At 63.8% G+C, this 56,934-nt stretch carries 49 protein-coding genes and 1 tRNA gene (1 of these 50 only partly in view); 18 read left to right on the forward strand and 32 right to left on the reverse strand.

Going from position 1 to position 56,934, the window contains the following annotated elements; all coding sequences use genetic code 11:
* Positions 1-45 precede the first annotated feature (45 nt).
* Both ACK4TE_RS07915 and ACK4TE_RS07920 read right to left on the reverse strand, forming a co-directional pair.
* Positions 46-1,302, reverse strand: coding sequence for a tyrosine-type recombinase/integrase (locus ACK4TE_RS07915; RefSeq protein ID WP_409910954.1), 1,257 nt, complete (start codon positions 1,300-1,302; stop codon positions 46-48).
* Between the two features lie 215 nt (positions 1,303-1,517).
* Positions 1,518-1,602: transfer RNA gene (locus tag ACK4TE_RS07920), tRNA-Leu, on the reverse strand.
* A gap of 218 nt (positions 1,603-1,820) precedes the next feature.
* On the opposite strand from ACK4TE_RS07920, the gene ACK4TE_RS07925 reads away from it, so the two are divergent.
* The 4 genes from ACK4TE_RS07925 to mmsB all read left to right on the forward strand — a co-directional run bounded on the left by ACK4TE_RS07925 (position 1,821) and on the right by mmsB (position 5,881).
* Positions 1,821-3,317, forward strand: a complete 1,497-nt coding sequence (locus ACK4TE_RS07925; protein ID WP_409910955.1) for a CoA-acylating methylmalonate-semialdehyde dehydrogenase — start codon at positions 1,821-1,823, stop codon at positions 3,315-3,317.
* Between the two features lie 86 nt (positions 3,318-3,403).
* Positions 3,404-4,180, forward strand: coding sequence for a hypothetical protein (locus ACK4TE_RS07930; protein ID WP_409910956.1), 777 nt, complete (start codon positions 3,404-3,406; stop codon positions 4,178-4,180).
* A 32-nt stretch (positions 4,181-4,212) separates the two neighbouring features.
* A complete protein-coding gene (locus ACK4TE_RS07935; protein WP_409910957.1) occupies positions 4,213-4,989 on the forward strand; it encodes an enoyl-CoA hydratase-related protein in 777 nt (258 codons plus the stop codon).
* A 1-nt stretch (position 4,990) separates the two neighbouring features.
* Positions 4,991-5,881 carry a 3-hydroxyisobutyrate dehydrogenase gene (gene mmsB, locus ACK4TE_RS07940; protein ID WP_409910958.1) on the forward strand — a complete coding sequence of 297 codons (891 nt, stop codon included), beginning with the start codon at positions 4,991-4,993 and terminating at the stop codon, positions 5,879-5,881.
* A gap of 12 nt (positions 5,882-5,893) precedes the next feature.
* On the opposite strand, the gene ACK4TE_RS07945 is transcribed toward mmsB, so the two are convergent.
* Positions 5,894-7,591 (reverse strand): class I adenylate-forming enzyme family protein, encoded by a 1,698-nt coding sequence (locus ACK4TE_RS07945; RefSeq protein ID WP_409910959.1) that lies wholly within the window; start codon positions 7,589-7,591, stop codon positions 5,894-5,896.
* A 122-nt stretch (positions 7,592-7,713) separates the two neighbouring features.
* Complete coding sequence (locus tag ACK4TE_RS07950; RefSeq protein WP_409910960.1) at positions 7,714-10,602, reverse strand: TIM-barrel domain-containing protein; 2,889 nt, start codon at positions 10,600-10,602, stop codon at positions 7,714-7,716.
* A gap of 118 nt (positions 10,603-10,720) precedes the next feature.
* Between ACK4TE_RS07950 and ACK4TE_RS07955 the strand changes: the two genes are divergently transcribed.
* Genes ACK4TE_RS07955 through ACK4TE_RS07965 form a run of 3 tightly spaced genes read left to right on the forward strand, consistent with a single transcriptional unit; the run spans position 10,721 to position 15,542 of the window.
* Positions 10,721-13,120 carry a glycoside hydrolase family 3 N-terminal domain-containing protein gene (locus ACK4TE_RS07955; protein ID WP_409910961.1) on the forward strand — a complete coding sequence of 800 codons (2,400 nt, stop codon included), beginning with the start codon at positions 10,721-10,723 and terminating at the stop codon, positions 13,118-13,120.
* A gap of 3 nt (positions 13,121-13,123) precedes the next feature.
* Positions 13,124-14,182: an SMP-30/gluconolactonase/LRE family protein gene (locus ACK4TE_RS07960; protein WP_409910962.1), complete on the forward strand. Its 1,059-nt coding sequence runs from the start codon at positions 13,124-13,126 to the stop codon at positions 14,180-14,182.
* A 10-nt stretch (positions 14,183-14,192) separates the two neighbouring features.
* Positions 14,193-15,542 carry a GntP family permease gene (locus tag ACK4TE_RS07965; RefSeq protein ID WP_409910963.1) on the forward strand — a complete coding sequence of 450 codons (1,350 nt, stop codon included), beginning with the start codon at positions 14,193-14,195 and terminating at the stop codon, positions 15,540-15,542.
* On the opposite strand, the gene ACK4TE_RS07970 is transcribed toward ACK4TE_RS07965, so the two are convergent.
* The 5 genes from ACK4TE_RS07970 to ACK4TE_RS07990 form a co-directional block, all read right to left on the reverse strand.
* Positions 15,525-16,019, reverse strand: a complete 495-nt coding sequence (locus tag ACK4TE_RS07970; protein WP_409910964.1) for a gluconokinase — start codon at positions 16,017-16,019, stop codon at positions 15,525-15,527. The two genes, ACK4TE_RS07965 and ACK4TE_RS07970, sit on opposite strands and share 18 nt — an antisense overlap.
* 32 nt (positions 16,020-16,051) lie before the next feature.
* A complete protein-coding gene (locus tag ACK4TE_RS07975) occupies positions 16,052-17,689 on the reverse strand; it encodes a DHA2 family efflux MFS transporter permease subunit (protein ID WP_409910965.1) in 1,638 nt (545 codons plus the stop codon).
* Positions 17,686-18,882 (reverse strand): HlyD family secretion protein, encoded by a 1,197-nt coding sequence (locus ACK4TE_RS07980; RefSeq protein WP_409910966.1) that lies wholly within the window; start codon positions 18,880-18,882, stop codon positions 17,686-17,688. The genes ACK4TE_RS07975 and ACK4TE_RS07980 overlap by 4 nt, the downstream gene beginning before the upstream one ends.
* A 111-nt stretch (positions 18,883-18,993) precedes the next feature.
* Positions 18,994-20,274 carry an alanine racemase gene (locus tag ACK4TE_RS07985; protein WP_409910967.1) on the reverse strand — a complete coding sequence of 427 codons (1,281 nt, stop codon included), beginning with the start codon at positions 20,272-20,274 and terminating at the stop codon, positions 18,994-18,996.
* Positions 20,267-21,670: a D-arabinono-1,4-lactone oxidase gene (locus ACK4TE_RS07990; protein WP_409910968.1), complete on the reverse strand. Its 1,404-nt coding sequence runs from the start codon at positions 21,668-21,670 to the stop codon at positions 20,267-20,269. Before ACK4TE_RS07990 ends, ACK4TE_RS07985 begins: the two co-directional genes overlap by 8 nt.
* A 120-nt stretch (positions 21,671-21,790) precedes the next feature.
* Between ACK4TE_RS07990 and ACK4TE_RS07995 the strand changes: the two genes are divergently transcribed.
* Entirely contained in the window at positions 21,791-22,408 is a 618-nt protein-coding gene (locus ACK4TE_RS07995) for a TetR/AcrR family transcriptional regulator (RefSeq protein WP_409910969.1), read from the forward strand.
* Here the strand turns inward: ACK4TE_RS07995 and ACK4TE_RS08000 are convergent.
* The 8 genes from ACK4TE_RS08000 to ACK4TE_RS08035 form a co-directional block, all read right to left on the reverse strand.
* Positions 22,402-23,100 (reverse strand): TetR/AcrR family transcriptional regulator, encoded by a 699-nt coding sequence (locus tag ACK4TE_RS08000; RefSeq protein WP_409910970.1) that lies wholly within the window; start codon positions 23,098-23,100, stop codon positions 22,402-22,404. The genes ACK4TE_RS07995 and ACK4TE_RS08000 overlap by 7 nt on opposite strands.
* Positions 23,097-24,617: an NAD(P)/FAD-dependent oxidoreductase gene (locus ACK4TE_RS08005; protein ID WP_409910971.1), complete on the reverse strand. Its 1,521-nt coding sequence runs from the start codon at positions 24,615-24,617 to the stop codon at positions 23,097-23,099. Before ACK4TE_RS08005 ends, ACK4TE_RS08000 begins: the two co-directional genes overlap by 4 nt.
* Positions 24,618-24,633: 16 nt before the next feature.
* Positions 24,634-25,596: an alpha/beta fold hydrolase gene (locus ACK4TE_RS08010; RefSeq protein ID WP_409910972.1), complete on the reverse strand. Its 963-nt coding sequence runs from the start codon at positions 25,594-25,596 to the stop codon at positions 24,634-24,636.
* The gene (locus ACK4TE_RS08015; protein ID WP_409910973.1) at positions 25,593-27,287 is read right to left on the reverse strand and encodes an N-acyl-D-amino-acid deacylase family protein; all 1,695 of its coding nucleotides are present in this window, start codon (positions 27,285-27,287) and stop codon (positions 25,593-25,595) included. The genes ACK4TE_RS08010 and ACK4TE_RS08015 overlap by 4 nt, the downstream gene beginning before the upstream one ends.
* 1 nt (position 27,288) lies before the next feature.
* Positions 27,289-27,555, reverse strand: a complete 267-nt coding sequence (locus tag ACK4TE_RS08020) for a hypothetical protein (RefSeq protein WP_409910974.1) — start codon at positions 27,553-27,555, stop codon at positions 27,289-27,291.
* Positions 27,552-27,794 (reverse strand): hypothetical protein, encoded by a 243-nt coding sequence (locus tag ACK4TE_RS08025; RefSeq protein WP_409910975.1) that lies wholly within the window; start codon positions 27,792-27,794, stop codon positions 27,552-27,554. The genes ACK4TE_RS08020 and ACK4TE_RS08025 overlap by 4 nt, the downstream gene beginning before the upstream one ends.
* A 97-nt stretch (positions 27,795-27,891) precedes the next feature.
* A complete protein-coding gene (locus ACK4TE_RS08030; RefSeq protein ID WP_409910976.1) occupies positions 27,892-28,509 on the reverse strand; it encodes a class I SAM-dependent methyltransferase in 618 nt (205 codons plus the stop codon).
* A 62-nt stretch (positions 28,510-28,571) separates the two neighbouring features.
* Positions 28,572-29,999 carry an aldehyde dehydrogenase family protein gene (locus ACK4TE_RS08035; RefSeq protein WP_409910977.1) on the reverse strand — a complete coding sequence of 476 codons (1,428 nt, stop codon included), beginning with the start codon at positions 29,997-29,999 and terminating at the stop codon, positions 28,572-28,574.
* Positions 30,000-30,276: 277 nt separating this feature from the next.
* Between ACK4TE_RS08035 and katG the strand changes: the two genes are divergently transcribed.
* The gene (katG, locus tag ACK4TE_RS08040; protein WP_409910978.1) at positions 30,277-32,436 is read left to right on the forward strand and encodes a catalase/peroxidase HPI; all 2,160 of its coding nucleotides are present in this window, start codon (positions 30,277-30,279) and stop codon (positions 32,434-32,436) included.
* A gap of 151 nt (positions 32,437-32,587) precedes the next feature.
* Complete coding sequence (locus tag ACK4TE_RS08045; RefSeq protein WP_409910979.1) at positions 32,588-33,613, forward strand: flavin reductase; 1,026 nt, start codon at positions 32,588-32,590, stop codon at positions 33,611-33,613.
* A gap of 105 nt (positions 33,614-33,718) precedes the next feature.
* On the opposite strand, the gene ACK4TE_RS08050 is transcribed toward ACK4TE_RS08045, so the two are convergent.
* Entirely contained in the window at positions 33,719-34,396 is a 678-nt protein-coding gene (locus ACK4TE_RS08050; RefSeq protein ID WP_409910980.1) for a Fe2+-dependent dioxygenase, read from the reverse strand.
* Between the two features lie 80 nt (positions 34,397-34,476).
* Here ACK4TE_RS08050 and ACK4TE_RS08055 point away from each other — a divergent pair, with 80 nt between their 5' ends.
* Positions 34,477-35,313: a hypothetical protein gene (locus ACK4TE_RS08055; protein WP_409910981.1), complete on the forward strand. Its 837-nt coding sequence runs from the start codon at positions 34,477-34,479 to the stop codon at positions 35,311-35,313.
* A gap of 80 nt (positions 35,314-35,393) precedes the next feature.
* Positions 35,394-36,179 (forward strand): glutathione S-transferase family protein, encoded by a 786-nt coding sequence (locus ACK4TE_RS08060; protein ID WP_409910982.1) that lies wholly within the window; start codon positions 35,394-35,396, stop codon positions 36,177-36,179.
* Here ACK4TE_RS08060 and ccoS read toward each other — a convergent pair whose 3' ends face one another.
* From ccoS to ccoN, 8 genes are read right to left on the reverse strand one after another with little or no spacing between them, the layout of a single operon-like run.
* A complete protein-coding gene (gene ccoS, locus ACK4TE_RS08065; protein ID WP_409910983.1) occupies positions 36,180-36,350 on the reverse strand; it encodes a cbb3-type cytochrome oxidase assembly protein CcoS in 171 nt (56 codons plus the stop codon). It lies immediately after the preceding gene.
* The gene (locus ACK4TE_RS08070) at positions 36,347-38,563 is read right to left on the reverse strand and encodes a heavy metal translocating P-type ATPase (protein WP_409910984.1); all 2,217 of its coding nucleotides are present in this window, start codon (positions 38,561-38,563) and stop codon (positions 36,347-36,349) included. Before ACK4TE_RS08070 ends, ccoS begins: the two co-directional genes overlap by 4 nt.
* A complete protein-coding gene (locus ACK4TE_RS08075; protein WP_409910985.1) occupies positions 38,560-39,078 on the reverse strand; it encodes a FixH family protein in 519 nt (172 codons plus the stop codon). Before ACK4TE_RS08075 ends, ACK4TE_RS08070 begins: the two co-directional genes overlap by 4 nt.
* Positions 39,078-40,544, reverse strand: coding sequence for a cytochrome c oxidase accessory protein CcoG (gene ccoG, locus ACK4TE_RS08080; RefSeq protein ID WP_409910986.1), 1,467 nt, complete (start codon positions 40,542-40,544; stop codon positions 39,078-39,080). Before ccoG ends, ACK4TE_RS08075 begins: the two co-directional genes overlap by 1 nt.
* Positions 40,541-41,431, reverse strand: coding sequence for a cytochrome-c oxidase, cbb3-type subunit III (gene ccoP / locus ACK4TE_RS08085; protein ID WP_409910987.1), 891 nt, complete (start codon positions 41,429-41,431; stop codon positions 40,541-40,543). Before ccoP ends, ccoG begins: the two co-directional genes overlap by 4 nt.
* A complete protein-coding gene (locus ACK4TE_RS08090) occupies positions 41,424-41,585 on the reverse strand; it encodes a cbb3-type cytochrome c oxidase subunit 3 (RefSeq protein ID WP_409910988.1) in 162 nt (53 codons plus the stop codon). The genes ccoP and ACK4TE_RS08090 overlap by 8 nt, the downstream gene beginning before the upstream one ends.
* A gap of 10 nt (positions 41,586-41,595) precedes the next feature.
* On the reverse strand, positions 41,596-42,363 hold the full coding sequence (gene ccoO, locus ACK4TE_RS08095) for a cytochrome-c oxidase, cbb3-type subunit II (RefSeq protein ID WP_409910989.1): 768 nt from the start codon (positions 42,361-42,363) through the stop codon (positions 41,596-41,598).
* Positions 42,364-42,374: 11 nt separating this feature from the next.
* Positions 42,375-44,039 (reverse strand): cytochrome-c oxidase, cbb3-type subunit I, encoded by a 1,665-nt coding sequence (gene ccoN / locus ACK4TE_RS08100; RefSeq protein WP_409910990.1) that lies wholly within the window; start codon positions 44,037-44,039, stop codon positions 42,375-42,377.
* A gap of 140 nt (positions 44,040-44,179) precedes the next feature.
* Here ccoN and ACK4TE_RS08105 point away from each other — a divergent pair, with 140 nt between their 5' ends.
* From ACK4TE_RS08105 to ACK4TE_RS08125, 5 genes are all read left to right on the forward strand, one after another.
* A complete protein-coding gene (locus tag ACK4TE_RS08105) occupies positions 44,180-44,458 on the forward strand; it encodes a hypothetical protein (protein ID WP_409910991.1) in 279 nt (92 codons plus the stop codon).
* Between the two features lie 37 nt (positions 44,459-44,495).
* Complete coding sequence (locus ACK4TE_RS08110) at positions 44,496-45,656, forward strand: PAS domain S-box protein (RefSeq protein WP_409910992.1); 1,161 nt, start codon at positions 44,496-44,498, stop codon at positions 45,654-45,656.
* A 2-nt stretch (positions 45,657-45,658) separates the two neighbouring features.
* The gene (locus ACK4TE_RS08115; RefSeq protein WP_409910993.1) at positions 45,659-46,273 is read left to right on the forward strand and encodes a response regulator transcription factor; all 615 of its coding nucleotides are present in this window, start codon (positions 45,659-45,661) and stop codon (positions 46,271-46,273) included.
* Positions 46,274-46,355: 82 nt separating this feature from the next.
* Complete coding sequence (locus ACK4TE_RS08120) at positions 46,356-46,757, forward strand: response regulator (protein ID WP_409910994.1); 402 nt, start codon at positions 46,356-46,358, stop codon at positions 46,755-46,757.
* A 102-nt stretch (positions 46,758-46,859) separates the two neighbouring features.
* Entirely contained in the window at positions 46,860-48,599 is a 1,740-nt protein-coding gene (locus ACK4TE_RS08125; protein ID WP_409910995.1) for an AMP-binding protein, read from the forward strand.
* Positions 48,600-48,602: 3 nt separating this feature from the next.
* Here the strand turns inward: ACK4TE_RS08125 and ACK4TE_RS08130 are convergent, their stop codons facing one another.
* On the reverse strand, positions 48,603-49,469 hold the full coding sequence (locus ACK4TE_RS08130) for an alpha/beta fold hydrolase (RefSeq protein ID WP_409910996.1): 867 nt from the start codon (positions 49,467-49,469) through the stop codon (positions 48,603-48,605).
* 142 nt (positions 49,470-49,611) lie between these two features.
* Here ACK4TE_RS08130 and ACK4TE_RS08135 point away from each other — a divergent pair, with 142 nt between their 5' ends.
* The gene (locus ACK4TE_RS08135) at positions 49,612-51,579 is read left to right on the forward strand and encodes an alkyl/aryl-sulfatase (protein WP_409910997.1); all 1,968 of its coding nucleotides are present in this window, start codon (positions 49,612-49,614) and stop codon (positions 51,577-51,579) included.
* A 3-nt stretch (positions 51,580-51,582) separates the two neighbouring features.
* Here the strand turns inward: ACK4TE_RS08135 and ACK4TE_RS08140 are convergent, their stop codons facing one another.
* From ACK4TE_RS08140 to ACK4TE_RS08160, 5 genes are all read right to left on the reverse strand, one after another.
* Positions 51,583-51,951, reverse strand: a complete 369-nt coding sequence (locus tag ACK4TE_RS08140; protein ID WP_409910998.1) for a hypothetical protein — start codon at positions 51,949-51,951, stop codon at positions 51,583-51,585.
* A gap of 91 nt (positions 51,952-52,042) precedes the next feature.
* On the reverse strand, positions 52,043-53,035 hold the full coding sequence (locus tag ACK4TE_RS08145; protein ID WP_409910999.1) for a DUF3137 domain-containing protein: 993 nt from the start codon (positions 53,033-53,035) through the stop codon (positions 52,043-52,045).
* A gap of 67 nt (positions 53,036-53,102) precedes the next feature.
* The gene (gene ilvD, locus ACK4TE_RS08150; protein ID WP_409911000.1) at positions 53,103-54,830 is read right to left on the reverse strand and encodes a dihydroxy-acid dehydratase; all 1,728 of its coding nucleotides are present in this window, start codon (positions 54,828-54,830) and stop codon (positions 53,103-53,105) included.
* An 81-nt stretch (positions 54,831-54,911) separates the two neighbouring features.
* The gene (locus ACK4TE_RS08155) at positions 54,912-56,144 is read right to left on the reverse strand and encodes an FAD-dependent oxidoreductase (protein ID WP_409911001.1); all 1,233 of its coding nucleotides are present in this window, start codon (positions 56,142-56,144) and stop codon (positions 54,912-54,914) included.
* A 72-nt stretch (positions 56,145-56,216) separates the two neighbouring features.
* Positions 56,217-56,934 carry the 3' portion of an isoaspartyl peptidase/L-asparaginase family protein gene (locus ACK4TE_RS08160; RefSeq protein WP_409911006.1) on the reverse strand. The gene runs 287 nt beyond the window's last position, so only the last 718 of its 1,005 coding nucleotides appear in the window; the start codon falls outside the window, past its right edge — the gene reads right to left on this strand; its stop codon occupies positions 56,217-56,219.

Here is a 56,934-nt window from a genome sequence, read left to right on the forward strand (position 1 = left end):
ATTAATCGATGATAAGCATTTTCGTCGAACAACTCATTCTGCCAATCAGTCATACTGTAAGACGCCTATCTTGGAAGGCACAGCGGCGGTTGCAAAGCTAGGTGTCTGGGTGTTGCTCTGCCGGAGGCTTTTTTGGATCTCGTCGCTCCACCATTCCGCCATTCTGATGCGCTCCTCCCAATAGCTCGCTCTGTGATAAGCGCGGCGAACCTCGTTACCACTAGCGTGGGCCAACTCTGCTTCAATAGCATCGGCCGACCAAAGACCGCTTTCGTTTAGGATGCTGGAGGCGCTGGCGCGAAAGCCGTGCGAGCACGCCTCGTCCTTGCCGTATCCAAGCCGCCTCAGCGCGAGATTGAGTGTATTCTCGCTTATTGGCGCGAGGAGTGAAGTTAAAGACGGCAACAGAAGCCCGTCCGTTCGGCGTCGTGTTCGGAAGTCTCGAAGGATCTCGACAGCCAGTCCCGAAAGCGGCTTTCTGTGCTCACGCCGCATCTTTGTTCTGGCGGCAGGTATCGTCCAACAACCGTTGTCGATATCGAACTCACCCCAAGTCGCAAATCTGAGCTCTCCCGGTCGTGGATACAATAGTGCCATAAGTCGCAGCCCGACTTCCGTTTCTGTCGAACCGGAATAGCTCCAGATCGACCGAACGAGCTTGCCAAACTCTTCCCGGTCTACAATTGCGGCGCGATGAGTGACTTTGGGGGCGATCAGCGCGCCTCTTAAGGCAGTGGTGGGGTCAGTCTCGGCTCGCGCTGTTGCGACTGCATATCTAAGAACCTGCCCAATTGTTGAGCGCAGCCGCCGGGCGGTTTCGTAATTGCCTTGCTCCTCAACCAGGCGAAGCGCTGCGAGCACATCGGCCGCTTGGATTTCCCGAACGGGCATATCTCCAAATTGCTCGCGGGCCATGTCGAGTAGCCAACGCTTCTTTGCCATTGTTGCGTCAGCGCGGCCTTCTTTTTCGGCCTTCGCAAGGAATTCATCGGCAATCGCGTTGAACGAGCTTGCCGCTTCCAGCTCCGCGTTCTGGCGTGCTCGTTTCGCTTCCAGAGCCGGATCCTTGCCTGCGGCTAGTGTCTGACGGGCAGCAGCTCTCCGTTCCCTGGCGACAGCAAGCGAAACCGCTGGATAGGCACCAAACGCCAGCGTCTTCTGTTTTCCGCCATAGCGGTAAGCCATTCGCCAGAGCTTGGAACCCGAGGGGGTGAGGTGCAAATACAGTCCCGCGCCGTCGCTCACTTTGAGACTGCGACCGGATGGCTTCAGGTTCTGGACCTGCAAGTTAGTGAGAGGCATCAGCGCGCTCCTTCGGATTCCCCGATTGGGCGAGCAAGATCGATGCCACGAGCCTCTGTGATACCAACAAAGATACCAACAAAGATACCAACAAAGCGTCTGGCTGTACCAACACTTCGTCATATTTCCCCGGATCTCCGCAGACGACCCGGTCGGCCTTACTGTCTGTTTTTATTGTATTTTTGAACTCTTCAGGATCTTCTCGGAAGAATTCCTGGTGCCCAGAAGAGGACTCGAACCTCCACGCCTTGCAGCGCTGCTACCTGAAAGCAGTGCGTCTACCAATTCCGCCATCTGGGCACGGGGTAGAGAGGCGGGGTAATAGGGTTGGCGGGGGCTTTGGTCAACGGGGAAATGATGCTGATGCTGATTTCCCGCGGCCGCCCAATAGCGGCTTGATGGCTGTCGCGATGAGGGCGCGATCCTGCATTTTTGCGGGTGTCACCGATGGGGCTGCTCGTGTATCGGAGTACGCAAACAGGCCGGGCTCAGCCCGGCATACCAAGGGAGAGGCGCGCATGCGCGAGGTGCATCATTTTATCAACGGCGCGGTCGTGCCGGGCAAGTCCGGCCGTTTCGGGGACATTTACAACCCGAACACCGGCGAGATTCAGGCCCGCGTTGCGCTTGCAACGGCAGCGGAGCTGGCGGCTGCAGTTGACGCGGCCAAAGCCGCCCTCCCAGCCTGGGCCAGCACCAATCCACAGCGCCGCGCCCGTGTGATGTTCGAATTCAAGCGCCTCGTCGAGGCGAACATGAACGAGCTGGCGCACCTGCTTTCGTCTGAACATGGCAAGGTCATCGCCGACTCGAAGGGCGACATCCAGCGCGGCCTTGACGTGGTCGAGTTCGCCTGTGGTGTGCCGCACCTGCTCAAGGGCGAATATACCGAAGGCGCGGGCCCCGGCATTGACGTGTTCTCAATGCGCCAGGCCCTCGGCGTCTGCGCGGGCATCACGCCGTTCAACTTCCCCGCCATGATCCCATGCTGGATGGCCGCCGTCGCCATCGCCTGCGGCAACACCTTCATCCTGAAACCGTCGGAGAAAGACCCCTCCGTGCCGATGCGCCTTGCGGAGCTGATGCTGGAGGCCGGCGCGCCGAAGGGTGTGCTGAACGTCGTCAACGGGGACAAGGTTGCCGTTGATGCCATCCTCACGCATCCGGATATCAAGGCCGTCAGCTTCGTCGGATCGTCCGACATCGCACACTATGTGTATTCCACCGGTACAGCCCACGGCAAACGCGTGCAGGCCATGGGCGGCGCCAAGAACCACGGCATCATCCTGCCGGATGCGAACCTTGAGCAGGCGGTGAAGGACATTGTCGGCGCCGCCTATGGCTCGGCTGGCGAGCGCTGCATGGCGCTTCCGGTGGCCGTGCCGATCGGCAAGAAGACGGCCGACGAGTTCGTTGAGCGCATGACCGCCGAAGCGCAGAAGCTCAAGATCGGCATCTCCACTGACACCGAGGCCCACTATGGCCCCGTCGTCTCCGCCCAGCACAAGGCGAAAATCGAAAGCTATATCCAGATGGGCGTCGATGAAGGCGCAAAGCTCATCCTCGATGGCAGGGGCCACACCTTGCAGGGCCATGAGAAAGGCTTCTTCATCGGCCCCTCGCTGTTCGACCATGTGAAGCCCGGCATGAAATCCTACCAAGAGGAAATCTTCGGGCCTGTCCTGCAGGTCATGCGTGTCGAGACTCTGGAAGAAGCTGCAGCCTACGCCTCAGATCATCAGTACGGGAACGGTTGCGCGATCTTCACCTCCAACGGCCGCGCGGCGCGCGAATTTGCGGCGCAGGTGAATGTCGGCATGGTCGGCATCAACGTGCCGATCCCGGTGCCGGTCGCTTACCACACCTTCGGCGGCTGGAAACGCTCCGCCTTCGGGGACACGAACCAGCACGGGCCCGAAGGCATCCGCTTCTGGACCAAAATCAAGACGGTCACCCAGCGCTGGCCGGAAGGCGATATCGGCGACCAGGCCTTCGTCATCCCGACGATGGGATAGGCATCCTGCCGAAAGTGCACCGCTTGTGAGGTGTACAGGGCTGAGTTAATTCGTTGGGCTCAACAATTGAAACCGGGGAGGGTTTCATGGCGGATGCCAATATCACTGCCCCAGTGGCGGATGACCGCCGTTTTATCCGCAACCTTGCGACGGGTATGGCCGTCATTCTGGTGTCTGGCTTCGTCGTCCAGCTAGTGATGGGCCGGTCCAGCTTCAATGCGCCGCTGATCGTGCATGCCCATGCCGTGGTGTTCATGGGCTGGGTCGGCATCGTGCTGACGCAGGTCTGGCTCGCCGGGGCGGGTAACATTGCGCTGCACAAACAGGTCGGCAAGGTGGCAGCCATCTGGGCTCTTGGCCTCCTCGTCTTTGGAACGTGGGTGACCGTCGCAACAGTGCAGACGGGGCGCACGCCCTTCTTCTTTCAGCCACAGCATTTCATCGTCGCCAACCCGCTATCGCTCTATGCCGCCATCGGATTGCTCGTCGCAGCCTACCTCATGCGCAAGCAAACGGACTGGCATGCGCGCCTTCAGATCGGCTCTTTCGTGCTGCTCATGGGCCCCGGCTTCGGAAGGCTCCTGCCGATGCCGCTTCTGCCGCCCTACGCCTTCGAAATCGCGGTACTCGTTGCCATCATCTTCCCCGCCATCGGCATTCTTTATGACTGGCGTGTGCACGGAAGGCCGCACCCCGCCTGGTTCTGGGGTATCGGCGTGCTAGTGGCCGTGACTGTCCTTGCGCGGGTTATCGGGTTCTCACCTATCGGTGAAGGCATTTACGACGCAGTCGTTGCCGATACACCGCTCGCCGGCACCAGCGGCCTCGATTTCCCACCGCCACCGGGCCCGCCGCCCGTCTGATTAAGATTGAATAGCAAGGACAACCTATCCTGATGACTGAATACAAGACGATCACCTTCGAGCAGAAGGGCCGTGTGGCCATTGTCACGCTGAACCGGCCGGACAGCCTGAATGCGCTCAATGCGGAGATCATGGCGGAGGTCGTCGATTGTTTCGCCGCCATCGACCGCAACAAGGGCATCGCTGTCAGCATACTGACGGGTGCAGGCCGTGCGTTCGCCGCAGGCGCAGACATCAAGGAAATGCAGCCGCAATCCTTCTCCGACATGTATGTCGAGGACTATTTCGCGGGCTGGGACCGGTTCGCCGCCAGCCGCAAGCCGGTAATCGCGGCAGTCAATGGTTTCGCCCTCGGCGGGGGTTGCGAACTCGCGATGATGTGTGACCTGATCATCGCCTCCGACAAGGCAAAGTTCGGCCAGCCGGAAATCAAGCTCGGCGTCACGCCCGGCATGGGCGGCTCGATTCGTCTTACCAAGGCCGTCGGCAAGGCCAAGGCAATGGACCTCGTCCTGACCGGCCGGATGATCGATGCCGCCGAAGCTGACCGCATCGGCCTCGTCTCCCGCGTTGTGCCGCACGATACGCTATTGGAGGTGGCACTTGCCGCTGCAAACGAGATTGCGGCTTTCTCGGTGCCCTCGCTGATGGCGGCCAAGGAAATGGTTGCCCGCGCGCTGGAACTTCCGACCACGGAGGGTGTGAAGTTCGAGCGCCGCCTGTTCCAGGGGCTGTTCGGTACGGCCGACCAGAAAGAAGGCATGGCCGCCTTCAGCGAAAAGCGCGCCGCGAAGTTTGAGGACAGGTAACATGGCCAACATCGCCTTCATCGGCCTCGGCAACATGGGCGGCGGCATGTGCGCCAATCTCGTGAAGGCTGGGCACGCGGTCTCCGCTTTTGATCTCAACGCCGAGGCCGTTCATGCCGTTGCCGACAAGGGCGCGCGCGCCGCCAGTTCAGTCGCAGATGCCGTGAAGGATGCTGATGTTGTCGTCTCCATGCTCCCTGCCGGAAAGCATGTTCTCGGCGTCTATTTCGGCCCGGACGGCGTCTCCGCGCATGCTAAACGCGGCACGCTGCTGATCGATTGTTCCACCATCGCTGTCACCGATGCGCGCGAAGCGCATGCGCAGGCAGACATCGCCGGCCTGATCATGGTCGATGCACCCGTCTCCGGCGGTGTCGCGGCTGCCGAGGCCGGCACGCTCACCTTCATGGCTGGCGGCACCGCTAAGGCGTTCGAAAAAGCCGAACCGATCCTCAAGGGCATGGGCAAGAACATCTTCCATGCCGGCGGAGCGGGCAACGGGCAGGCGGCAAAGATCGCCAACAACATGCTGCTCGGCATTTCGATGATCGGCACCTGCGAGGCGTTCAACCTCGCTGAAAAGCTGGGTCTTGATGCTGAAACTTTCTACAAGATTTCGTCCGTTTCCTCTGGCCAATGCTGGTCGATGACCAGCTATTGCCCGGCCCCCGGCCCGGTGCCGACCTCACCCGCAAACCGCGACTACAAGCCAGGCTTCGCCGTCGCGATGATGCTGAAAGACCTGCACCTCGCCGCCGAAGCCGCCCGCGCTTCTGGCGCTGGCATCCGCCTCGGCGAGCATGCCGAAGCAATCTATCAGTCGCTGTCTGATCGCGGCTTCGATGGTCTCGATTTCTCGGGCGTGATGAAAGAGATCAAGGGTGAAATCTGATCCGTCTGCGCATCAGGCCGAAGTCAGCTTCGGCGCCAGTTCGTCCCGCAGGTCTTTCTTCAGGAACTTGCCGCTTGCATTGCGCGGCAGCGGTTCGCTGTGGAACCAGACATAACGCGGCACCTTGTGCTTCGCCATTATGGTGGCGCAATGCGCGCGCAGCGCATCTTCCGTCAGGCTTTCGCCAACCTTCAGTACAACCGCCACGCCAACTTCCTCACCGAGGCGCTCGTCCGGCACACCGAACACGCAGCATTCCGCAATTGCCGGATGGCGATAGATCGTCGCCTCGACCTCGGCGCAATAGACATTCTCTCCGCCGCGCAGAACCATGTCCTTCTTGCGGTCAACGATGAAGATGAAACCATTCTCGTCAATGCGCGCCACGTCGCCCGTGTGCAGCCAGCCATCTGTGATCGAGGCGGCGGTCGCTTCCGGCCGGTTTATGTATCCCTTGATGACGGATGATCCGCGTACCCACAATTCGCCCACCTCGCCCTGTGGCACGGTATTACCGGTGTCGTCCACGCATTTCGCCTCGAAGTTCGGCATATACGGGCCGGCGCTGTCTGGTTTGTCGACAAAGAAGTCTCCGGAAATCGATGTGATGATCCCGCAGGTCTCTGTCATGCCATAGCCTGTATTCGGCCGCGCCGTCGCAGCGGCCTTGTCAATCTTCAACACGAGATCCGGAGGCACCTGCGCGCCGCCGCCGCCAAGGGAAAGCATGCTGGATGTGTCCGTCTTCTCGAAATCCGGATGGTTGATCAGTTCACGCGCCATCACCGGTACACCGCTCATGGCCGTCACGCGCTCCTTCTCGATCAGGCGCAGAGCTTCGCCCGCATCCCAGCGGTACATCAGCACCAGCGTACCGCCTGCCGCCGTCGCGGCATAGGCCCCGCAATTGTTGGCGGTGACGTGGAACAGCGGCGTCGTTATAAGCGTTACTGGGATCGGCGGCGTCGGCGGTGGCTCGATGCCCGTCGCGCGCTGCATGGCGAGCGCGGTGGAGGCGCCCGCAAACTGCATGTTGAGAAGATTCGCCACACATCCGCGATGCGTCAACTGCGCGCCTTTCGGAAACCCGGTCGTGCCGGAAGTATAGAAGATGCAGGCGTCCGCATCCGGATCAATCTTCACGTCCGGCATGTCGCCGCTATGCGCGATCACGTCTGCCCAGTCGATCACATTCGCCGGCCTCTCGGTCAGGCGCACGCCGACCAGCTTCATGCCGGAAACCATTTCCGGATTCTCATTCACGCGGGCAAGGCGCTCTGCATCGAGGAACAGAACCTTCGGCGCCGAGTCCTTCAGGCCGTAAGACATTTCCTCCGCGGTCCACCAGGCATTCATGCCGACCACGGCGATGCCTGTTGAAACGCAGGCCCAGTAGATCAGCATCCATTCCGGAAAATTTCGCATCGCGATGGCAACCCGGTCGCCGGAGCGCACGCCCTGTGCGGCTAGCCATGCCGCCACCGCGTTCACGCGCTGGTGCGCCTCCGCATACGTCAGGCGCTCATCGCCATATACCAGATAGCGCCGGTCACCGAACTGCGTGGTGGAAAGCCAGACTTCGCGAATGCTCGGCGGAGCATTCTTGTAAACGCGGATGCGGGTGCCGAGAACTTCCGCTTCGGTGATCTCGAACAGACCTCCCGGACCCGTCAGTTCTGCGCGCGCCTGTTTCAATTCCGCGTAGTGCATGTCTCTCCCCGGTTTCTTTTTGGATTTGTTGTATCCGATCATGCACAGAACGCAGGGTAAAGGAACATATGGCGCCACGGCAGGCGCCGGTGACGCGGGGGAACCTTCAGAATTAAGGTTGATCAACCGGGCGCTTTGACCCTGATTTCATTTCCGGAATAGGTCACGCTCTCCCGGTCTGGCACAGGCCCGCCGATCCATTCGATCTGAAGCGAGCGCTGTACCTGCATGCCGGGATAGGCGCCCTGCCTCTGACCGATGGTCAGCGTGCCATCGGCCTCGCTGTAGGAAAACGGTATGCGGCTATGCTCGCCGCGCAGGCCGGCATAGGTGACGCCGTCATCCTCATAAAGGCTGAACGCGCCATTTGCGCCCCGATAGACACGGATCGTCAGGGCGCCATCGGTCTCCTCCAAGGCATACTGCACCTCCGGCCCCATGGGCACGATGGCCCCCGCGCGCACATGCAGCGGAATGCGCGTCAGCGGTGCATCCGCGGTGACACTGCTGCCGCCAGAGCGCCTCTCGCCTGAATAGAAGTTATACCAGTCCGCACCCGCCGGCAGGTACACGTCGCGCGTGCGGGCTTTAAATTCCGTTACAGGCGCGACATGGAACGCAGGGCCGAACATGTACTGGTCGCCGATATTGTGCGTCTGCGGATCATCCGGAAAGTCCATGACAAGGGCGCGCATGATCGTTCCGTCATTATGATAAGTGTCGGCGGCCAGCGTGTAGATGTAGGGCAGCAGGCGGTAACGCAGCTTGTGATAATAGACGAGACCGTCATACACCTCGTTTCCTTCCGGCGCGATGTTCCATGTTTCGCGGAAGGGGAATTCGCCATGCGAGCGGAACACAGGTGTGAAGGCGCCGTACTGGAACCAACGGGAATAAAGCTCTCGCCATTCATCGAGATGCGTAGGGTCCTGCCGCGTATAGTGGTCTTCAACAGCGAAGCCACCAATGTCATGCGTCCAGTTCGGTACACCGGACAACGCCATGTTCAGCCCGGCCGGAATTTGCAGCGCAAGATCCTCCCAACGCCCGGTCACATCGCCGCTCCATACGACCGAAGCATATCGCTGAATGCCGCCCCAGGCAGAACGCGTCAGCAGGAAACTGCGCGTATCGGGCTTGGAGGCCTGCTCACCTTCAAAGATGGCCTTCGAGTTCATCAGCACATAGCTGTTGAAGAATTCCGCGCCGGGGCCCATCGCCGTCGGCCCCATGCGCAGGGCGCGTTCGGGGTAGGAGAGGTTTGAATGCTGGTCGGGTTCGGTTGCGTCCATCCACCAGGCATCGAAGCCGAGGCGCCCTAGGTTTTCTTCCATCTGGCGCCAGTAGATCTGCCGGCCTTCTTCCGAATACGGATCGTAGAAGGAATTGGCATAGCCGGGTCCAACCCAGTCTTTGGACTTCAGCTCGATTTGGCGCTGATAGATGTGCCCGCCGGCATCAAGCTCCTTGTAGTTTTCTGTCATCGGATAGAATTTCGGCCAGACCGAAATCATGATCTGCACATTGTGATCATGCACCGTTTTCACCATCCCGCCTGCATCCGGAAAGCGCGCAAGATCAAAGGCGTGCGAGCCCCAGGCGTCCTCCGGCCAGTAGAACCAGTCGAGTACGATATTATCGAACGGAATGGCGCGTTTGCGGTATTCCTTCACGATGTCCAGCAGCTCTTCCTGCCGGGTATAGCGCTGCCGGCTCTGCCAGAATCCATAGGCCCATTTCGGCAACATCACCGCCGGGCCGGTCAGTTCACGGTAGCCGCTGATCACGCCGTCAATGTCGTCGCCGACGACGACATAATAGTCGATCGCCTTTGCGGTTTCGGAGGTCAGCGTGATGTTGTTGGCATCTTCAGAAGGACGCGGGCCAAGGTGCTGCAGCCGGTAATAGCCGCCATTCGGAATCCATTCGACCTTTATGGTGCGCGGCGCGCCGGGCTGCATCTCAAGGTCAAACTTGTGATGCCACGGGTTCCAGTTCTGGCGCCAGCGGTCGATCACGATCTCGCCGTCGATCCACACCTTGTAATAGTTGCTGGCATAGAGATTGAAGGAATGCGTGCCGGTTGTGCGGGCTTCCATTGTGCCTTCCCAGACAACTTTCGAAGGTTCCTCGCCTCCAAGTTCAACGGGCCAATCATAGCGCCCGGGTGGATCGCGCAGGTATTCGTCGGGCGGAAGATATTGGAAGTCCGGATCCGCCTCGATCCGTGTCAGGACGATCTCGTCGCCGAGGTAGTACTGTCCGGTCAGCCCGCCTTCTGTTCCGTCAAGCGCGGTGAGTGTCAGCTCCTGATCAAGCGCCTGATAGGGTCGGGGATCGCCGAAGCGGGTGATGCCGTTATTGTCCCAGAGGATGCCGTAGCCCGACGAGGATACGAGGAAGGGAACCGCATCGACGATATTGTGCTGGGCGAGCTCCATGTTCGCGCCGCGATAGTTGAACTCGCCGGTCTGGTGTGCGCCGAGACCGTAGAGGCCTTCGCCGGGCTGGCCGGTGAAGGATTGGGTGACGGCGTAATACTCCTGGCCTTCAACTTTCACAGGCGAGAACAGGCTCCCTCCTGTCGTCGCCACAACGGGGGAGCCATCAGGCCGGAACAGGGACACGGCGCCAGAGTCGAGGGCGATGCGGGCCTGCAGGCTGGTGGTGGAGAGGGTGATCTCGCCGCGGGATTCAGTGGCGGTGAAGGGCACCGGTTCGTGTTCGGCGATGACCATCAGGCTGGTGAGATCGGGGATGCCGGCGGTGGGGGCAGCGGTGACGCGCAGGATGTTGTCGCGGACGAGTTCGAGGCGCAGGGCGCCGGAATCGCTGCTGATCGGGTGCAGGAGGATGCCGGTTTCGGTGCGGGTCCAGCGCGGTTCGCTCTCGGCGATTCCAGCTTTTTCCAGGCCTGTGCAGGCCACAAGCGCCGCAAGGAGGATCGAAGGGACCGCGAAGAGAGCGAGGCGCTCCCGGCGGCTCTCACAGATTCCAGCTTTTTCCAGCATCTTCCCGTTTCCTCCCAGCTGTTTCGAGCCCCTTGAGGGCTTCTTGTTTGACAGCCGGTGATCCCGGTGCCAGTTTTGCTAGCGCTAACAAACACTATAAACGACCCGGGAGGAAGGGATGAATTTATCCCGCAAGGCGCGCCCCGCCGATCGGCGGTTGAAAGCCACTTTGGGGAGTGCTGCGCTCGCCCTGATGATCGCTGTACCCGGCTGCGCGATCAGTGGGGCACCCGAATCGCAACCGGCTGTGATGGAGGCAGTCGAGGGTCAGACGATTGCTGCTTACGCGACCGCGCTCGGGCTGAAGGGGGAGGCGCGGGCGGAATACATTCTGGCGCGGATGACCACGGCGGAGAAGCTTGGCCAGCTGAACCAGATGGCGGGGGGGCGGCAGCTTGCGCTGAACTCGCGGATCAATGAGGGCGAGTATGAGCGCGTATGTGCGGGCGGGGTTGGTTCCTACCTGCATGTTGCGGGCGCAGAATTTCTGGGCGAGCTGCAGCGCGTGGCCGTGGAGGAAAGCCGGCTGGGCATTCCGCTGCTGTTCGCGATGGATGTGGTGCATGGCTATCGCACGATTTTCCCCGTACCGCTCGGCATCGCGGCGACATTTGACGCAGATGACGCGGAGCTCTCGGCGCGGGTGGCGGCAGTGGAGGCGTCGGCAGCAGGGCTGCACTGGACGTTTGCGCCGATGGTGGACATCGCGCGCGATGCCCGCTGGGGGCGGATTGTGGAGGGCGCCGGGGAAGAGCCCTTCTTCGGATCAGCCATGGCGCGCGCGCAGGTACGCGGCTACCAGGGCGATGACCTGACACGCAGCGACACGATCATCGCCACCGCCAAACATTTCGGCGCCTATGGCGCGGGCACGGGCGGGCGCGACTATGACAGCGCCGACATTTCCGAACGTACACTGATGGATGTCTACCTGCCGCCCTTCCATGCAGCCGCCGAAGAAGACGCGGCGAGCTTCATGGTGGCCTTCAACGATATCGGCGGGGTGCCGACCACGGCGAACAAGGCGCTGCTGAACGGCCTGCTGCGCAGCGCCTGGAACTATCAGGGCCTCGTCGTCAGCGACTGGAACTCTGTGGTGGAACTGATCGCGCACGGCGTGGTAGAGACGCGGGCAGAGGCGGGCGCGCTGGCCTTGCTCGCGAGTGTCGACATGGAAATGACGAGCGGCATTTACGCCGCTGACATGCTGGCAGCCGTCGAGGCTTCGCCAGACTTGCAGGCGGCGCTGGACGCCTCTGTGCTGCGTGTATTGAGGGCAAAGGAGCGCCTTGGCCTGTTCGACACTCCGTATGCGTACCATGACGGCGCGCGCGAAGCCGAGGTGATGCTGAGCCCGGCGCACAGGGAAGCGGCGCTGAAGGTGGCCGAACGCTCCATGGTGCTGCTGCGCAACGACAATGCCCTGCTGCCGCTGAAAGCCGAACCGGGCAAGGTGGCGGTGATCGGCGCACTGGCGGGCGATGCGCGCTCCATGATCGGATCGTGGAAGGCGCAGGGGCGCGAAGGGGATGTCGTGACCGTCGTGGACGCACTGCGCACACGCCTCGGCGAAGCGAATGTCACCTATGAACTGGGTGCAGGCACGCGCGAGGCAGCCGATCCGGCAGAAATTGCGCGCGCCGTGGCGGCGGCGAAGGCAGCAGATGTCGTGATCCTCGTCACCGGCGAAGATTACAATCTTTCCGGCGAGGCGCGCTCGCGCTCCGATATCAGCCTTCCGGCGCCTCAACGGGCGCTGGCCGAAGCTGTGCTGGCGGCGGGCAAGCCGGTCGTCACGGTACTGATGACCGGGCGGCCGCTGGACATTGGGCCGCTGGATCATGAGGGCGCCTCCATTCTCGTCGCCTGGTTTCCGGGCGTTGAGGCTGGCCCGGCGGTGGCACGCACATTGTTCGGCGATGCTGTGCCGGCGGGGCGCTTGCCGGCGAGCTTTCCGCGGCGCACAGGCCAGTCGCCCTACTTCATCGGCCACTATCCGACAGGCCGGCCGGCGGATCCTGACTTGGCGAAAGATTCCGCGCGCTACATGGATATTCCGATCACACCCGCTTACGCCTTCGGGCAGGGGCTGAGCTATGCGGCGTTCGAGTATGGCGGCTTGACGCTCTCCTCCGGAACGCTGGCGCCGGGCGGACGCGTGACGATCAGCGCGGCGGTGACGAACACGTCCGGCGTTGATGCGGACGAAGTGGTGCAGCTTTATGTGCGCGATCCGGTAGCGCAGGTGGCGCGGCCGCAGCAGGAGCTGCGCGGGTTTGCGCGCGTGGCGATACCGGCGGGCGAAACGCGGCGCGTGGCGTTCACACTGGCGCCGGAACAGTTTGCCTATTTCGCGCCTTCCGGGCAGTTTGAAGCGGATGCGGGCCGCATCGATTTCGGCATTGGGGCAAGCTCGGCCGATATCCGCCTGACGGGCAGTTTCCGCCTTACGGCGCCGATCGTGGCGGCGGGGCCAGCAGCGGCGATGGCGACGCCGGTCACAGTTTCTGAGGAGTAGAGGATGCGTGGACGGATTATGACGGGCGCGGCGGCGCTCGGGCTGGCAATGCTCGCGGCGTGCGAGACGGACGGCGGGGCAGGCGCGCCCGGGTCGGCCTATGCGCAGCCTGCTGGCGCTGAGATCGTCATTCTTGATGTGGCGCTGGCGGCAGATGTGTTTGCCGACGGCGTAAAGGTCGAGAAGCTGACCGGAGATGAGTTCGGCTGGTCCGAAGGGCCGGTCTGGATTCGTGAGGGCGGATATCTTCTGTTTACGGATGTTCCGGGCAACGCGATCTACAAGTGGAGCGAGGCGGGCGGGCTCGAAACCTTCCTCAAGCCCTCAGGATATGGCGGCGCGGACACCGAAGGCGTGTTCAGCGAGCCGGGCGCGAACGGCCTGATCCCCGGCGACCTGCCGGGCACGATCCTGCTGGGCGATCATGGCAACCGGGCGATTGCACGGCTGGACCTTGCGACGAAAGAGAAGACATTCCTTGCGACTGAGTTTGACGGCAAACGCTTCTCAAGCCCCAACGATCTGTTGCTGGTGGAAGACGGCGCGATCTATTTCACTGATCCGCCCTATGGCCTGAAGGGGCAGGATGCCTCGCCCCACAAGGAACAGCCACATAATGGCGTGTATCTTTGGCGCCCGGATGGCAGCGTGACGCTGATCGATGGCAGGCTGACGCGGCCGAACGGCGTGGTGCGCTCGCCGGATGGCGGGACGCTGTATGTGACCGTGTCAGACCCCGCCGCGGCGCTGGTCTATGCCTATGATCTGGGGGCGGATGGTTCGCCCACGGCGCGCCGCCTGTTTGCAGACCTGACGCCGATGCTGGCCGAAGGCCTCCGCGGACTTCCGGATGGCATGGCGGTGGACACGGACGGGCGCCTCTATGTGACCGGGCCGGGCGGCGTGCATGTGTTCCTGCCGGATGGCACGCCTGTGGCGCGGATTGCGACGGGCACGCCGGTCGCGAACTGCGCCTTTGGCGATGACGGAAGCACGCTCTATCTCACGTCCGCCTCGTTCCTTGCGCGCGTGCGCCTGAAGACAACCGGCCTCGGCTTCTGAGGGCGCGGTCGTGGGGGAGACCGGATATGCGCTGATCACCGTTGCCGCGAGCATCGCGGCGCTGCTCGGTTTGATCCTCCGTGTGCGGATGCCGGCATTTCTCGCCTTGCTGCTCGTCAGTGCGGGCTTCGGCATCGTCTATGGCATGTCGCCGGGGGTGATCATCCGGTCGATCCAGTCCGGCATGGGCGGCACGCTTGGCTTTGTTGCGGTCGTGGTCGGGCTCGGCGCGATGCTCGGGGCGCTCCTTGAAGCCTCCGGCGGCGTGCGGGCGCTCTCGGGCGGCATGCTGAAAGCCTTCGGCGAGCGGCGCGCGCCGCTTGCGATGGGCTTTGTCGGCTTTGTCGTGGCGATCCCGGTATTTCTTGATGTGGCGCTGATCATCCTGGCGCCCGTGCTCTATGGCCTCTCGCGGCGTACGGGGCGGCCTTTGGTGGCGTTTGCGATTCCGTTGCTGGCAGGGCTGGCCGTGTCGCATGCCTTCATTCCGCCGACGCCGGGGCCCATAGCGGTGGCGGATATTCTGGGTGCGGATCTCGGGCTGGTGATCGCGTTTGGCGCGCTGACCGGGTTGCCGGCGATGCTGATTGCGGGCCCGCTTTTCGCACGGTGGCTGGAGCGGCGAGCGGAGTTTCAGGTCGCAGCGCCGGAGGAGGAGGACGCGGCGGAAGAAGGCGTAGGATTTCCGGCAGCGCTCGGAGTGGTGCTGTTGCCGCTGGCGCTGATCCTGATTGGAACGCTGGTGGACGCGCTCGGCAAGGCGGGCTTGATTGTATTGCCGGAGCGGGTGGCGGGGTTCATCGTGTTTGCGGGGCATCCGTTCATTGCGCTTATGCTTGCCTGCCTGCTCGCATGGTTCGTGTTCGGACGATTGCGCGGCGTGGCGCCGAACGCTTTGACGGAAGCGATGGTTAAGGCGCTGGAGCCGGCGGGCGTGGTCGTGCTGATCACCGGGGCGGGCGGGGCGTTCAAGCAGATCTTGGTGGATTCCGAAGCGGGCGCAGCGCTCGCGGCGACATTGACGGCGACGGGCATGTCGCCGCTGCTGTTTGGATTTGCGGTGGCGGCGATCATCCGCGTGGCGCAAGGTTCGGCGACGGTGGCGATGCTGACGGCGGCGGGCATTGCGGCGCCGGTGGCGGAGATCGCGGGGCTGAGCGCGGGCGGAGCAGCGCTGATGGTGATGGCGATCGCGTCGGGCGCGACCGTGCTGAGCCATGTCAATGATAGCGGATTCTGGCTGGTGAGCCGGTATCTGCGGCTGACGGAGGCGCAGACGCTGCGCAGCTGGACGGTGACGTCGACGCTGGTAGGGCTCGTTGGCCTGGCTATGACGTTGCTGCTATCGCTGTTCGTCTAGGGCGGCGAGGGCGAAGCGCAGCTGGTCGTCTGTAGTCAGAGCGATGTCGATACGGGTGGCATGGGTGGGCGGGTCGAGGGTTTCGAGCTGGCTGGTGAGGAGGGTGGGGTCGAAGAAGTGACCCTGGCGGCGGCTGAGGCGTTCTCTGAGGAGATCTGCCGGGCCGTGGAGGAGGAGGTAAGCGGGTGCGTGGCCGAGGCCTGCTTCGATCCAGCCGCGCACGACGGGATTGAGGGCGGAGCAGGCAATGATGCAGGGTTCGTTCCTTGTGCGGACGGCCGTAGTGAGGGCGGCGATCCAGCATTCGCGGTCGGCATTGGTGAGGGGCTGGCCGGCAGCCATCCTGCCCTTGTTGGCGGCGCTGTGGAACTCGTCGCCTTCGATGAAGGGGCGGGAGAGATGCGCCGCGAGGGCGCGGGCGAGGGTGGTCTTGCCGCTGCCGGCGACGCCCATGACGATGATGTGCCTGATGGTCAAGGAGGTCCGGTCCCGCTGCTTGCGGGCCGAGACTAGCGCGGCGGGACGCGCTGGACCAGACGGGGACGCGGCATCAGTAGCAGGGCGCCGAGCACCAGAACGAACCAGATGGCGATGACGAAGAAACAGTCACGGAAGGCGAAGACACTGGCCTGCATGGAGAGGTCGCGGCTGATTTCCTGGAACGCGGAACTGAAGGCGACCACCTGCGGCATGCCGCTGGCTTCGAGGGCTTGGGCGTGCATCGCGTGCTGGTACAGGAATTCGAAGTTGGACTCGTCCATTTCGGAAGTGAGGTGCGCTTCATGGAACATGGTGCGCCGCTGCAGGAAGATGGCAAGCAGATTTACACCGAAGGCGCCGCCGACCTGCATGAGGAAGGAAGCGCCGCCTGTGGCCGAGGCGAGCAGGTGCGGTGGCACGGCGCGCACGGCGGTGGTGTTGGCGGGTGGCATGCAGAAACTGATACCGATGCGGCTGATGACAATCCAGCCGACGAGCACCCAATAGGGCGTCAGCGCCGACACACCGGCCAGCAAAAATCCGGAGACGGCAAAACAGCTGATGCCGAAAGCGAGCAGGAGGCGGGTGTCCACCCTGTCGGACAATCTTCCGGCAATCGGAAAGCAGAAGACCATCGCAAGACCGGCCGGGATCATCATCACGCCGGCGCCGGTGGGCGAATAGTGCTGCACCATCTGTACAAAGAGAGGAATGAGATAGGTCGAGCCATAGATGGCCGTGCCGGTGGCGGCGATGATGATGCCGGCGGACCAGAACTGGCGATGCTTGAAAATGGCCGGATTGAGCGCCGGGAAGGGGTGCTGCCGTTCCCAGAAATAGAAGGCGATGCCCGCAGCGATGGCGATGGTGAACTTCAGGACACTGATGTTCGAATCCCAGCCATCCCGGTTGCCGCCGGCGAAGGCGGACAGGAGGCCGATCAGCGCGACGGAGAGGAGCAACAGGCCTTGCCAGTCCAGCGGTGGCGCGCGGCGGCGGGCGGCATCCTCTCCCTTCGGCATCAGGAACGGCGCCGCCATCATCGCGAGAACGGCAAGCGGCAGGGTCGCCACGAAAACGAGGCGCCAGCTGGCAAGGTCCACCGCAATCCCGCCCAGTGCCGGCCCGAAGGCGGGCGCCAGCACAACACCGACCGAGAAGATGCCCATCGCCGTGCCTCGCTGGTGATCCGGAAAGGTCTGGAAGATCAGGAACATCGACATCGGCTGCAGCAAGCCGGCAGAGACGCCCTGCATTGCGCGCGCGAGGATCAGGAGCTCCAATGTCGTGCTCACGGCGCCGAGCAGCGAGCCGATCAGGAACGTGATCATGCCGAAAATGTAAGTTGCGCGCGGGCCGTGGACCGACATGGCCCAGGCATTTGCCAGCATGGCAATGGTGGACGAGGCCAGGAAGGCCGTGGACATCCATTGCGCCTGATCCTGGCCGAGGCCGAAGGCGCCGATGATGGCCGGCAGTGCGACGTTGATCGTGGTCGCCGCCAGCATGGTGGACATCGAGCCCATCAGCATCGTGAAGAGCAGCAGCCAGCGATAGCGCGCACCGAACTGCAGGAAGCGGTCGCGGATGCCGCGGCTCGCTAGTTCGGGAATGTCGTAGGGTGCGGCCTTGCCCGCGGGAAGGGCTGGGCCGGCGAGACTGGTCACGAGGCGAGCCCTTCGGGCGCCTCAGCCCCTCTCTTCCGGGAGATGCGTACACGGACCATCGTTCCGGGGCGCAACTGGACATCTGTGGCATCAAGGTCCACGCGAACGCTGATGCGCTGGGTAATCTTCGTGAACACGCCATTGGCGTTCGGGTTCGGCATCATCGCCGCTTCGGCGAGCGTTGCATCACTGACACGGGTCACGCGCCCCCGGATCGGATGCGACGGGTCGCTGTCCGCGCGCACCGTGACTGCAGCGCCGGGCCGGACATGGCGGATGTCGGTTTCTTTGATGTTGGCGGATACCCACACGTCATCCGGATTGTGCATCAGCGCCATGCGGAAGCCGCGCAGTGAATGTTCACCCGGATCATAGAACAGTTCATCGATCACGCCGTCCGCAGGCGCGCGGATTGTGTGGTGTTCGATCAGTACTTTCTGGGCTTCGACGCGCGCCGTCGCGCGGTCGAGATCGGCCTGCAGCACAGCGAGATCGTGATCGACCAGGCGGACTTCCTGACCACTGATATTCGCGGTGCGCTGCTCTGCGGCGGCGGTCGCGCGGTCGGCCTGCGCGCGGTGCAGCGCCTGTTCTGCCGTTTCAAGGGCATTGCGCGCCTGATCGAGCCCGCTCTGGGCGATCAGGCCGCGCTCGAACAGGCCGCGCATCCGGTCATACTCGCGCTTTGCGGTGTCATGATTGGACCGGGCCGCTTCAACACTTGCAGAGGCGGACTCCGTGCCGGCAGCGCGTGCCGCAATCTGGCTGCCCGCTTTCGACGTGGCGAGACCGGCGCGCGCTTCTACGCGGGCGATCTCTGCGCGCAGCCGGTTCGCCTCGGCTTCAAACTGGGCGAGCGTGTACTCGGCTTCGCGCGCATCGATCGTGTAGATGATGTCGCCTGCTTTCACGCGGTCGCCCTCGCGCACGCCGACAGAGGTGATGCGGCCGGAAATGTCGGTCGAGATTGCTATCATCTCGGCAGCGATCCGGGCATCGGAGGTGGAGATGTTGGAAGTGCGATCCGCGACCAGCATCGCGCCAAGCAGGAAGATAAGGCCGGCCACCGCCGCCGCAGCAATTTTCCGGATGCGCGGCGAGCTCAGCAACTCGGCGAAGCGGAGGCGCTGCGCGGTTGATTCCTTCTCGATTTCGCCCCGGTTTCCGTCCATTTCGCTTGTGCCAGCGGCCAATTCGCGGGCACCTCCTCCTGCGCGGTTTATCCGTTTTCAGGCATTGAGCGCCGCATGACGCAAAGGCAAGCAAGCGCATTTTCGGTGTTGAAGTTTTTAGAACTTTGCGTGTTAGGCTGAGGCTTCGAAGACTGGCCAGCGCCCGGTGATGCGGCCATCCTCGTAGACGGCGATGTCCCCGAATTGCAGGAACACGGCTTCGCTCTGGTGCGGGCGGTAGAATACGAAATCGTCGGGCGCGATGGCGAGGTTGTGGCCGCCGGTCAGCATTTCCTGATTGGAGGAGCGCCCGAAGGTCTTGTTGTAGGACAGGCCCGGCGGGTCGACCGGATCGGCCATCCAGTTGCCGCCATAGGTGAACACGGTTTTCGAGACGTTCGGGTCCCAGGTGCGCTGGCCATCGGTAGCGAATTCGAGGCCGGGCAGGTGCGTCTTCTCCATGGTCTTGATCACGGGCGTGGCAATGAAGCTCGAGGGAAGGTGGGGCTCCAGAAGTGGCGTGTCGAAATGCGTCGGCTTGACGAGGCAGGAGCCGGCAGAGACCTCGTTTGCGATGTCCGTATCCTGATAATAGCGGTAAGTCGGGCTGCCTGCGGCATTGCGGACAAGGCCGGCCGTGGCATCAGCGCCGAACACATCCGCGACTTGCGCGAGCGCCTCCGAGTAGCGCCGCCACGCGCCGGACTTCGCGCGTTCGCGCCAGCCGAGCGCTTCGGGCAGTGCGGCGAGATGCGGCTCGTAGCCCATCAGGCCGGAGAGGGTAAACTCCGGCGCACTGTGGATCGTCTCGAGAGCGGCCTTGAAAGCATCGCCGGCTTCGAGGCCACCACGATGCAGGCCGACATCCAGCTCGAGATTGATGCGGAGGGTCTGGCCGGTGCTGCGTGCAAGCTCCTGATACTGATGAAGCCGCTCCGGCGTATCGATCAGCCATTGCACCTGCGCCGCAGCGGCGACGTCTTCGGGGGCCAGCGCGGCGAAATAGTTGCGCGCGGCAGCGACCGGGAGCGGCTTGCCGAGCAGCTGGTCTGCGTCCGGCATGGCGCGGCTCAGCGCATTCAGCATGGGCTGGTTGAAGGTCATAAGCCGGCTTGTGCCGGCGCGCTGGCGGATATGCGCGATGAGGTCCAGCGAGGGCAGTGACTTGGCGACGATACGATACGCCATGCCGGCGGGCAGGTGGCTCTTCAGCGTGTCGATATTGGCGTCGAGGCGCGTCTTGTCGACCACCAGCGTGGGCGAGGCGATGCCCGCTTCGGTGAGCGCCGCCTGCATAGCGAGGAAGTAGGGATCGCGCGGCCCGCTCTCGTCGCCTGGTTTGCTCATCAGAATAGCCACTCCCGCAAGGCCCGCGCCGCCGATCATCAGCTTGCGGCGTGACAGCTTAAGCATCAAGCGTCTCGCCGAACAGTTTCGCAAGATGCGCGTTCAGGAATTTTCCGCGCGGATCGAGTTCGCGGCGCAGCTCCAGGAAGCGTTCATAGTCGGGATAGAGCTTCGTTAGTTCGGTCCGGCCGAGCGAATGCAGCTTGCCCCAGTGCGGGCGGCCGTCGGCTTTCAGGAAAACCGGTTCGAAATCCTTGAAGAAATAATCATAGGCCTCATCCACGGCGGTGTGGATGGCGATGGAAGCCCTCGGACTCGCATTGAATGGGCTGAGCCAGGCGGTGTCCTGCGCGATGTGGCGGTATTCCATCGGGAAGAACACCTCGCCGCGTTCGTCCAGCAGGCGCATGATGCGGCGCACGGTTTCCGGCCCGCGGTCGCGCGGCATATGGTACTCCATCTCGATGAAGCGTGTGGGGCGCGTCGTGGACAGCAGCATGCGCGACTCGTCCACGCGCTCCTCCACCACGCCGCGCGGAAACTCCGACCGCGCGATCATCCTGCGGATCGGGGGCGCCCAGCCCAGCTGGTCACGCAGCTGTTTCAGGCCCTGCAGGAATTCATCATCATCCGTACCCATCTCTTCCGTGGGCGGTTCGTCAGTCTCATCATGCGTGATGCTGGCGACGAGCCCGGTGCAGGGAAAATAGTAGAATTCGAAGTTGCGGTGCGCCTCAGCCGTTTCGCGCAGGCGGTCGAGGAAGTCGCCGGAGTCTTCCACCGTGACCCTGCGCTTCAGGCGATATGCCGGCACGCTGCGGAGCGTGAAAGAGGTCATGATCCCGAGCGCGCCAAGGGAGACCTTGCCCGCCTCGAACAGATCTGTGTCGGATGCGCGGGTGACCTCCAGCAGGCGGCCATCAGCGGTCATCATATCAAAGGCGACGATATTGTCGTGCAGCGCAGGCAGGCGGTTGCCGGTGCCATGCGTGGCGGTGGCGAAGGCGCCCGCGAGGGTCTGCGAGTCGATATCCGGCTGGTTGTCCAGCGCGCGGCCCTGCGCGGCAAGGTCTTCGCTCACCTGGAAGAGCGGGGTGCCGGCGCCGAACCGCGCCTCGCCGGTTTCCGCGTCGAAGGCTTGCAGGCCGGAGAGCCCGTTCAGCATGACGAGCGTATCGTCGGTGGTCGCAAGGCCCGTGAAAGAATGCCCGCTGCCCACCGGGCGGATACGGCCCGGCGCGCCGCGCACCAATTCGGCGAGTGCGTCGACCGAGTCCGGAAACGCAATATCCCTTGGCGTCGCCCGCTCGATGCCCGACCAGTTCATCCAGCTGGACCTGCCGGGCGGGGCTTCCGGCGCGCCTTCGATAAAATCCGGGCGAGTGAAGCTGCGCTGGCTCCAGCTGAAACTGTGAATGCCGACGCCGGCTGCAATAATGCCCGCGCCGGCCGCACCGGTCATCAAGTGACGCCGTGTTATTTTCATCGGCGGTCCTCCCCTGTAAAACTAGCATTTACTAAGTTTCCGATCCGGTCAATCATCAAGATTGTGGATGGCCGGTCTGTCCGGCGGGGGAACCTGATGCCGCGAACACTTGATCCGGACGTGTCAGAACGGCGCCTGCAGGCGCGGGCGGTGGAAACACGTGAACGACTGATTGCAGCGGCGCAGGCAATTCTCGAGCGGGGCGGGCTGGAAGCGCTGAACTCCAACGCCGTTGCAGCAGAAGCCGGTGCGACGCCGCCCTCATTCTATCGCTATTTCGGCAACAAATACGACCTACTTGCCGAGCTCGGCCGCAGGCTGATGAGCGCGCAGAACCAGATCATCGAGCGCCAGGTGGGCGGCGGCAACCATCCTCAGCGCTACTCGCAGCGCGCGATGGAGTTTGTGTTGCAGGAAACGCTCGCGGCAACACGCGCATTCCGCGGCGGGCGCGCGATCATTTCCTCGCTGCGCGCAGCGCCTGAACTCGCGCCCGTGCGCCTCGAATCGCATGCCCATGTCGCGGCGATCATGGCGAAGGAAATGGCAGGCGGGCGGCGCGGACGGGCGCGCACGGAAGCCTTTGAGCGGGCCCGGCTCGCTGTGGAATTAGGCTATGCGGCCATCGAGATGCTGCTCGAGGTGCCGGAGCTGGATACAGACCGCGTGCTGAAATCCGCCGCGCGGGCGATATCGCACTGCCTTGCTCAGTGAACCTGTGACAGCATCCCTCGGTATTCCGCAATCCGGGGCTCCAGATGCCGCGCGCCCTTGGGCGTCGCAGAGCCGCTGAGCAAGGTGGCATAGCCAAGGCCCACTGAAGGCATTAGGTCTTCCGTACGCAGATTTTCCACGGTCCAGGACAGCAGCGCGCCGCCGGCCAGGTAGGACAGTGTACGCTCGAGCAGCGGCAGCTCAATATCGGCGCGGATATAGCCTTCATCCTGTGCCTGTGTGAGCAGGGCAATCCAGGCGGCGCGCGTCTGCGCCTGCCGTTCCGCGCTCACAAGCCCGGTCTCATCCTTGCTACTCGCATCCAGAAGCGCGCGCCAGAGCGGGCGATAAAAGTCCGGGTCCTGAACGAAATAGCCATATGCCAGCTTGTGCGCCTCGAAGATGCGGTCGATGGCGTTGGAGACTTTCAGTTTCTGGTATTTCTGCAGGAAGTCGCGCTCATCCTCCAGCACCGCCATCACGACCGCGCGCTTGGAACCAAACAGGTTATAGAACGTCGCAACGCTGACTTCCGCCCGCTTCGCAATCATCCGCATGGAGAGGTTCATGTCGCCGGTTTCACGGATCAGGTCGCGCGCGGCGCGCACGATCTTGTCGCGGCGTTCGGCTTTCGCCTGTTCGCGCCGGCCTGTTTCCGGCTTTGCGGTGAGCGTATCGGGCGGACTTGTCATGCGGCGGCGATCTCCGGCTCTGCCATCCGGTCGATATCCGCCTGATAGTCCAGTTTCAATGCCTGCATCATTTCAATCCGTTCCGGCCCGGGGTTTGGCGGATAGGCTGCGGCATTGCTCTTCTTCCCGCGCGACCAGTAGTAAAGCACTTTCGCCAGATTGCGCGGCTTGCCAAGCCATTTGTCGGGATGTTCCAGCATGTGAAACCCGCGCATCGCTTCGCGCAGCAGGCGGATATCGGATCGCACCGCTATGCGGATGCCGTCGTCAATGAAGCTCTCCAGAATCTTCGCCCGCAGGCTCTTGCGATATCCGGGAGTCAGCGCCTGTTTCGCCCGCTTGATCGCGCTGCGGTCCTGCCGGCGCTGTGTAAGATAGAACGGGCGCAGTTCTTCCGTGATGCGTTTATAGTAGGCAACGGCCCGCGCGGTCGGGTCTGCTGTTTCGTCCAGCGTTTCGCGCAGGCGCTGCGCACTCACTGCAGCAAAGGAGCAGCCACGCCCGTAGAGCGGATTGGTCCGGATCAACGTATCGCCAAGCGCGAAATAGCCGCGCACGGCGGGCTTTCCGTCCGTCACCATATCGCGCCAGCGGCTCTGCAGGTCGCCCATGCCGAACACCTTGCTCGTGCCTTCGGAGCGCGTTTCATTCGTCCACGGATAGAGTCCGGGCAGCATCAGCGTGATCTGGTGAAAGATTTCCGGATTGAGGATGGACTTGCGCATTTCCATCTCGACTTCGGGAATGGCAATCGTGATCGAGAAATTGCCGCCATCGCCGGGGAAAACGCCGAACTTCAGATAGCCGAGATCGCCTGTGGCGGGCGGATTGCTGCGCCGGTCGGGCTCGTCCTGACCTTCGCGCAGGCGGTAATGGCGCGTGAAATAGAGGATGCCCGAGCTCTCGCTCTCCTCCTTGATGGTCGCGCCTTCATCGATCAGCTGTTCGATGGTGAAGCCGCTCTTGCCGGCGGCGTCCACCACGGCGTCAGCTGTCAGGGAAACGGGTACGCCATTCTCTTCCCCATCAACTCCGGTGACATCGAACACGCCATCCGCGTCCTTCGTTGTGATCAGCCTGCGGACGAGAAATCCGGACCGGATCGTCACGTTCGCCAGTGATTCCGCATAGTGCCGCATCGCCATTTCCAGCGTGGTGCGGCGGCTCGTGAGAATCTTCAGTTCCTCATCCTCGGGCTCCGGCTGGTAGGCGGCAAGCTGCTCTTCTGTCAGCATGTTCTCGAAAGTCAGCTCGCGCACGCCCAGCTCTGCCAGCTGGTCCAGCAGGGCAGGATGCTCCGCCTTCACGATGTTGCGCAAGCGCGCAAGAAAGGCATGGCTCTGGCGCAGATGACCTACGCCGGTGCGCTTCCAGCTGGCGAACAATTCATCCGGATTGCCTGTCTCTACCGGCCCGTCGCGCTCCAGCACGATCACCTCGCGCCCGGACGGTGCCAGCATAAGCGCCGTGCACAATCCGCCGATCCCTGCGCCAATGACGAGAATTTTCTCGGCCATCTTTCCGCTCCGCTTCTCAGCCGTCGACCATCTTCAGGAATTCGAGGATAGCGGCATTTGTTTCCTTCGGGGCCTCCTGCTGCGTCCAGTGGCCGATGCCCGGCAGCATCCGGTTGATCCGCAGGTCCTTCACGAAATGCGGCATCATCTGAATGGCCGGCGCCGCCATCACCACTACGCCGTCATTCGCCCCGGCAAGGAACATGGCCGGCTGGTGGATTTCCGTCGGCGCCCCTTCTGTGAGTTTCCAGGTGAGGTCGTGATTGCGGTAATAGTTCAGCGGCCCGCGCATGCCGGAGCGTTGGAATTCGCCGGTGAAGAAATCGAGGTCCGCTTCCGTCAGCCATTTCGGCAGCGCCTTCGGCTCCGGCATGTTCGAGAACATGTCGTCATGCTCGCCCTTGACGGGCAGCGCGGTGAGGTCCGTCTCGCCGCCGCCGAGCACGAGGAATTTCTTCAGGCACATGCGGATGTCGCGTTCGAATTCCGCTTCGGCGACGCCGGGTTCGAAGAAATAGAGCTGGTAGAAGAACTGGCCCTTGAACATCTCGCGCATCATCAGCATCGGCTGCACGGGCGAGCGCGGCATGAACGGCACAGATAGTCCGCCTACGGCGCGAACCTTGTCGGGATGAAAGAGCGCCGTCGCCCAGGCCGTCGGCGCCCCCCAGTCATGGCCAATAACGATGGCCTTCTCATAGCCGAGCGCCGGGATAAGGCCGATCACATCCTTGACGATCTCGACCTGCGTATAGGCCTCGATCTCCTTCGGCTTGTCGGTCTTGCCATAGCCGCGCATGTCGGGCGCAACGACATGATAGCCGGCCGCCGCAATCGGGGCGAACTGGTGGCGCCAGGAATACCAGGACTCCGGAAACCCGTGCAGCAACAGCACCAGCGGTCCTCGGCCCGCCTCGGCAATGTTCATCTGGATACCGTTGCTGGCGATGCGGCGCTGGATAACGCCCGGCCAGCTCATGCGATCTCCAGCGAACGCGCGTCCGCTTCTATGCCAGGCAGGATCTTGCCGCGCGTGTCCTTTGCGTAGCCCTTCTTCGCCGTCCAGGCGACACCGCCGCCGACGATGACCGTGTCCACGCCGCGTGCATCGCGCACATAGCGGCTGCCATCGCCGGGCACGTCCTGCACATACACTTCCTCGCCCCGATCGATCGTGGACGGATCAAAGATCACGAGGTCCGCAACATAGCCCGCCCGGATCAGGCCGCGCTCAGGAATGCCCCAGATGGCGGCGGTGTCGGAGGTGACTTTCTTCACCGCTTCTTCAAGGCTCATGGCCTTCAGGTTGCGGACGAAATGGCCGAACAGGTATCCGGTGTCGCCATAGGTGGAGAAGGAGAGGATGTGCGCGCCTCCATCGCTGGCGCCGATATGCACACGCGGATGTTTCAGCATGCTGCTGACTTTCTCATCCGAATTGTGCCCCATGCTCGCCGCCATGAAATGCGCGTCGAGCTTTTCTTCCAGCGACAGGTCGATCATCGCGTCAATCGCCGTGGTGCCGCGCATGGCAGCAATTTCAGCGAGCGTCTTGCCGACATATTTCTGGTTCGCCTCGGTGTTCACCGCGCGCAGGCGCAGGATCGGCCAGATCGGGAACTGCTCGGCCTCGGCCACCAGTTTCTTCCGCGTCTCCGCATCGCTGAACGCCGCCATGATCTGCTCCGGCGTACCGAAGCGCATGATCTTGTACCAGCTCGCCAGCCGGATAAACATCAGGCTCGGCACGGCGAAGCAGAAGCTGATATCAATCGGCCGCGTCTGCACCTGCGGCCACACCCGGGCGCCGCGCGCAAACTGCTCGTCCACCCGCGCCATCACCCGGTCCACGGCCTCGACATTGTCCGCATTCACGAACAGCGGCGAGAAGGTCGTCGGGATCGAATATTTCAGCGAAAGCTCCGCCAGCTGATCAAGCCGCGCGATGGTCAGGTCCGGATCATAGAATTCCGGCACGATCTGCAGGATACGCCCATACTCGCCCAGCACGCTCGCCAGCGCGTCCACCTCATCGGCATCCGCATACCGGCTCGGCACCGGCTGCAGCGTCTCGTCCATGTCGACATAGCTTGTCGACAGGCCGATCGCGCCCGCATCCAGGCACTCGCGTAGCACGGCCTGCATGCCGGCGATCTCTTCGGCGTTGGCGGTGCGCTCCATCGCGGCGTCGCCCATCACCCAGAGGCGGATCACGCTATGGCCCACCAGCGGCGCCACGTTGATGGCGAGGCCCTTGCGGATGCGCGTGATATATTCGGCGAAGGTTTCCCAGTCCCACGCCACGCCTTCCTTGAAGGCTTTCAGCGGCATCTCTTCAATCTGGTTGAACATGCCCACCAGCTTCATCCGGTGCTTCTCCTTCAGCGGCGCGAGGGAGAGCGAGCAGTTGCCCGGCACAATCGTCGTGACGCCATGCGACAGCGCGGGCTTCGCATAGCCATCCCACAGGAGCTGCGCATCAAAGTGCGTGTGCGGATCAATGAAGCCCGGCGAGACAACCTTGCCCGCCGCGTTCACTTCCTTCTTGCCCTTCTCCGCCACGCGGCCGATCTTCGCTATGCGATTGGCGCTGATGGCGATGTCCGCCTTGTAGGAGGGCAGGCCGGAGCCATCCACTACCGTGCCGTTCCGGATCACCAGATCATACATGTCATTCTCCTCCCGAATGTTCCTGCGCCGGCACGCCGGCATATCTCTGCGACGACGCAACCAGTGCGTCGCGGACCTTTTCCCAGCCCGCCCCGATCAATCCCTCGGGTGAGGTGGCGGCGCAGGACTCCAGCAGGGTCCGCGCCGCGTATTCATCCAGCGCCACCAGCGAGGTGCCACCATTCTCGTATTCCAGCGTCACCATCAGTTCCGCATCGCCGTCATGTGCGGCGGCAACGCGAACATCGCGGATGACGGCAAGGCTCATGCGCGCACGCCCGGCGGCTCGACGAAGATCACATCGCTCGGCAGGATGGGGTTGCCTCCGCGCGGCCCGCCCGAAGGCCCGGCTGAGCGCATGAACACATGCAGGTTCCAGCTCTGCAGTCTGGCAATGCCCGCCGCTTCATCCAGCTTCGGCAACTCGCGTTTCGCAATGCTCGCCCAGGTATCGCCCGCCTGCGGCAGGATCGATTTGCGCACGCGCGACAGGTTTGCTGCGGCCATGTGAGTCCCTCCGGTTTCAGAAAACTGGAACACGTTCCAGTTTTTCTGGCAAGCCGCGACCTAGGGGAAAGCACGTAACTTTAAGGTGGCTTTCGCCTCAGAACTCCCAGACCCGGCAGGTCCGCCGTTCGGCGCTTTCCAGTTCCATGGTGGTGGCGATGCTATATTCGGCGACCGGGTCCAGCCCTCCCTTCGGCGCATAGGCGCGGCCGGGATCGCCGGCATAGATGGTGGCGCCCTGCTGCGCGGCAGCGGCGAACCATTCCAGAAAGCTCGCGGACATGTCGCGCTCATAGAACACGTCGCCCGCAAGGATCACGTCGAAATCGGGCGGCGGCGCGGTGATCAGGTTGCCGCCGAGCCAGCGCACGGCCACGCCGTTCGCCTCCGCATTCAGCGCCAGCGCCGCCTCGCAAATCGCGTCGATATCATTGGCGGTCACTTCCACCGCGCCCGCCGATGCCGCCACAATCGCAAGCAATCCGCCGCCGCAGGCAATGTCGAGCACGCGCTTGCCGCGCACCGTTTCCGGGTGTTCCAGAATGTAGCGCGCCACGCCCTGTCCGCCCGCCCATGGGAAGGCCCAGAAGGGCGGCTCCAGGCCCTGCCTCTGCAGGTCCGTTTCCGTCGCCGCCCAGATCGGAGTGATCTCGTCTGCCTGCCAGACGCGAAGCTCAGCAGGCGGATCAAGATGCGGCAGCACGATCCCCGGCACGGCGCCGAGGCGCGTGTTCGCCCGGATGAAGGCTTTGCGCCGGTCTAAGTCGGCCGTCAGGCTCAGGCGCCCTTCGCAACATAGATGGCCTGCGGCACCATGTATTCGAGCAGGCCTTCCATTCCGTTCTCGATGCCGAAACCGGATTGCTTGTGGCCGGCAAAGGGCGTGTCAGGGCGCAGCTGCAGGTTCTGGTTGATCCAGACCGTTCCGGTCTCTAGCCGGCGGGCGATCTCGACGGCCTTGTCGGTGTCCTTCGACCAGACCGCACCGGCGAGGCCATAATCGCTGTCATTCGCGCGGTCGATCACATCATCGATGTCGGTGAATTTCAGCAGCGGCAGAACCGGGCCGAAGGCTTCCTCCTGCACTACGCGGGAAGATTCCGGCGGGTTGTCCACGATGGTGACGGGGATGAAGTATCCGCCGCCATCTGGCACGTTCGCGCCTTCGATCAGAGTAAGGCCGGATTTCTTCGCGTCGTCGATCAGGTCCATCACGCGCTCATACTGGCGCTTGTTCTGGATGGGGCCGAGCACGGTGCCTTGCTCCGTGCCGTCGCCCACCTTCACAGCTTTGGCGATGGCGGCCAGCCGGTCGCGTAGGCCGTCATAGATGCTCTCATGCACATAGAGGCGTTTGGTGGCGACACAGATCTGCGCCGTGTTGAAGAAGGCGCCGAAGAAGATTTTCTGGGCGACGTCATCAAGGTCCACGTCCGGCAGAACGATGGCCGCGTCATTGCCGCCAAGTTCCAGCGTCACGCGCTTCAGGTCCTTCGCCGCGCTTGCCAGCACGGCCTTGCCGGTGGCGGTGGAGCCGGTGAACGAGATTTTCGCAAAGCCCGGATGCGAGGTCATCTGCGGCCCGAGCTGGTCGCCGCCGCTGATGATGTTCAGCACCCCCGGGGGGAAGATATCGCGGAACAGCTCTCCGACTTTCAACGTGCAGAGCGGGGTGAAGGGCGAGGGCTTCAGCACCATCGTGTTGCCGGCAACGAGGGCAGGGGCAACCTTCCACATCGACAGCGTCACCGGGAAGTTCCACGGCGCAATCGCACAGATGACGCCGAGCGGCACATAGGTCGTCTCGATGCGCTGGGCGGCGGAATCCTCCACCACATGCGTCGGCGGGGTCATCATCGACACCGCCTGCAGCCATTGCGACGCACCGAGGATTTCCTGCTTCGCCGCGTCCACCGGCCGGCCCTGCTCGCGGGTGAAGAGGCGGGCAAGATCGTCAGCATGCGCAGCCAACACTTCGCCCGCCTTGCGCACCAGCGCCTGGCGTTCGGCTATCGGCACCTTCTTCCAGGTCCGGAACGCCGCTTTCGCGGAGGCGACCGCTTCGTCCAGCTGCGCTTCGGTGCAGTCCGGCGCCGAGGCAAAGTTCGCGCCGGTGGCCGGGTTCACGACATCGATCTGCGACGGCGAGGTCACGCCCTTGCCGTTGATCGTCATCGTGTAATTCGCGTTGAAATCGATGGCCATGCCTGTGCGCCTCCCGAGCGGTCTGATAGGGTGTGCCGGAAAGGTATCCCGGTCTTCGGGGGGCACTATCCACAGCTTGAGCGCTTTCGGCCAGCCCTCCCGCGGCGGAGGCCCTTGCAGGTTGAGATAAAACTGCCAAAGAGACGGCCTATACCTAGGTCCGCCAAAATCAATTTGATCAATAGGTGCTGATCCGCGAACTTTGGCCCAGTGGTCCCGATTCCATCCTCAACAAAGCTGTAAAAAGCTAGAAAAACCTAGAAAAGACGGAGATTCCATGAGCAATGAAGCCAAATGCCCTGTGATGCATGGCGGCCTGACTGCGGCCGGTGCATCGAATACGGCCTGGTGGCCGGAAACGCTGAACCTCGACATTCTTCACCAGCACGACACCAAGGTGAACCCGCTCGGCGAGGGGTTCAATTACCGCGAAGCCGTCAAGACGCTCGACTTCGAAGCGCTCAAGAAGGACATGCACGCCCTGATGACCAACAGCCAGGACTGGTGGCCGGCGGACTATGGCCATTACGGCGGCCTGATGATCCGCCTCGCCTGGCACTCCGCCGGTTCCTACCGCCTCGCCGATGGCCGCGGTGGTGGCGGCGCCGGCAATATCCGCTTCGCGCCGCTGAACTCCTGGCCGGATAACGGCAACCTCGACAAGGCCCGCCGCCTGCTGTGGCCGATCAAGAAGAAGTACGGCAACAAGATTTCCTGGGCCGACCTGATCCTGCTCGCGGGTAATATTGCCTACGAGTCGATGGGCCTGAAGACCTATGGCTTCTCCTTCGGCCGCGAAGACATCTGGCATCCCGAGAAGGACGTCTACTGGGGCGCCGAGAAGGAATGGGTGCCGCCGTCTGACAGCCGATACGCGGACGTGAACAAGCCGGAGACCCTGGAAAACCCCCTCGCTGCGGTGCAGATGGGCCTGATCTACGTCAACCCGGAAGGCGTGAACGCCAAGCCTGATCCGATGAAAACCGCCGCGATGGTGCGCGAGACGTTCGCGCGCATGGCGATGGATGACGAGGAAACCGCAGCCCTCACCTGCGGCGGTCACACCGTCGGCAAGGCGCACGGTAATGGCGATGCGGGCAAGCTCGGCCCGGCTCCGGAAGGCGCCGATATCGAGACGCAGGGCTTCGGCTGGATGAACCCGAACCTCGACGGCAAGGCGACCAACGCCATCACCTCCGGTATCGAAGGCGCATGGACGACGAACCCGACCAAGTGGGACATGGGCTATTTCAAGCTGCTGTTCGGCTATGAGTGGGAATTGACCAAGAGCCCCGCTGGTGCCCAGCAATGGCGCCCGATCAACATCAAGGAAGAAGACAAGCCGGTCGACCCGACTGATCCTTCCAAGCGCGTCATGCCGATGATGACCGATGCCGACATGGCGATGAAGGTCGACCCGAAATACAACGCGATCTGCCAGAAATTCATGGCCGATCCGGAGTATTTCTCGCGCACCTTCGCCCGCGCCTGGTTCAAGCTGACCCACCGAGACCTCGGCCCGCGCACCCGCTACATCGGGCCCGACGCGCCGAAGGAAGACCTGATCTGGCAGGACCCGATCCCCGCCGGCAAAAAGGACTACGACGTCGCCGCCGTGAAGGCGAAGATCGCTGCGTCCGGCCTGTCGATCGGCGAGATGGTTGCCACCGCATGGGACAGCGCCCGCACGTTCCGCGGCTCTGACCTGCGCGGCGGTGCCAATGGCGCGCGCATCCGCCTTGCCCCGCAGAAGGACTGGGAAGGCAACGAGCCGGCCCGGCTTGCCAAGGTGCTTGGCGTGCTCGAGCCGATTGCGAAAGCAGCCGGTGCGAGCCTGGCGGACGTCATTGTCCTCGCTGGCAATGTCGGTATCGAGCAGGCGGCGAAAGCTGCCGGTGTCACCGTGTCTGTGCCGTTCGCGCCGGGTCGCGGCGATGCGACGGCGGAGCAGACCGACGCTGCGTCGTTCTCGGTGCTCGAGCCGCTGGCGGACGGGTTCCGCAACTGGCTGAAGAAGGACTATGTGGTGAAGCCGGAAGAGCTGCTGCTCGACCGCGCCCAGCTGCTCGGCCTGACGGGACCCGAGATGACGGTGCTGCTCGGCGGCATGCGTGTTCTCGGCACCAATCATGGCGGCACGAAGCATGGCGTCTTCACCGACAAGGTCGGCGCGCTGACGAACGACTTCTTCGTCAACCTGACGGATATGGCGTTCAAGTGGGTGCCGAAAGGCGCGAATGCCTATGACATCGTCGACCGCAAGTCGGGCGCCGTGAAGTTCACCGCGACGCGGGCGGACCTCGTGTTCGGTTCGAACTCGATCCTGCGGGCATATGCGGAAGTCTACGCCCAGGATGATGCGAAGGAGAAGTTCGTGAAGGACTTCGTCGCCGCCTGGACGAAGGTGATGAACGCCGACCGTTTCGATCTGGCATAAGCCAGTCCAGAAACCGTCTAGACAGGCGTGTGGACGGGGCGGATCCTGAAATGGGTCCGCCCCGTTGATTTTGCGGGGGTCTGGCAGCGGGCTGTTTGCCTTGTGCGCGAGTTCCCCTAGGATTTTTGCTGGTATTGCGGACTTGGTGTGGATGCAGAAGGTCGAGTTCAGAGGATTTGCCGGGCTCACCCTGACGGGGGAGGTGCGGGGCCATGCCGAAGACCCGCTCGTGGTGCTGCTGACCGAACGCGGTGACACGACAGGCATATGGGATGACCTGGCCGGATCGCTAGTGGGCGCCGGGCGGCAGGTGTTGCTGCTGGAAAAGCGCGGCGCGGGCGCCGCTGCTGCAGCCCACGGCGTGGCAGCGGAAGTGGAAGACCTGCGGGCCGTGCTCGGGCAACTGGCGTCGCGCCCCGTGGTGGTGGCGGGTGCCGGTGATGGCTGGATCGCGCTTCAGGCGCTGACGGAGGAAGCCGCGCAGCTGGTGACCGGGCTGGTGCTGGTCGCCCTGCCGGGCGAGGCTCGGGACGCTTCGCAGAAGGAGGCCCTGCGCCGGGCGAGCGAGACCTTCGCCGTGCCCGTGCTGTGCCTGACACCGGACGCGACCGCCGGAGATTTCGGCGAAGCGCTGAGCGCGATGCTGGTTGATTTCCTGGAAGCGCAAGTGCCGCGCGCCGCGCCGCAATTCCGGCAAGGCTCAGATGCACGCACGCTGCGCGATGCGCTCGGCTGTTTCGCAACCGGCGTGACGGTGGTGACGGCGGTGGGCGAGGATGGCGAGCCGGTGGGGCTGACGGCCAACTCCTTCACCTCCGTTTCGCTCGACCCGCCGCTGCTGCTGGTCTGTATCGCGAAGTCCGGCGCCAGTGCGGAAGTGCTGGCAAAGGCGCAGCATTTCGCGGTGAATGTGCTGCACATCGGCCAGCAACCCGCCTCGGCACGGTTTGCAACGCGCAACGAGAACCGGTTCGGCTCAACGCCATGGGCGCCGGGCCTGAACGGCGTGCCGGTGCTGACGAGTTCGCTGGCGACGTTCGAATGCGTGCGCGACGCCGTGCACGAGGGCGGCGATCACATCATCCTGGTGGGCCGCGTGGAGCGCGCGCAGTTCGAGCCGCGCCGCGATCCGCTGCTGTATTTCCGGGGTAAGTACCGGCGGCTCCATTTTACCTGAGGGCGGCGCGGCACTCGTAGGGCGGATTAGCGAAGCGTAACCCGCCATTTTCTTCCGCACCGGTGGATGGCGGGTTACAGCCTTCGGCCTAACCCGCCCCACGTTTCAACGGCTCGAAAACCGCCGCAACAGGTTTGCGATCGTCTTCGTCAGGGTCAGCATTTCCAGGGATTGCGGCGCGTGGGCCGGCGCCAGTGTGGCGCGGAGGTTTTCGAGGTCGAAGAGGATTTCGCGGGCGGCTTCGTCGGGCACGAGGCTTTCGATCCAGCCGACGCAGACGAGGCGTTCGCCGCGCGTGACATCGGCGACCTGGTGCAGGCGGGTGGTGGGGTAGAGGACGAGGTCGCCGGCGCCGGGTTTCAGGGACTGGGTGAACCCGGCATTTTCGATCTCGAGCGCGCCGCCGTCATAGTCGGCCGGGTCTGACAGGAAGAGGGTGAAGGAGAGATCGGTGCGCAGGCGCGCCTCGCCGGAACCCATCCACGGATTGTCGATGTGCATGCCATAGCCGCCGCCGGGGCCGGTCTTGCTGACGAGGATGGGCGAGAAGCGTTTCGGCTGGGCCGCTGCGATGAGGACCGGATGGGACTGGACGGCGGCGGTGAGCAGGTCGCGCAGCTTTGCGCCGGAGCGGGTGGTGAGATCGGCCTGCTGGTTGCGCTTTACGGAGCGGGCGACGGGCCCGGCGGTATCTGCCCCGTCGCGCCAGGCGAGGCCTTTGGCGAGGCGGCGGGCTTCGGCCAGCTGGTCTGCGGAAAGGACGCCGGAAAGGGTCAGCAGCATGGGGATTATTTCTGCGAATGAGTTGCAATTACGATAATTTGGCTTAGACCGGGGCGCAGCCAATTGGAAGGATTCTTGTCATGGAAATCAGGATGAAGCGCTGGGCGCAACTCGGGCTTGGCGCCGCAGTGGTGGCGGGCACGCTGGCGGGATGTGCCCCGGCGGCGGAGCAGGCGGCGGAGACGGCGCCGGTTGTTTCCAGTGATGCCGGTGCGGCCTCTGCGGGTGACGATGAGGCGCATGCCGCCGCCGCCGGGGAAGGCGAGGGCGGCATTGCCATTGAACTCGCGGCGACGGATTCGGTTGTCTATCACACGGCGCTGGCGGTGGCTGAGGCGCATGTGCTGGCGGCGCGCGACGCCTATGCGGCGGGCGAGAAGGATGCGGCGGCGGAAATGTTCGCGCACCCGGTTTCGGAAGTGCTGTTCGACCTGCAGCCGGTTCTGGAAGCGCGCGGTGTGGCGGATTTCAGCGATATGTTCAGCGCGGCTTCGGCCGGCGTGTTCGCGGGCGAGAGCGTGGATCAGATCAATCAGCGTACGGCAGATATCCTGGCAACGCTGAAGGCGGCTGCGGCGAAGGCGCCGGAGGACGGGCGCAGCGCGGCGGCGATTTCTGCGGCGGTGGTGGCTGATCAGGCAGAGCGCGCGGTGAACATGTATCGCGGGGCGTCGGCCTCCGGCCAGTATGAGCCGTATCTGGATGGCTATGGCTTCTACAAGACGGCGGAAGATGTGTTCGCAGCCTCCGGCGCGGCGATCGAGGCGGCGGATGCCGAGGCGGCGGCGGCGCTGCGCGAGGTACTGGCGCTGCTGGGCGCGGCTTACCCCTCGGCGGGGCGGCAGGCGGCGCTGGGCGCGGACCAGTCGGCCCTTACCGTTGCGGCATCGAAGGCTCTCCTCGCGACAGGCGGCTGACGCGCCGCTTGCCCTTTGGCGGGCGCGTGCCAGAGTTGGCGAAAAGCTGACGACGGCATGCGCCGCAAAGGGAGAGACACATGGCCGACCTCTTGCTCTACGAGCACCCGCTTTCGCCCTATGCGCAGAAGGTGAAGATCTCGCTGCGCGAGAAGGGTGTTGTGTTTCAGGTGAAGCTACCGGAAGGCATTGGCACCGGGGCGGCAGGCGGCGGTTTCAGCGCGGCGAACCCGCGCGGCGAAGTTCCGGCGCTGGTGCATGGCGAGACGGCGATTTTCGACAGCACGATCATTCTCGAATATATCGAAGACGTGTGGCCGGAGCCGGCGATGCTGCCGAAGGCGGCGGCGGAGCGTGCCCGTGTACGGATGATCGAGGACGTGATGGACACGCAGTTCGAGGCGATCACCTGGGGGCTGGGCGAACTCAACTTCTTCCGGCGGGCGGAAGGCGCGCTGAAGGAAGAGATTGAAGCGAAGGCCGCGGCGCAGGCGAAGGCGTTCTTCGCCATGCTGGAGAGCCATCTGGCCGGACGGGACTGGTTCAATGGTGCGGCGTTCGGCTGGGGTGACCTGAGCGTGATCCCGTATCTGAATGGTGCAGCGGGCTTCGGCATTGTGCCGGAGGCGGGATCGAAGCTGGCGGACTGGATGGCGCGGGCGAATGCGCGCGAGAGCGTGAGCCAGACGCGGGCAGAATCGGCGGCGTCGATTTCCGGCATGGCGCAGGTGGACAAGGCCGTGAAGGCGGGCCTGTTCAAACGTCAGTACAGGGATCACCGGCTGGAATGGATGATGAAATCTGGCGGTGCGGAGGTGGTGCTTGCGGGCATGCGCGACGGGACGATCCGCTTTACGGGACCTTGATCAGGGGGCGGGCTTCTTCGGGGGAAGGGGCTCGTCCGGAGAGATGAGGATGCGGGCGGCGGCGCCGTCGGGGTCGTCGAACTGGCCGGAGCGGACGGCCCAGAGGAAGCCGGCAAGGCCGGCAAAGCCCATCATGAGGGCAATCGGAATCAGGAAAACGAGACCGCTCATGTGGTGCGCTCCGCAGTGAGATTGAGCCTCAAGGCGTTGAGGCAGACGACGATGGAGGAGGCCGACATCGCGATGGCGGCGACGAGGGGCGTCGCGTGGCCGAGAATGGCGATGGGCACGGCGATGACATTGTAGACGGCGGCGAAGGCAAAGTTCTGCAGCATCACGGACTTAGCCGCGCGCGAGGTGCGGATGAGGCCGGGCAGGGCGGCGAGGCCGCCGGCATAAACGGCGTCGGAAGCCGACTGGCTGATGTCGAGCGCGCCGCCGGGCGCGGCGGAGGCATGGGCGAGGGCGAGGGCGGCGGCGTCGTTGAGGCCGTCGCCGACCATCAGCACGCGCTTGCCTTCGGATTGCAGGGCTTCGAGGCGGCGGACCTTCTCCTGCGGGGTGGCGGCTGCGGTCCAGTCGGCGAGGCCGAGGCGGGCGGCGGCGCTGGCAACGGCGGGGGCACGGTCGCCGGAGACGATCTCGGCGGTGATGCCGAGGCGCTGGAGGCGCGTGATGGTGGTGGCGGCGTCGGCCTGAAGATCATCTTCGAAACGGAAGAGGATGGGGGCGTCTGATCCGTACACGAACCAGAGGGCAGGGCCGCTGGTTTGGGTGGCGGGCGCGCCGGTCCATTCGGCGGAGCCGAGGCGGCAGTGTACGCCGTCTAGATAGCCTTCGAGGCCGAGGCCGGCGGTTTCCTTCACGTCTGAGGCGAGCGGGCCGGGGCCGGCTTCCTGCGCGAGGGCGCGGGAGAGCGGGTGGCGGCTGGCGCGGGCGAGGGCGGCGGCGGCGGTGAGGTGCGCAGACGTGAAGCCTTCGGGCACGAGGCGCGGGGTGCCGAGGGTCAGCGTGCCGGTCTTGTCGAAGATGATATGGTCGCAGGCAGCGATGCGCTCGAGCGCATCGCCGGATTTGAGGTAGACGCCGGAGCGGAAAAGGCGGCCGGCGGCGACGACCTGCACCACCGGCGCAGCGAGCGCGAGGGCGCAGGGGCAGGTGATGATCAGCGTCGAGACGGCGATCAGGATGGCTTCGCGCGCGCCAAGGCCGAGCAGCAGCCAGCCGATGAAGGTGAGCAGCGCCGTCGTGTGGACGATGGGGACATAGAAGGAGACGGCCTTGTCGGCGATCCGGCGATAGGTGGAGCGTTTCTGTTCGCCGGCTTCGAGCATGCGGGCGATGTCAGAGAGGAGAGAGTCGTCGGCTGTGGCCGTGGCGCGGCCAGTGATCGGCTGGGTCAGGTTCACGCTGCCGGCCATCAGCTTCATGCCGGTAGTGGCGAAGCGCGGCAGGCTTTCGCCGGTGACGAGGCTCTCATCGATTTCGGACGCGCCGGACTCGATGTCCATATCGACGACGGCGCGTTCGCCGGGGGCGAGGAGGATTCGGTCGCCGGGACGGATGTCGGCGGGGCGGGCGGGCTGCGGGATACCGTCCGTACCGAGACGGGTGACAGTGCGATTGGCGAGGGCGGCAAGGTCGCGCGCGGCGGCGTAGGCGCTGCGGCGGACGCGGGCATCGAGAAAGCGGCCGATCAGCAGGAAGAAGAGCAGCATGCAGGCCGCGTCGAAATAGGCATGTTCGCCGCCGCGGATGGTTTCGGTGACGCTGACACTGAAAGCGAGGATCAGCGCGAGCGAGATTGGCACGTCCATGTTGGTGCGCCCGCGTTTCAGCACGGCGAGCGCGGAACGGAAGAAGGGCTGGCCGGAGAAGAGGAGCGTCGGCAACGCGATCAGGCCGGAGATAGCATGGAGGCCCTGACGGGTAGCTTCGCCCATCTCGCCGTGACCGCCCCAGACCGAGACCGAGAGCAGCATGATGTTGGCAGTGGCGAAGCCGGCAACGCCCATGGCGAGGAGGAGGTTGCGTTCTTCCTTGCGGTGGGCGGTGTCGCCTTCGGACGTGTCGAGCGGGGCGACGCCGTAGCCGAGCGCAGTGACAGCATCCGAGACTTTCTGCGGATCGAGGCTGCCCGTCCATTCGACATCGAGGCGGCCATTGGAGAGGTTCATGCGCGCCTGTTCGATGCCGCCCAGGGCGCTGACCGCGCCTTCGATGCGCGAGAGGCAGCCGCCGCATTTTGCGCCGCGCACGGTGAGCGAGAGACGGCTGCGATTGCCCGTTCGGCGGACGAAGGCTGCGGGGTTGACGGCTGCGTCTGCGCTGGCGGGCGCAAGGCCGCTGGGACAACCGGCAAGGGGCGGGGCGGCGGTGGTCATGGGATCAGGAATTCCCGTTCGGCTTCAAAGTCGGCGCCTTCGTGTTCTGTATCGATGTCGGCGGTAAGACGGACGGTCCAGATGCCGGGATGGATGCCGGTGATGTCAGCGGCGTATTCGCCGGCGCTAATGGGCTGGAGATCCAGAAGGAGATCCATGGCGCGGTCTGCCGGATGGCGCAGGTAAGCCGTTACGCTGCTGGCGGAGAGGGCGGCGGCATCCTTCGTCAGCAGGCGGACATGAATCCGTCCGCCTTGCGAGGTGCCTACGAGCCCGATTTCGGCGGCCCAGCCTTTCTCCTGCTGCAGGCTGCGGCGCGCGAGCGCGGAGTTGTAATCCAGGCCGGCGGCGTAGGATTTTTCGACATCCTCGCCCGGGAATGTCGTGATGGCAGTCCACAGGAAAATGCCGTTGACGATAAACATGAAGCCGAAGAAGGCGAGGAACCAGAGAAGGGCGTGCCAGGCCTTGAAAGGACCTCTGCCGTCTGCCTGTTCTGCGAGCGTTGTGGACATCAGTTTCCTCCGAGGATGAAGGCGGCGTCAGCGTCGACGCGTTCGCCGGTTGCGGTGTCGGTGACGACAACGTTCAGGAGCTGGCGGTGGGCGGTCTGGCCAGCCGGGGCGGTGACCAGCAAGCGGAAGCGGTTGACGCCGTAGGCCTCGGTCGTGAGGGTCAGCGTTTCACCCGCGGCGGCGGGGCCGACGCCGACAATCTCGAACTCTGCGTCTTCGATGCCGGAGACGGCCACGGTGACAGACCGGGCGTCAGAAGCCTTGTTGACTAGTTTCAGCGTGTAGCCGTTGCGCACCCGGCCATCCGACAGCTGGATGTAGGGCGGCGAGCGATCCTTGAGAACGTTGAATTCATAGGTCGATTTGGCGAGATAGGCCCAGAGCAGGAGCGATCCGATAAGCGCGATCATGACCGTATAGAGAACGGTGCGTGTACGGATCAGGTGGTAGGCGGGCTTGCTGCCCGCTGCGCGGGCGGTGACAGCGGAGTCGGTATCATAGGCAATAAGGCCAGTCGGGCGGCCGATCTTGCGCATCATGTCGTCGCAAGCATCGATGCAGAGCGCGCAATGGATGCATTCCAGTTGCGCGCCGTCGCGGATGTCGATGCCCATCGGGCAGACCTGGACGCACTGGTTGCAGTCGATACAGTCGCCGCGGCCTTCCCAGCTTTCGCCCTTGCGATGGGGCGCGCGGGGTTCGCCGCGGTCGTAGCGGTAGGTGACGTTGAGGGCGTGCTCGTCGGTGAGCGCGCCCTGAATGCGGGGCCAAGGGCAGAGATAGGTGCAGACCTGTTCGCGCATCGTGCCGGCGAGCATGTAGGTGGTGAAGGTGAGCAGGGCGGCGAAGAAATAGGCCGTGAGCGGAGCTTCACCGATGAAGAAGGTGCGCGCGATGGTCGGCGCGTCATGCCAGTAGAGGATGAAGGCGCCGCCGGTGGCGAAGGCGATCAGCAGCCAGACGGCATGCTTGCCGAGCTTGCGCCAGGCCTTGTTGAAACTCATCGGCGCCTTGTCGAGGCGCATGCGGGCGGCGCGGTCGCCTTCGAAGGCGCGCTCGACCCAGATGTAGAGGTCGGTCCAGACCGTTTGCGGGCAGGTATAGCCGCACCAGACGCGGCCGAGCAGAGAGGTGACGAGGAAGAGGCCGAGCGCGGCGAGGATCAGGAGGCCGCCGAGGAAATAGATTTCCTGCGGCCAGATCTCGAGGAAGAAGAAGTAGAACTTCTCTCCGTCGAAGTCGGCGAGCACGGCCTGATCCGGAATGCCGTCGCCGCGCGGCCAGCGCAGCCACGGGATCAGGTAATAGATGCCGAGGGTGACCGCCATGACGGCCCATTTGACCAGCCGGAACTTGCCATGGGCGAGCTTTGGATAGATCTGGTGGCGCTTCTCATACAGCGAAGGGGGGCGCTCTTTCTGCGGAGCGCCCCGGTCGTTGGAGGATATGAGGGTGACTTTCGTCACTTCTCGCCTCCCCCCAGAGAGTGGACGTAGACCGCGAGCGCCTTGATCGTCGTATCGTCAAGCCGTCCCTGCCAGGCGGGCATGTGGGCATTACGGGCGTTGTAGATCGTCTGCTGGATGTCGCGGGGCTCGCCGCCGAACAGCCATTCATTGTCGGTCAGGTTCGGCGCGCCGAGCTGGCGGTTCCCCTTTGCGTCCGTGCCATGGCAGCTTGAGCATTGCTGGGCAAAGATGGGCGCGGCGCGCGAGACGGCGGCCGCATTGGCGCTGCGGCCCGACACGCTGAGGACATACTGCACGAGATCGTCGATCTCTGTGCGTGACAGGAGGCCGTCGCGGCCGAAGGCGGGCATGGCACTGAGGCGCGTGTCCGGGTCTTCCGTGTGGCGGATACCGTGGCGGATGGTGGTCTCGATCCCGTCGAGCATGCCGTCCCACAGCCAGATGTCGTCGGCGAGCATCGGATAGCCCTTCGCGCCGCGTCCGCCGGCGCCGTGGCAGGTGGCGCAATTGTCGCCGAAAGCGCTCTCGCCCATCGCGAGGGCGAATTGCTGGATCGAGAGATTGCTCTCGATCTCGTCGAGCGAGGCGGTTGTCAGCTGGCTGGCGGCAGCAGCGCGCTCGGCGCGCAGCTTGGCCATGTCCTCGGCGACGAGCGCGCGGTCGGAATGGCCGCGCAGGCCGGGCGTGTTGGTCATGCCGGTTCCCGGCAGGGCGGGGATGGCGGGCATGAAGATCATGTAGATCACCGCCCAGATAATCGTGCCGTAGAAGACGAATAGCCACCAGCGCGGCAGGGGATTGTTCAGCTCCTTGATGCCATCCCAGGTGTGGCCTGTGGTCTCGACACCGGAGGCTTCGTCGATTTCCTTGTGAGTGTCAGACATCGGAAGGATCCCTTTCTTCGAGGGGAAGGTGGGCGGCGGCGCGGAACTTGTCCTTGTTGGACGGCCAGACCGCATAGGCGACTGCGACGAGGAACATCAGGACGAAGAGTCCGAGGCCCCAGGTCTGCGCGAAGGATGAGAGGGTTTCGTACATGGTTTCCTCCTCAGCGGCGGTTGCTGAGATCGTTGGCTTCGTAGGTCGAGAAATCGACGAGCGTGCCGGTCATTTGGAGATAGGCGATCAGGGCATCCATCTCGGTGACGGGGCCTGCCGCGCGGTCGAAGTTCGAGACTTTCACGGTGCCCTTGCGGCCGGCGGCCTCTTCGTAGCGGGCGATGAGGGCGTCTTCGGCATCAAAGTCCGCGCCGGGATTTGCCTGAGCAAGGAGATCGGCCTTGGCGGCGGAAATCATGTCGTCCGTATAGGGAACGCCTGCAAGACGGAGAGTCTTCAGATGGTCTTCGATGTCGTCATAGCGCAGCTTTTTCTTCGCGAGGAAGGCGTAGGGCGGCATGATCGAGTCCGGAACGACCGATTTCGGGTCGATCAGGTGGTCGAGGTGCCACTCGTCCGAATACTTGCCGCCGACGCGGGCAAGGTCCGGTCCTGTGCGCTTGGAGCCCCACTGAAAGGGGTGGTCGTACATGCTCTCCGCGGCGAGCGAGTAGTGGCCGTAGCGTTCGACCTCATCGCGCAGCGGGCGCACCATCTGCGAGTGGCAGGTATAGCAGCCCTCGCGGATATAGATGTTGCGGCCCTTCAGTTCGAGCGGCGTGTAGGGGCGCATGCCCTGCACTTTCTCGATCGTGTTCTCGAGATAGAACAGGGGGGCGATCTCCACGATGCCGCCGATGGCAACAACGATCAGGATGCCGACGGTAAGGAGCAGCGAGTGACGCTCAAGCGTCTGGTGTTTATCCATGATAGCCATGTTCAGGCTCCTTACTCAGCGGGCTGAAGGGCAGGGGTTTGAGAAGGCTGGGAGTCGCGGGCTTCGCCGTGTCCCATCGCCGTGCGGATGAGGTTGTAGGCCATCAGCAGCGCGCCAGTCAGGTAGAGCGCACCGCCTGCGGCGCGGACCGCATACATGATGTGCTTCGCCTTCACGGTTTCGATGAACGCGTATTCGAGGAAGCCGAACTCGTTATAGGCGCGCCACATGAAGCCTTCGGTGATGCCGGCCACATACATCGCGACGATGTAGAAGAGGATGCCGAGTGTCGCGAGCCAGAAGTGCCATTCGACGAGGGCCTTGGAGTAGAGCGACTTGCGTTTCCACAGCCAGGGCGTGACGCAGTAGAGCGCGCCGAAGCTGATGAAACCGACCCAGCCCATCGAGCCGGAGTGGACGTGGGCAATGCCCCACTCAGTGTAGTGCGACAGCGAGTTGACGGCGCGCACGCTCATCAGCGGGCCTTCGAAGGTCGACATGCCGTAGAAGGCAAGCGCGACGACCATCATGCGCACGACCGGATCGGTGCGCAGCTTGTCCCACGCGCCGGACAGGGTCATCACGCCGTTGATCATGCCGCCCCAGCTGGGCATCCACAGCATCACCGAAAACACCATGCCGAGGGTCTGCGCCCATTGCGGCAGGGCGGTGTAGTGCAGATGGTGCGGGCCGGCCCAGATGTAGATGAAGATCAGCGACCAGAAGTGCACGATGGAGAGGCGGTAGGAATAGACCGGCCGGTTCACCTGTTTCGGTATGAAGTAGTACATGATGGCGAGGAAGCCGGTGGTGAGGAAGAAACCCACCGCGTTGTGGCCGTACCACCACTGCGTCAGCGCATCCTGCACGCCGGCAAAGAGGATGTAGCTTTTCGAGCCGGAGAAGCTGACCGGGATCGCCAGGTTGTTGACGATGTGCAGCATCGCGATAGTGACGATGAAGGAGAGGTAGAACCAGTTCGCCACATAGATGTGCGGCTCTTTCCGTTTCCACAGCGTGCCGAGGAAGACGAGAAGATAGGCGACCCAGACGATGGTGAGCCAGAGGTCGGCATACCATTCCGGTTCGGCATATTCCTTGGACTGAGTAACGCCGAGCAGGTAGCCCGTGCCGGCGATGACGATGAACAGGTTATAGCCCCAGAAGACGAACCACGGCCACAGGCCGCCCGCGAGCCGGGTGCGGCAAGTGCGTTGCACGACATAGAAGCTGGTGGCGATCAGCACATTGCCGCCGAAGGCGAAGATCACGGCCGAGGTGTGCAGCGGGCGCAGGCGACCGAAATTCGTCCAGCCGAATTCGGGGAAATAGAACAGGTTCGGCCAGGTCAGCTGCAGGGCGATGATCAGGCCGACCAGGAAGCCGGCAATCCCCCAGAACATGGCCGCGGCAACGCCGAACTTGACGATGGTGTCTTCGTACATCGCGGGGTCGAACGGGTTGCGGCCATTCAGGCCCCCGGCCCAGATGCCGGTGACGAACAGGCCGGTGACGGCCAGGAAGAAGAAGATCCAGGCATGGGCGGCCATCATCGGGTCGGCGGCATTGGCGGCGATCAGAAGGACGCCGAAGGCGACCGCGCCGACAAAGACAGCGACCGTTCCGATGCTGACGCCGGGCCCCGATCCGGCCGGTGTCTGACTAAGTGTGCTCATATGAGCCCCCTGTTTCGAGTGAGGTTGTCGAGTCGGCCGATAACTGCCGGAGGGGCGTCCTGATCAGTATAAGGGGAAGTACGGATGGGCTTGCCTGTCGCACCGGGACAAACCGGCAGGCGTGAACAAGGAGACCCGCTATGTGGCGATACCTGACCGCCGGAACCCTGCTGCTGGTTACCGGCGCCCTGAAAATGACCGGAGAAGTGCGGCTGATGGGCCGGGCCCCGACGCTGGAAGATTACCTCGCCTTCCGCTGTGGCGCCGGTGATGAGGCTGCGCTGGTCACGGCGCATGGCGACCTCGCCTCGGTGCTGTTTCATTGCTGGGGCTGCTATGCGATGGCCGCAGGCGCTGCGATCTTGGCGGCAGGCCTGATACGGCAGGCGGCGTCTGCCCGGCTTGCCGCGCGGCGCTGAGGCGGGCATTGAGTGCGGGTCACTCAGGAAACGCAGGATGACCGATAAACCCCGGACCACCCATGTGCCGCTCAATGAGCTGGATGAGCAGGGCCGCAAGCTGCATTTCCGGTCGATCCTCGATTCGGTGCCTGATGCGATGATCGTGACCGACGAATCCGGGGTCATGCTGGCCTTCAGCCGGGCAGCGGAGGCGCTGTTCGGTTACACGCAGCAAGAGATGCTGGGCCAGCCCGTCAATGTTCTGATGGCCGGGCGCGACCGGGCGAACCATGACAATTACATCGGCAACTACATGACCACCGGCAAGCGCCAGATCATCGGCATAGGCCGGGTGGTGATGGCGGCGAAGGCGGATGGTACCCTGTTTCCGATTGACCTGAAGATCGGCGAGGCGCGCATCGGCGAACATTTCCTGTTCACGGCCTTCATCCGTGACCTGACGGAGCAGCAGCGCGCCGAGCTGCGTATTCAGGAGATGCAGTCCGAGCTCGTGCACTTCTCGCGCCTCAGCGCCGTTGGCACGATGGCCTCGGCGCTGGCGCATGAACTGAACCAGCCGCTGACAGCGGTGGCGAACTATCTGGAGGCGAGCCGCGACCTGCTCGATTCGCCCGACCCGGAGACTAAGGAGATCCTTCGCGAAGCCTTGTCGGAAGCCGCGCGGCAGGCCGTGCGCGCCGGCGAGATCGTCCGCAAGCTGCGCAGTTATGTGTCGCGCGGGGAAGTGGACATGCGCACGGTGCACCTGCGGCCGTTGCTGCTGGATGCGATCGCGCTTTCAAGGATTTCCCGGGACCATGCGGATATTCCGGTCAATCTGGAGCTGGCCGTTGCCGATCAGCGCGTGCAGGCCGATCCGATCCAGGTGCAGCAGGTGGTTATCAACCTGATCCGCAATGCGATGGACGCGATGGACGGGGTCGACGATGCCCGGATCCGTGTGCGGACGTTGTCGCCGGATGAGGCGGGATTTGTCGCCATCGACGTGTGCGACAACGGCCCCGGCCTGCCGGCCGAAATGAAAGAGGCGATCTTCAAGCCTTTCGCGACGACAAAATCGCAGGGCATGGGGCTTGGCCTCTCGATCTGCCAGACGATTGTAGAAGCTCACGGCGGAGAGATCCGCGCCATTACGCCGCCGGAGGGGGGAACCTGTTTCCGGTTCACACTGCGCGCAGACACAGGTAAAACTTGATCATGACCGAGGCCCGCCTCATCCATCTGGTAGACGACGACGAAGCGATCCGCCATTCGGCAAGCTTCATGCTGCGCCATGCCGGATTCCGCGTGAAAACCTATCCCGACGGGGTGGCGTTCCTGGCGCAGGTCGACGCGGCAGAGCCCGGCTGTATCCTGCTGGATGTCCAGATGCCGGGCATGGACGGGCTGGAGGTTCAGGAAGAGCTCAAGACGCGCGGCGTGGCGATGCCGGTGATCGTGCTGACCGGGCATGGGGACGTGGGCGTGGCCGTGCGCGCGATGAAGGCGGGGGCGGTCGATTTCGTCGAGAAGCCCTATGCCAAGCAGAGCCTCGTGGACGCGCTGACCCGCGCCTTCGAGCGGCTGGAAGCGCGCCGGCGGGAAGACGTGCTGGCGGACGAGGCGCGCGGCCTCGTCGAACGCCTGACGCCGCGCGAGAAGGATGTGCTGCTGGGCCTGGTTGACGGACAGACGAACAAGGCGATTGCCGAGGCGCTGGATATTTCTCCGCGTACGGTCGAAATCCACCGGGCCAACCTGATGGAAAAGATGGAGGCGGCGAGCCTGTCCACCGTGCTGCGCATCGCCTTCGCGGCAGGCATCGGCCGCTGACCCGTTTCCGGGGTTTTACCTAAAGACAACACGGTTTCGCGCGACATAAACTCAGACTTCGAACCAATCCGGCTGACGCTTCATGGCATTACCCCTGACCCAGAAGACCGAACGGCGCGTAGCGCTCGTTGACGACAGCCCGGCTGTCCGGCAGTCGCTGAGCATGCTGCTGAAGAACAGGGGGTATGCTGTCGACTCCTTCAGCGGGGCGGGCGAGCTTCTGAGTGCTCTCGAGGAAGGGGCGTTCGACATATTCGTCCTCGATCTGAAACTGCAGGAATCGAACGGCATCGCCCTGCTCTCCGCCATCCGCAGCAGGGGTATCGCGGCGCCGGCGATCCTGATCACGGGATGGGAGGCGGGCATTGCCGACAAGCAGGCCAGGGATGCAGGCTTTGAGGGCTTTGTGAGAAAGCCGATGCTCGAGACATCGATCGTGGATGAAGTCCGCCGCCTCGTCGGCCCGCCGGGCCCCGTTTCCTGACGAAGCGTTAACAGGCGGGTCAAAATCGTCCGTGCACGGCGAAGCGGGTGCAAACCAAAGTGTGACACAAGGAGGGCTGCCTCCAGATCACACGGGTTGCCTATGTCCGCTCTTGAACGTCCCCAGCATCAGCCGCAGCGCGCGGCGCCGCACCGCAAATGGTTCAATCCGGAAGCGGCCGCATTCGAGGACGGGCTGCAGGACTTCACGCCGGAACGGATCGAGGACATCGTCTGTGCGGGCGCGGGCCTGTTCGGGAATAGTCCATTCCTGACGACGGTGCTGCCGAATGGCATGTCTGCAACGCTTTCATTCAAACAGGTGGAGCAGCAATCCGGATATCTCGCGCGTTATTTCCGCGAAACGCTGAACCTTGCGCCGGGCACCGTCGTGGCCGTGCAGTCGCCGAACTGTATCAGCTATGTGGTCTGCCTGCTGGGCATCCTGCGTGCGGGCCTCGTGCTGTCTAACGTCAATCCGCTCTATACCGAGGCCGAAACCCGCCGCCAGCTGCGCGACTGCCGCGCGCGCGTGCTAATCGGCTCGACCCTGTTCGCAGATACAATCGAGCGCGCCGTTGAAGGCACTGAAGTGCAGCATGTGATCTCCGTTTCGCTGACGGATTTCTTCCCCGCATTCCAGCGCGCCGGGCTCGATTTCCTGCTCAGCAAGGTGAAGCGCATGGCGCGGCCTCTGGAAATCCGCCATGTCAAGATGCAGGAGGCGCTGTCCGTAGGCGCACAATATGGCTGGCCCGTGGAGCAGTACACGAGCCGCCTGCCGTCCGGCCGCGACACGGTCTACCAATATTCCGGCGGCACGACGGGCACGTCGAAAGGCGTGCGCCTGTCGGAAGCCAACCTCATCACGAATATCGACCAGTTCGTCGCGCTCGCGCCCGGCCTGAAGGACCTGCGCGGCGAGACGATGCTGCTGGTGCTGCCGGTCTATCATGTGTTCGGCCTGTTCGCGTCGATCATCGCGTTGCGCAATGGCGTGCATGTTGTTCTGGCGCCGAGCCCGCGGCCCTTGTCGAACCTGAAGAAGGCGTTCGAGAAGTTCCGTCCGCGCCTGTTTCCGGGCGTCAACACTCTGTTTTCAAAGCTGATGGAAGAGCCCTGGTTCAAGGCTTCGCCGCCGGAGCTGATGCTGACCATCTCCGGCGCCGCCGCGCTTGATCCGCAGATCGGCCAGCGCTGGCAGGAGATGACCGGCTCCGAGATCATCGAAGGCTACGGCATGACCGAGGCAACGACGCTGCTGGCGATCAATCCGCCGGATGCGCGCAAGCGTCCCGGCTATGCCGGCTTGCCGTTGCCGGGCACGGAGATTGCGATCTTGAGGGACGATGGCAGCTTCGCCGATGCCGGAGAGGTTGGCGAGATTGTTGCCCGCGGCCCGCAGCTGATGTCGGGCTATCTCCACCGTCCGGATGAGACGAATGCCGCCTACCTGAACGGCTGGATGCGCACGGGCGATATCGGTGTTCTGGATACGGACGGTTACCTGAAGATCGTCGACCGGGCCAAGGACATGGTGCTGGTCGGCGGGTTCAACGTGTTCCCGAACGAAGTGGACGAAGTGCTGAACGCGTGCCCCGGCGTGCTGGAAGCGGCAAGCGCAGGCATTCCGGTCGGCGGTTCGGAAGAGGAGCTGCACGCCTTCGTCGTGCGCCGCGATCCGTCGCTGACCGCCGCCGATGTTATGGCTCACTGCAGCCAGCACCTGACCGGCTACAAGCGCCCGCGGAAGATCCATTTCGTCGACGAGTTGCCGAAATCGCCTATTGGCAAGATCCTGCGCCGCGAGCTGCGTGTGATGGTGGCGAAACCCGCCGCCTGATCGTCAGAGGAAGGTCTTCAGGTCTGCCACGAACCGGTCGAACTGGTCGTGATGCAGCCAATGGCCAGCATTCTCGTAGACCTTCACCTGCGCATTGCGGAAGTGCGCAATGCGGCCATCCTTTTCGGGATTTGAGGCCCAGCTGTTGGCGCCGTAAAGCAGCAGCGTCGGGCAGGTGATGTCGCGCCAGAGCGCATCAACCTCTTCCTGTGGCAGGTCATACGGCACCATGACGCGGAAGTGGTTGTCGAACTTCCAGGAATAGGTGCCGTCCTCGTTCTGGCTGATGCCGTGGATGGTCAGGTGGCGGGCTTGCTCGTCACTGAGATAGGCGTTCTCTTCCTTCATCCGCTGATAGGCTTCCTCCAGCGATGCGTAGCGCTTCGATACGCGGCCCGCGGCGGCGCGTTTTGCCTCGATCCAGTCGCGCATCCTCTTGCCGATGGGCGCGCTCATCCGCTCCTTGAGCATCTTGGGCGACGGGCCGAGCCCTTCGATGGCGACGATCTTGCGGACGTTTTCCGGATAGATGCCGGCATAGCGCAGGCAGATGTTGCCGCCATAGGAATGAGACACGATGGTCACCGGGGCGAGCTGCTTCTGGTGGATCAACTGGGCAATGTCGTAGACGCAGGAGCGGATGGAATAGTCGCCATCTGCCGACCAGCTGCTGTCGCCGTGGCCGCGCAGGTCCGGGGCGATGACGTGCCAGTCCTTGCTCAGTTCCTCGGCCACCCAGTCCCAGCTGCGGCAATGGTCGCGCCCGCCATGCACCAGCAGCAGGGGCGGCGCATCGGCATTGCCCCAGTCGACATAGTGTAGGCGCAGGCGCTGCGAGATATAGCTATGGGATGTCGGTCCTGTGATCATACCCTCAGATAAGACCGCCCGGCGCCCAGCGTCCAGAGGCCGCGCCGGGTCACCCTGCGCGACCCGTTGCAAGACCGGGGAAGACAGGTAGGCTGGCATCAGAGACTGGCGCGGCAAAGCCCAGCATTCCGGGGAGGATATCATGTCGAGATTTCTGGCGGCGGCCCTGACAGCGGCGCTGTGTGTATCGTGTTCCTCCACCGAGGCGCCGGTTAGCTACGAAAAGGGCAAGGCAACCGCCTTGACGCTGGCTGCCAACGCGGCTTTCTCCGAAACCCTGCCCTGGAGCGATACGAGCGAAGCGGACCTTGCAGACCGGGGGTTCATTGCCACGCTGGCCGACCCGGTAATCCGCGCTGCCGATGGCCGGGTTGTGTTCAACGCCGATGCGTACAGCTTCGCCGATGGCGACCCAGCCGACACGATGAACCCGAGCCTCTGGCGGCATCTGAGCCTGCTCAACAATCACGGCCTGTTCGAAGTTGTGCCCGGCCTCTGGCAGGTGCGCGGGCTCGATATCTCGGTGATGAGCATTATCGAGGGCGAGACAGGATACATCATCGTGGACCCGCTGACAGCGACAGAAACGGCGGCCGCTGCAATGGGCCTCGTGCGCGAGCATATCGGTGACAAGCCAATCCACGCGGTCATCTACACGCACAGCCACGGCGACCATTTCGGCGGCGTCAAAGGTATCGTCAGCGATGCGGATGTGGCCGAAGGCAGGGTGCAGATCATCGCGCCGGACGGGTTCATGGAACATGCCGTCAGCGAGAACCTGATCGCCGGTCCGGCAATGAGCCGCCGCGCCAACTACCAGTTCGGCACACGCCTGACGCCGGGTCCGGCCGGGCAGGGCGGCGCAGGCATCGGCACGGGCCTTCCCAGCGGCAGTTTCAGCCTGATTGCACCGACACGGACGATTGTGGAGACGGGCGAAATCCTCGTCATCGACGGCATCGAGATCGAATTCCAGGTCACGCCCGGAACGGAAGCACCGGCGGAAATGAACTTCTACCTGCCGCACTTGCGCGCGCTCTGCCTTGCGGAGAACGCCAACCCCACGATGCACAACGTGCTGCCGCCGCGCGGTGCGCTGGTGCGCGATTCCAAGGCCTGGGCGGATTACCTGACAGAAGCGATCCATCTTTATGGTCCGCGTACGGATGTGATGTTCGTCTCGCACGGCTGGCCGCGCTGGGGGCAGGCGGAGGTGATCACTTTCATGGCCTCGCACCGCGACGCCTACAAATACCTGCACGACCAGACCGTGCGCCTGATGAACCAGGGTTATACTGCGCCGGAGATTGCCGAGGTGATCGCGCTGCCGCCGGAGCTCGCCTCGAAATGGTACAATCGCGGCTATTACGGCACGATGGCGCACAACTCGAAGGCGGTCTACCAGCGCTATCTCGGCTGGTATGACGGCAACCCGGCAAACCTCAATGCGCATCCGCCGGAGGAATCGGCCAAGCGCTATGTCGCCGCGATGGGCGGCGCGAAGAAGGCGCTGAAAGTGGCGCGCGATGCCTATGCCGAAGGTGACTATCGCTGGGCCGCGCAGGTGGCGAGCCATATCGTGTTTGCGGACGATGCCAATGCGGATGCGCGCGCCGTGCTCTCCGCGGCGTTCGAGCAGTTGGGTTTCCAGGCCGAAGGCTCGCTCTGGCGCAACATGTACCTCACCGGCGCGGCTGAAGCGCTCGCGCTGCCGGAGGCGGCGTCGGTGACGACGCTGTCGCCGGATGTCGTCTCGGCGATTACGGTCGAGCAAGTGTTCGACATGCTGGCGATCTGGGTAGATCCGGCGAAGGCGGCGGGCGTTTCTGTTTCTCTGGCGTTTGTGTTCCCGGACCTTGGCGAGACGCGTGCGGTGTCGATCCGCAACTCCGTGCTGGTACACGAGCCCGGCACTGGCAAGCCTGCCGATGTCACCATGACGATGCCCAAGGCGGCCTTCCTCGGCATGATCTTCGGGGGGCAGAAAGCCGCTGACCTTGTTCAGGCGGGCGCACTGAAGATGGAGGGTGACCCGCTTGCGGCGGCCGGCTTCATGGCGGCGCTCGACCCGCCGGCGCCGCCCGCGCCGTTCCCGATCGTCACGCCGTGAGGCTTACTTCGTGCAGTGGGCGTTGAAGGACGCGACGTCGGCGTTGAACTGCTTCAGCGTTGATTGCAGGGCCAGCTCATCGCGGGCAAGCTGCTTGCGCGCCTCTTCGTAGGCGAGCTTTTCGCGGTCAGTGGCCTCGGCATGGCGCGCGGAAACCAGCCGGTGGATTTCGGCATCCTCCCAGGCCTGTCCGGCAAGCTCGACGGCCTCAGCGGACGCATCGCGCCGGGTATGCAGCACGTCAATGTCGGCCTGGCGCGGCACGAGGCTCGCCTGCATGGCCTTGCAGGCCGGGTCGGCCTTGCCATTGGCGAAAGCCGGGCCGGCGACGGCGGCGGCGCAGAGGGTCAGGGCGAGAAGGGTGCGGATCATGCGGGTGTGTTTTCCAGAGAACTGCGGCAATAATCCGGCACGGCGATGAAGGCTGCATGAACATGCTGCAATTGGCGCAGATGCGGCAGGATCAGCCCGGCGGCGGCATGCGGTTGCGTTGGAATGTCACCGAATCGATGAGACCGAACACGGCGGCAAAATCATCGATCAGCTCGCGCACCCGGTCGGCGCTGTCGAGCGGCTTGAACATCGAACCCGGCTCGAACAGGTTACCGCCCTGCACGGTGACGAACATCTCGCCGCCATCGAAGGCCGCCTTCAGCTTGCCGCCCTTGAACGTCTTTTCGAGGTCCACCAGTTTCTGCATGAAGTCCGGCGTCAGCAGGTAGCGGCTCTCCACCTGATCGGTCGTGTAGACTTCGAAAATCTTCTCGAACACCGGGTCTTCCAGTGTGGCGCGCTGCATGCCCTTGCCGCCGCCGAAGCGGTTGAAGAATCCGGCATCCCGCGTGATCAGGGTGCGGCCATAGAAGGTCTTGTGAAAGTCGAGCCGCAGGCACTGGCCCCTGAATACGGTTACCCAGGTTGTCTGTGTACGGCCTTTCGAGTCGGTGGTCGTGCGCTTCTCTTCAAGGTGTGCTTCGAACAGCTCGAAATCCACTTCGCCGCGCCGTCCGGTCAGCAGGTCTTCATACTTGGACCGGTCCCAGCCCGGCACGACACCGACATCCTTGTGCTTGTAAATTGACTCGCAGGTTCCGGGCGAAGGCTCGAAGGCGAGCTTCAGCTCGCGTGCGATTGGTTGCACGATAAGGTGCTTGGCCTCGCCCGCCAGCTTCATGATGCCCATATTGCCCCAGCCGACGACACCGAAGCCGATGATCGCGACGATGATCGACACGACCGGCATCTTCAGGATGGCCAGGCCCAGGATGACCCCGCCGACGACAATCGCCCCGCCGATCCAGCGGGTCTGGATCGCCTTCTTCGCCGCCGCCACGCGCTCGGCTTCACGCTCCAGCAGGGCAGGGCGGATTTCCCGCTCGAAGATCTGGTCAAAGCCGCGAAACTCCGGTGGCAGATCGCCAAGAGGGCCAGAGCCTGCCGGATCGCCGTTCGCCATGTGTCTACCCCCGAGTCTGCACCGCAGGGCAGCTTAGAGCCTGAAATCCCATCCCGGAAGGCCCCGGTCAGATATCGGCGTAGACATGGCCTTCGCCGGCAAAGCCCGGATGCGTCACCGCGCCTTCATGCGCCGGGCCGACCAGCTTCGCGAACTTCTGCAGCGCGCCCGAGCCGTACATGGTCTTGCGCGGTTTCCAGCTTTTCCTGCGCTCAGCCAGCTCTTCCGGCGACAGCTGCACGTCGATGGTGCCTTTGACCGCGTCGAGGTGGATGATGTCGCCGTCGCGGATCAGGCCGATGGGGCCGCCTTCCTGCGCTTCCGGGCCGACATGGCCGACACAGAAGCCGCGCGTTGCGCCGGAGAAGCGCCCGTCGGTGATCAGCGCCACCTTGTCGCCCATGCCTTGGCCATAGATCGCCGCCGTCGTCGACAACATCTCGCGCATTCCGGGGCCGCCCTTCGGGCCTTCATAGCGGATGACCAGCACGTCGCCTTCGCGGTAGTTCCGGTCGCGCACCGCTTCGAAACAGGCCTGCTCGCCATCGAACACGCGCGCCGGGCCGGTGAAGGTGAGGTTCTTGAGGCCCGCCACTTTCACGATCGCGCCATCGGGTGCCAGCGTGCCCCAGAGGCCGACAACGCCGCCGGTCGGCGTGATCGGATCGGTGGCCGGGCGGATGACTTTCTGGTCCGGGTTCCAGACCACATCCTTCAGGTTTTCCGCCACGGTCTTGCCAGTCACGGTCATGCAGTCGCCGTGGATATAGCCCGCTTCATACAGCGTCTTCATCAGCATCGGCACGCCGCCCGCTTCGCCGAAATCCTTGGCGACATAGTCGCCGCCCGGTTTCAGGCTGGCGATGTAGGGCGTCTTGGCGAAAATCTCGGCGACATCCTTCAGCGAGAACTGCACACCGCACTCATGCGCCATAGCTGGCAGGTGCAATGCCGCGTTGGTTGAGCCACCCGAAGCCGCCACGACCACCGCCGCATTCTCGAACGCCTTGCGTGTGCAGATATCCCGTGGGCGGATATTCTTCTCCAGCAGGTTCATCACCGCCTTGCCGCTTTCGACGCAATATTCGTCGCGCTCCAGATACGGCGCCGGCAGCGCGGAGGAGAGCGGCAGGGCGAGGCCGATGGCTTCCGACACGCAGGCCATCGTGTTTGCCGTGAACTGACCGCCGCACGCGCCGTCGCCGGGGCAGGCGAGTTTTTCCAGCGCTTCCAGTTTCGCTGTCGTCATCTCGTTGGAGCCCGCCGCATGTGCGCCGACGGCCTCGAACACGTCGAGCACGGTCACGTCCTTGCCCTCGAACTTGCCGGGCATGATCGAGCCGCCATAGATGAACACGCTCGGCACATTCAGACGCAGCATCGCCATCATCATGCCGGGCAGGGACTTGTCGCAGCCCGCCACGCCGACCAGCGCGTCATAGGAATGGCCGCGGATGGTAAGCTCCACCGAGTCCGCAATCGCCTCCCGGCTCGCCAGCGACGAGCGCATGCCCTCATGGCCCATCGCGATGCCGTCCGTCACCGTGATGGTGCAGAACTCGCGCGGTGTGCCATCTGCGGCTTTCACGCCCTGGCTCGCCGCATGCGCCTGGCGCATCAGCGCCGTGTTGCAGGGCGCGGCCTCGTTCCAGCAGGACGCCACGCCCACGAAAGGCTTTTTAATGTCCTTCGTCGACAGCCCCATCGCGTAGTAATAGCTGCGGTGCGGCGCGCGCTCCGGGCCTTCGGTAACGTGGCGGGAGGGCAGGCGGGATTTGTCCCAGGTCTTGGTCATTGCGGCAGTCTCACTCTATGCAGCCGGACGGTTAGCGCGGCCCATGCGCCCTGTCATCCCTTCCGGCAGGTCAGATGCACGTTAGTGAACGAAGCGGTCGTGCTTCTCAGCCTTGCCCGCCAGCCTGAAGATAGGCTCAGCCTCTGCAGACGGGCTCTGCAGCAGCTTCGCCGCCGCCTTGCCCACAGCCGGCCCGTGCTTGAACCCGTGCCCGGAGCCCATTCCCACCAGCAGCGCATTCGCCCATTGCGGATGCCGGTCGATCAGCAGGTCGCCGTTGGAGCTGTTCTCATACTGGCAGACCCGCGTCTCGGAGAGCGGCGCATCCTTCAGGCCCGGAAAGCGCTGCCCCAGATACGCGCGCACCTGCGCCAGCGATGTAGCGTCCGTCAGCCGGTCATTGGTGTCGGGGTCGACATAGGCCCCGTGCACATCATTCGCCACCTTGAAGCCGCGGCTCTCAAGGTCCGGGAATCCATACATCACCGTCTCGCCGAAGAAGTCGATCCAGCCCGGCATCGCGGGCATGCTGTAGCGCGTATCCCCGGCCTGCGGACGGAAGAAGAAGATTTCTTGTTTCGTCACGAACAGCCGCTTGCCGATAACCTCCGGGAACAGCTTGCCGAGCCATGGTCCGCAGGCGAATACGAACTCGCCCGCATACAGCGTTTCGCCCGCCGCCGTTTGCAGCGAGTCCAGTCTCTCACCGCCCTTCGGTGGCAGGATCGCGGCCTTGCGATAGGTGCCGCCATTGCGGACGAACTGCTCCACAAGAGTGGCGACGCTGCGCCGCGCCATCAGCGCGCCGAAATCATTCTCCAGCAGCGCAAACTTCACACCGCTCCAGTCGATCTGCGGCCAGCGGCGGCGAAGTTCTTCCGGCTCGATGCGTTCGGTGCGCAGGTTCAGTGCGCGCATCGTCTGATAGCTGCCAGTGGCGTATTCGCTCTCCTGATCGAAGAAGACCAGCACGCCGGCATTGTGGAACAGCGGCAGGTCCTGGTCCTTCGACAGGCGTTTCCATTCCTCCAGCGACTCCGCGGCCATCTCGGAATAGCGTCGGCTGGTGCCATAGCCCGCCCGCGTCAGCCGGGACTCGCCGCCGGATGAGGCGCGCGCGTGCGCCGGGCCCCAGGCATCGACCAGTTCCACCTTGCGCCCGGTCCGGCGCAGCATCTCCGCCGTCCAGGCCCCGAAAACGCCGGCGCCGACAACAATCGTATCCGGCGCCCGGGCCGTGCCCGTCGTCGCGCAGGACGCCGCCAGCGGAACAGTTGCCATGGCCCCCAGAACCTCCCTCTTGGTCAGTTTCATTGCCCGGTCTCCCTCCAACCCGTACCAGTTTAGGCCGGGTCAGAGGAGTGTGTAAGCCGGAGTTTCGGGTAATCAGTCCGTGCTGTCGCCATAGATCGCGACCATCGATCCTGCCGCATCGATCACACCGCGGTACATGCCCGGCGAATTGAACGCGAAGGCGGGGTTGCCCTCCGCATCGATCAGGATCACGCCGCCATCGCCGCCGAGTGCGGCGACTTCCGCCAGTGCAACATCCCCTGCAACGCCAATCGGCTCGCCGAGCAGTTTCACCCGGTCGCAGATCGTCTTGGCGACGCCAACCCGGATGAAATATTCGCCGTGCCCGGTGGCAGAGACGGCGCAGACGCCGTTCTCCGCATAGGTCGCCGCGCCGATCAGCGGTGTGTCGCCCACCCGGCCCGTGGCCTTTGCCGTCATCCCGCCGGTCGTCGTCGCAGCGGCGAGGTTACCATTCAGATCAATCGCCACCGCACCGACCGTGCCATGCCGGTCCGCCGCGGTGCGCGCGCGTTCCTGCAGCACGCGCTCCAGCGCTTCACGCCGCCAGTCAGTGTCGAAGTAGGAATTGTCCACCATCTCGAGGCCCTGTGCTTCGGCAAACGCATCGGCGCCCGCGCCGGCAAACATGACGTGTTCGGACTTTTCCATCACCGCCCGCGCCGCGCGAATCGGGTTCTTCACCCGCGTCACGCCCGCCACCGCGCCCGCATTCCGGTCGCGCCCGTCCATGATCGTCGCGTCGAGTTCATGCCCGCCATCGGCGGTGAACACCGCGCCGTATCCGGCA

Source organism: Hyphomonas sp. (assembly GCF_046313975.1).
Classification (GTDB): domain Bacteria; phylum Pseudomonadota; class Alphaproteobacteria; order Caulobacterales; family Hyphomonadaceae; genus Hyphomonas.

Bases quoted from the DNA above. Each gene is read 5' to 3' on its own strand.
- ACK4TE_RS07915 (WP_409910954.1), bottom strand. From the start codon at position 1,302: ATGCCTCTCACTAACTTGCAGGTCCAGAACCTGAAGCCATCCGGTCGC.
- ACK4TE_RS07925 (WP_409910955.1), top strand. From the start codon at position 1,821: ATGCGCGAGGTGCATCATTTTATCAACGGCGCGGTCGTGCCGGGCAAG.
- ACK4TE_RS07930 (WP_409910956.1), top strand. From the start codon at position 3,404: ATGGCGGATGCCAATATCACTGCCCCAGTGGCGGATGACCGCCGTTTT.
- ACK4TE_RS07935 (WP_409910957.1), top strand. From the start codon at position 4,213: ATGACTGAATACAAGACGATCACCTTCGAGCAGAAGGGCCGTGTGGCC.
- mmsB (WP_409910958.1), top strand. From the start codon at position 4,991: ATGGCCAACATCGCCTTCATCGGCCTCGGCAACATGGGCGGCGGCATG.
- ACK4TE_RS07945 (WP_409910959.1), bottom strand. From the start codon at position 7,591: ATGCACTACGCGGAATTGAAACAGGCGCGCGCAGAACTGACGGGTCCG.
- ACK4TE_RS07950 (WP_409910960.1), bottom strand. From the start codon at position 10,602: ATGCTGGAAAAAGCTGGAATCTGTGAGAGCCGCCGGGAGCGCCTCGCT.
- ACK4TE_RS07955 (WP_409910961.1), top strand. From the start codon at position 10,721: ATGAATTTATCCCGCAAGGCGCGCCCCGCCGATCGGCGGTTGAAAGCC.
- ACK4TE_RS07960 (WP_409910962.1), top strand. From the start codon at position 13,124: ATGCGTGGACGGATTATGACGGGCGCGGCGGCGCTCGGGCTGGCAATG.
- ACK4TE_RS07985 (WP_409910967.1), bottom strand. From the start codon at position 20,274: ATGCTTAAGCTGTCACGCCGCAAGCTGATGATCGGCGGCGCGGGCCTT.
- ACK4TE_RS07990 (WP_409910968.1), bottom strand. From the start codon at position 21,670: ATGACCGGTGCGGCCGGCGCGGGCATTATTGCAGCCGGCGTCGGCATT.
- ACK4TE_RS07995 (WP_409910969.1), top strand. From the start codon at position 21,791: ATGCCGCGAACACTTGATCCGGACGTGTCAGAACGGCGCCTGCAGGCG.
- ACK4TE_RS08000 (WP_409910970.1), bottom strand. From the start codon at position 23,100: ATGACAAGTCCGCCCGATACGCTCACCGCAAAGCCGGAAACAGGCCGG.
- ACK4TE_RS08005 (WP_409910971.1), bottom strand. From the start codon at position 24,617: ATGGCCGAGAAAATTCTCGTCATTGGCGCAGGGATCGGCGGATTGTGC.
- ACK4TE_RS08010 (WP_409910972.1), bottom strand. From the start codon at position 25,596: ATGAGCTGGCCGGGCGTTATCCAGCGCCGCATCGCCAGCAACGGTATC.
- ACK4TE_RS08015 (WP_409910973.1), bottom strand. From the start codon at position 27,287: ATGTATGATCTGGTGATCCGGAACGGCACGGTAGTGGATGGCTCCGGC.
- ACK4TE_RS08020 (WP_409910974.1), bottom strand. From the start codon at position 27,555: ATGAGCCTTGCCGTCATCCGCGATGTTCGCGTTGCCGCCGCACATGAC.
- ACK4TE_RS08025 (WP_409910975.1), bottom strand. From the start codon at position 27,794: ATGGCCGCAGCAAACCTGTCGCGCGTGCGCAAATCGATCCTGCCGCAG.
- ACK4TE_RS08035 (WP_409910977.1), bottom strand. From the start codon at position 29,999: ATGGCCATCGATTTCAACGCGAATTACACGATGACGATCAACGGCAAG.
- katG (WP_409910978.1), top strand. From the start codon at position 30,277: ATGAGCAATGAAGCCAAATGCCCTGTGATGCATGGCGGCCTGACTGCG.
- ACK4TE_RS08045 (WP_409910979.1), top strand. From the start codon at position 32,588: ATGCAGAAGGTCGAGTTCAGAGGATTTGCCGGGCTCACCCTGACGGGG.
- ACK4TE_RS08050 (WP_409910980.1), bottom strand. From the start codon at position 34,396: ATGCTGCTGACCCTTTCCGGCGTCCTTTCCGCAGACCAGCTGGCCGAA.
- ACK4TE_RS08055 (WP_409910981.1), top strand. From the start codon at position 34,477: ATGGAAATCAGGATGAAGCGCTGGGCGCAACTCGGGCTTGGCGCCGCA.
- ACK4TE_RS08060 (WP_409910982.1), top strand. From the start codon at position 35,394: ATGGCCGACCTCTTGCTCTACGAGCACCCGCTTTCGCCCTATGCGCAG.
- ccoS (WP_409910983.1), bottom strand. From the start codon at position 36,350: ATGAGCGGTCTCGTTTTCCTGATTCCGATTGCCCTCATGATGGGCTTT.
- ACK4TE_RS08070 (WP_409910984.1), bottom strand. From the start codon at position 38,563: ATGACCACCGCCGCCCCGCCCCTTGCCGGTTGTCCCAGCGGCCTTGCG.
- ACK4TE_RS08075 (WP_409910985.1), bottom strand. From the start codon at position 39,078: ATGTCCACAACGCTCGCAGAACAGGCAGACGGCAGAGGTCCTTTCAAG.
- ccoP (WP_409910987.1), bottom strand. From the start codon at position 41,431: ATGTCTGACACTCACAAGGAAATCGACGAAGCCTCCGGTGTCGAGACC.
- ACK4TE_RS08090 (WP_409910988.1), bottom strand. From the start codon at position 41,585: ATGTACGAAACCCTCTCATCCTTCGCGCAGACCTGGGGCCTCGGACTC.
- ccoO (WP_409910989.1), bottom strand. From the start codon at position 42,363: ATGGCTATCATGGATAAACACCAGACGCTTGAGCGTCACTCGCTGCTC.
- ccoN (WP_409910990.1), bottom strand. From the start codon at position 44,039: ATGAGCACACTTAGTCAGACACCGGCCGGATCGGGGCCCGGCGTCAGC.
- ACK4TE_RS08105 (WP_409910991.1), top strand. From the start codon at position 44,180: ATGTGGCGATACCTGACCGCCGGAACCCTGCTGCTGGTTACCGGCGCC.
- ACK4TE_RS08110 (WP_409910992.1), top strand. From the start codon at position 44,496: ATGACCGATAAACCCCGGACCACCCATGTGCCGCTCAATGAGCTGGAT.
- ACK4TE_RS08115 (WP_409910993.1), top strand. From the start codon at position 45,659: ATGACCGAGGCCCGCCTCATCCATCTGGTAGACGACGACGAAGCGATC.
- ACK4TE_RS08120 (WP_409910994.1), top strand. From the start codon at position 46,356: ATGGCATTACCCCTGACCCAGAAGACCGAACGGCGCGTAGCGCTCGTT.
- ACK4TE_RS08125 (WP_409910995.1), top strand. From the start codon at position 46,860: ATGTCCGCTCTTGAACGTCCCCAGCATCAGCCGCAGCGCGCGGCGCCG.
- ACK4TE_RS08130 (WP_409910996.1), bottom strand. From the start codon at position 49,469: ATGATCACAGGACCGACATCCCATAGCTATATCTCGCAGCGCCTGCGC.
- ACK4TE_RS08135 (WP_409910997.1), top strand. From the start codon at position 49,612: ATGTCGAGATTTCTGGCGGCGGCCCTGACAGCGGCGCTGTGTGTATCG.
- ACK4TE_RS08140 (WP_409910998.1), bottom strand. From the start codon at position 51,951: ATGATCCGCACCCTTCTCGCCCTGACCCTCTGCGCCGCCGCCGTCGCC.
- ACK4TE_RS08145 (WP_409910999.1), bottom strand. From the start codon at position 53,035: ATGGCGAACGGCGATCCGGCAGGCTCTGGCCCTCTTGGCGATCTGCCA.
- ilvD (WP_409911000.1), bottom strand. From the start codon at position 54,830: ATGACCAAGACCTGGGACAAATCCCGCCTGCCCTCCCGCCACGTTACC.
- ACK4TE_RS08155 (WP_409911001.1), bottom strand. From the start codon at position 56,144: ATGAAACTGACCAAGAGGGAGGTTCTGGGGGCCATGGCAACTGTTCCG.